The 57,671-nt window shown below is 34.5% G+C and carries 54 protein-coding genes and 2 riboswitches; of the genes, 11 read left to right on the forward strand and 43 right to left on the reverse strand.

Going from position 1 to position 57,671, the window contains the following annotated elements; translation table 11 throughout:
• Positions 1-136 precede the first annotated feature (136 nt).
• The 20 genes from sufB to JOC75_RS18875 all read right to left on the reverse strand — a co-directional run bounded on the left by sufB (position 137) and on the right by JOC75_RS18875 (position 20,219).
• On the reverse strand, positions 137-1,534 hold the full coding sequence (gene sufB / locus JOC75_RS18780) for a Fe-S cluster assembly protein SufB (protein ID WP_204955530.1): 1,398 nt from the start codon (positions 1,532-1,534) through the stop codon (positions 137-139).
• 40 nt (positions 1,535-1,574) lie between these two features.
• A complete protein-coding gene (gene sufU, locus JOC75_RS18785) occupies positions 1,575-2,012 on the reverse strand; it encodes a Fe-S cluster assembly sulfur transfer protein SufU (RefSeq protein ID WP_204955531.1) in 438 nt (145 codons plus the stop codon).
• Complete coding sequence (locus JOC75_RS18790; protein WP_204955532.1) at positions 2,005-3,222, reverse strand: cysteine desulfurase; 1,218 nt, start codon at positions 3,220-3,222, stop codon at positions 2,005-2,007. The genes sufU and JOC75_RS18790 overlap by 8 nt, the downstream gene beginning before the upstream one ends.
• On the reverse strand, positions 3,222-4,523 hold the full coding sequence (gene sufD, locus JOC75_RS18795) for a Fe-S cluster assembly protein SufD (RefSeq protein WP_204955533.1): 1,302 nt from the start codon (positions 4,521-4,523) through the stop codon (positions 3,222-3,224). Before sufD ends, JOC75_RS18790 begins: the two co-directional genes overlap by 1 nt.
• A 21-nt stretch (positions 4,524-4,544) precedes the next feature.
• Positions 4,545-5,330, reverse strand: coding sequence for a Fe-S cluster assembly ATPase SufC (gene sufC / locus JOC75_RS18800; protein ID WP_204955534.1), 786 nt, complete (start codon positions 5,328-5,330; stop codon positions 4,545-4,547).
• 580 nt (positions 5,331-5,910) lie between these two features.
• On the reverse strand, positions 5,911-6,051 hold the full coding sequence (locus JOC75_RS18805) for a YuzK family famiily protein (protein ID WP_204955731.1): 141 nt from the start codon (positions 6,049-6,051) through the stop codon (positions 5,911-5,913).
• Positions 6,052-6,333: 282 nt separating this feature from the next.
• On the reverse strand, positions 6,334-6,702 hold the full coding sequence (locus JOC75_RS18810; protein WP_146948439.1) for a carboxymuconolactone decarboxylase family protein: 369 nt from the start codon (positions 6,700-6,702) through the stop codon (positions 6,334-6,336).
• A gap of 140 nt (positions 6,703-6,842) precedes the next feature.
• Complete coding sequence (locus JOC75_RS18815) at positions 6,843-7,685, reverse strand: MetQ/NlpA family ABC transporter substrate-binding protein (RefSeq protein WP_204955535.1); 843 nt, start codon at positions 7,683-7,685, stop codon at positions 6,843-6,845.
• 12 nt (positions 7,686-7,697) lie between these two features.
• A complete protein-coding gene (locus tag JOC75_RS18820) occupies positions 7,698-8,366 on the reverse strand; it encodes a methionine ABC transporter permease (protein ID WP_204955536.1) in 669 nt (222 codons plus the stop codon).
• Complete coding sequence (locus JOC75_RS18825; RefSeq protein WP_204955537.1) at positions 8,359-9,384, reverse strand: methionine ABC transporter ATP-binding protein; 1,026 nt, start codon at positions 9,382-9,384, stop codon at positions 8,359-8,361. The genes JOC75_RS18820 and JOC75_RS18825 overlap by 8 nt, the downstream gene beginning before the upstream one ends.
• Positions 9,385-9,469: 85 nt before the next feature.
• Positions 9,470-9,576: riboswitch (SAM riboswitch) on the reverse strand.
• A 418-nt stretch (positions 9,577-9,994) separates the two neighbouring features.
• Complete coding sequence (locus JOC75_RS18830; protein ID WP_204955538.1) at positions 9,995-11,308, reverse strand: O-acetylhomoserine aminocarboxypropyltransferase/cysteine synthase family protein; 1,314 nt, start codon at positions 11,306-11,308, stop codon at positions 9,995-9,997.
• Positions 11,309-11,627: 319 nt separating this feature from the next.
• Positions 11,628-11,948, reverse strand: coding sequence for a hypothetical protein (locus JOC75_RS18835; RefSeq protein ID WP_204955539.1), 321 nt, complete (start codon positions 11,946-11,948; stop codon positions 11,628-11,630).
• 120 nt (positions 11,949-12,068) lie between these two features.
• Positions 12,069-12,371, reverse strand: coding sequence for a thioredoxin family protein (locus JOC75_RS18840; RefSeq protein WP_204955540.1), 303 nt, complete (start codon positions 12,369-12,371; stop codon positions 12,069-12,071).
• Between the two features lie 23 nt (positions 12,372-12,394).
• The gene (locus tag JOC75_RS18845) at positions 12,395-12,742 is read right to left on the reverse strand and encodes a toprim domain-containing protein (RefSeq protein ID WP_146948001.1); all 348 of its coding nucleotides are present in this window, start codon (positions 12,740-12,742) and stop codon (positions 12,395-12,397) included.
• A gap of 331 nt (positions 12,743-13,073) precedes the next feature.
• Positions 13,074-13,310, reverse strand: a complete 237-nt coding sequence (locus JOC75_RS18850; protein WP_204955541.1) for a YusG family protein — start codon at positions 13,308-13,310, stop codon at positions 13,074-13,076.
• Positions 13,311-13,369: 59 nt separating this feature from the next.
• On the reverse strand, positions 13,370-13,753 hold the full coding sequence (gene gcvH, locus JOC75_RS18855) for a glycine cleavage system protein GcvH (protein ID WP_204955542.1): 384 nt from the start codon (positions 13,751-13,753) through the stop codon (positions 13,370-13,372).
• Positions 13,754-13,886: 133 nt separating this feature from the next.
• Positions 13,887-14,246 (reverse strand): arsenate reductase family protein, encoded by a 360-nt coding sequence (locus JOC75_RS18860; RefSeq protein WP_204955543.1) that lies wholly within the window; start codon positions 14,244-14,246, stop codon positions 13,887-13,889.
• A 253-nt stretch (positions 14,247-14,499) separates the two neighbouring features.
• Complete coding sequence (locus JOC75_RS18865) at positions 14,500-16,284, reverse strand: acyl-CoA dehydrogenase family protein (RefSeq protein ID WP_204955544.1); 1,785 nt, start codon at positions 16,282-16,284, stop codon at positions 14,500-14,502.
• A 251-nt stretch (positions 16,285-16,535) separates the two neighbouring features.
• Positions 16,536-17,711, reverse strand: coding sequence for an acetyl-CoA C-acetyltransferase (locus JOC75_RS18870; protein WP_204955545.1), 1,176 nt, complete (start codon positions 17,709-17,711; stop codon positions 16,536-16,538).
• Positions 17,712-17,834: 123 nt separating this feature from the next.
• Positions 17,835-20,219: a 3-hydroxyacyl-CoA dehydrogenase/enoyl-CoA hydratase family protein gene (locus JOC75_RS18875; protein WP_204955546.1), complete on the reverse strand. Its 2,385-nt coding sequence runs from the start codon at positions 20,217-20,219 to the stop codon at positions 17,835-17,837.
• A gap of 188 nt (positions 20,220-20,407) precedes the next feature.
• Between JOC75_RS18875 and JOC75_RS18880 the strand changes: the two genes are divergently transcribed.
• A complete protein-coding gene (locus JOC75_RS18880) occupies positions 20,408-20,563 on the forward strand; it encodes a YuzL family protein (protein ID WP_146947987.1) in 156 nt (51 codons plus the stop codon).
• A 423-nt stretch (positions 20,564-20,986) separates the two neighbouring features.
• On the opposite strand, the gene JOC75_RS18885 is transcribed toward JOC75_RS18880, so the two are convergent.
• Positions 20,987-21,904 (reverse strand): proline dehydrogenase family protein, encoded by a 918-nt coding sequence (locus JOC75_RS18885; RefSeq protein WP_204955547.1) that lies wholly within the window; start codon positions 21,902-21,904, stop codon positions 20,987-20,989.
• Positions 21,905-22,217: 313 nt separating this feature from the next.
• On the opposite strand from JOC75_RS18885, the gene JOC75_RS18890 reads away from it, so the two are divergent.
• Complete coding sequence (locus JOC75_RS18890; protein ID WP_204955548.1) at positions 22,218-22,499, forward strand: hypothetical protein; 282 nt, start codon at positions 22,218-22,220, stop codon at positions 22,497-22,499.
• Between the two features lie 13 nt (positions 22,500-22,512).
• Complete coding sequence (locus JOC75_RS18895) at positions 22,513-22,860, forward strand: spore coat protein (protein WP_204955549.1); 348 nt, start codon at positions 22,513-22,515, stop codon at positions 22,858-22,860.
• Positions 22,861-22,927: 67 nt separating this feature from the next.
• On the opposite strand, the gene JOC75_RS18900 is transcribed toward JOC75_RS18895, so the two are convergent.
• Genes JOC75_RS18900 through JOC75_RS18920 form a run of 5 tightly spaced genes read right to left on the reverse strand, consistent with a single transcriptional unit; the run spans position 22,928 to position 26,857 of the window.
• Positions 22,928-23,182 (reverse strand): YusU family protein, encoded by a 255-nt coding sequence (locus JOC75_RS18900; RefSeq protein WP_204955550.1) that lies wholly within the window; start codon positions 23,180-23,182, stop codon positions 22,928-22,930.
• A gap of 15 nt (positions 23,183-23,197) precedes the next feature.
• Complete coding sequence (locus JOC75_RS18905) at positions 23,198-23,956, reverse strand: IucA/IucC family C-terminal-domain containing protein (RefSeq protein WP_204955551.1); 759 nt, start codon at positions 23,954-23,956, stop codon at positions 23,198-23,200.
• Positions 23,949-24,764: an ATP-binding cassette domain-containing protein gene (locus JOC75_RS18910; protein ID WP_204955552.1), complete on the reverse strand. Its 816-nt coding sequence runs from the start codon at positions 24,762-24,764 to the stop codon at positions 23,949-23,951. Before JOC75_RS18910 ends, JOC75_RS18905 begins: the two co-directional genes overlap by 8 nt.
• Positions 24,765-24,797: 33 nt before the next feature.
• Positions 24,798-25,856 (reverse strand): FecCD family ABC transporter permease, encoded by a 1,059-nt coding sequence (locus JOC75_RS18915; protein WP_204955553.1) that lies wholly within the window; start codon positions 25,854-25,856, stop codon positions 24,798-24,800.
• Positions 25,856-26,857 carry a FecCD family ABC transporter permease gene (locus tag JOC75_RS18920; RefSeq protein WP_204955554.1) on the reverse strand — a complete coding sequence of 334 codons (1,002 nt, stop codon included), beginning with the start codon at positions 26,855-26,857 and terminating at the stop codon, positions 25,856-25,858. The genes JOC75_RS18915 and JOC75_RS18920 overlap by 1 nt, the downstream gene beginning before the upstream one ends.
• Before the next feature lie 169 nt (positions 26,858-27,026).
• Between JOC75_RS18920 and JOC75_RS18925 the strand changes: the two genes are divergently transcribed.
• Both JOC75_RS18925 and JOC75_RS18930 read left to right on the forward strand, forming a co-directional pair.
• A complete protein-coding gene (locus JOC75_RS18925; protein WP_204955723.1) occupies positions 27,027-28,022 on the forward strand; it encodes an ABC transporter substrate-binding protein in 996 nt (331 codons plus the stop codon).
• A gap of 178 nt (positions 28,023-28,200) precedes the next feature.
• Positions 28,201-28,926 (forward strand): ZIP family metal transporter, encoded by a 726-nt coding sequence (locus JOC75_RS18930; RefSeq protein WP_204955555.1) that lies wholly within the window; start codon positions 28,201-28,203, stop codon positions 28,924-28,926.
• 254 nt (positions 28,927-29,180) lie between these two features.
• Here the strand turns inward: JOC75_RS18930 and JOC75_RS18935 are convergent, their stop codons facing one another.
• The 6 genes from JOC75_RS18935 to JOC75_RS18960 form a co-directional block, all read right to left on the reverse strand.
• Positions 29,181-30,506, reverse strand: a complete 1,326-nt coding sequence (locus JOC75_RS18935; protein ID WP_204955556.1) for a TrkH family potassium uptake protein — start codon at positions 30,504-30,506, stop codon at positions 29,181-29,183.
• 3 nt (positions 30,507-30,509) lie between these two features.
• Positions 30,510-31,166 (reverse strand): potassium channel family protein, encoded by a 657-nt coding sequence (locus tag JOC75_RS18940; RefSeq protein WP_146947966.1) that lies wholly within the window; start codon positions 31,164-31,166, stop codon positions 30,510-30,512.
• 114 nt (positions 31,167-31,280) lie between these two features.
• Positions 31,281-31,433, reverse strand: a riboswitch (cyclic di-AMP (ydaO/yuaA leader).
• Positions 31,434-31,947: 514 nt separating this feature from the next.
• Positions 31,948-33,180, reverse strand: coding sequence for a dicarboxylate/amino acid:cation symporter (locus JOC75_RS18945; protein ID WP_204955557.1), 1,233 nt, complete (start codon positions 33,178-33,180; stop codon positions 31,948-31,950).
• A gap of 194 nt (positions 33,181-33,374) precedes the next feature.
• Positions 33,375-35,171, reverse strand: a complete 1,797-nt coding sequence (locus JOC75_RS18950) for a M3 family oligoendopeptidase (RefSeq protein ID WP_204955558.1) — start codon at positions 35,169-35,171, stop codon at positions 33,375-33,377.
• A gap of 281 nt (positions 35,172-35,452) precedes the next feature.
• The gene (gene tatA / locus JOC75_RS18955) at positions 35,453-35,623 is read right to left on the reverse strand and encodes a twin-arginine translocase TatA/TatE family subunit (protein ID WP_204955559.1); all 171 of its coding nucleotides are present in this window, start codon (positions 35,621-35,623) and stop codon (positions 35,453-35,455) included.
• A 91-nt stretch (positions 35,624-35,714) separates the two neighbouring features.
• Positions 35,715-36,902 (reverse strand): D-alanyl-D-alanine carboxypeptidase family protein, encoded by a 1,188-nt coding sequence (locus tag JOC75_RS18960; protein ID WP_239589580.1) that lies wholly within the window; start codon positions 36,900-36,902, stop codon positions 35,715-35,717.
• 267 nt (positions 36,903-37,169) lie between these two features.
• Between JOC75_RS18960 and JOC75_RS18965 the strand changes: the two genes are divergently transcribed.
• Positions 37,170-37,511, forward strand: coding sequence for a DMT family transporter (locus JOC75_RS18965; RefSeq protein ID WP_204955560.1), 342 nt, complete (start codon positions 37,170-37,172; stop codon positions 37,509-37,511).
• Between the two features lies 1 nt (position 37,512).
• Entirely contained in the window at positions 37,513-37,830 is a 318-nt protein-coding gene (locus JOC75_RS18970) for a DMT family transporter (protein WP_204955561.1), read from the forward strand.
• 247 nt (positions 37,831-38,077) lie between these two features.
• Here the strand turns inward: JOC75_RS18970 and JOC75_RS18975 are convergent, their stop codons facing one another.
• Positions 38,078-38,875, reverse strand: coding sequence for a DUF2935 domain-containing protein (locus tag JOC75_RS18975; RefSeq protein ID WP_204955562.1), 798 nt, complete (start codon positions 38,873-38,875; stop codon positions 38,078-38,080).
• 144 nt (positions 38,876-39,019) lie between these two features.
• Between JOC75_RS18975 and JOC75_RS18980 the strand changes: the two genes are divergently transcribed.
• The gene (locus JOC75_RS18980; protein ID WP_146947950.1) at positions 39,020-39,844 is read left to right on the forward strand and encodes a manganese catalase; all 825 of its coding nucleotides are present in this window, start codon (positions 39,020-39,022) and stop codon (positions 39,842-39,844) included.
• A gap of 47 nt (positions 39,845-39,891) precedes the next feature.
• Here JOC75_RS18980 and JOC75_RS18985 read toward each other — a convergent pair whose 3' ends face one another.
• The 4 genes from JOC75_RS18985 to JOC75_RS19000 all read right to left on the reverse strand — a co-directional run bounded on the left by JOC75_RS18985 (position 39,892) and on the right by JOC75_RS19000 (position 43,663).
• On the reverse strand, positions 39,892-40,332 hold the full coding sequence (locus JOC75_RS18985; protein WP_204955563.1) for a GNAT family N-acetyltransferase: 441 nt from the start codon (positions 40,330-40,332) through the stop codon (positions 39,892-39,894).
• A 17-nt stretch (positions 40,333-40,349) separates the two neighbouring features.
• Positions 40,350-41,813, reverse strand: a complete 1,464-nt coding sequence (locus tag JOC75_RS18990; RefSeq protein ID WP_204955564.1) for a PAS domain-containing sensor histidine kinase — start codon at positions 41,811-41,813, stop codon at positions 40,350-40,352.
• Between the two features lie 295 nt (positions 41,814-42,108).
• Positions 42,109-42,264, reverse strand: coding sequence for a hypothetical protein (locus tag JOC75_RS18995; protein WP_204955732.1), 156 nt, complete (start codon positions 42,262-42,264; stop codon positions 42,109-42,111).
• A gap of 160 nt (positions 42,265-42,424) precedes the next feature.
• A complete protein-coding gene (locus JOC75_RS19000) occupies positions 42,425-43,663 on the reverse strand; it encodes a S1C family serine protease (protein WP_204955565.1) in 1,239 nt (412 codons plus the stop codon).
• A gap of 275 nt (positions 43,664-43,938) precedes the next feature.
• Between JOC75_RS19000 and JOC75_RS19005 the strand changes: the two genes are divergently transcribed.
• The gene (locus tag JOC75_RS19005; protein WP_204955725.1) at positions 43,939-44,607 is read left to right on the forward strand and encodes a response regulator transcription factor; all 669 of its coding nucleotides are present in this window, start codon (positions 43,939-43,941) and stop codon (positions 44,605-44,607) included.
• Positions 44,604-45,953, forward strand: a complete 1,350-nt coding sequence (locus JOC75_RS19010) for a HAMP domain-containing sensor histidine kinase (RefSeq protein WP_204955566.1) — start codon at positions 44,604-44,606, stop codon at positions 45,951-45,953. Before JOC75_RS19005 ends, JOC75_RS19010 begins: the two co-directional genes overlap by 4 nt.
• Positions 45,954-46,284: 331 nt before the next feature.
• Here the strand turns inward: JOC75_RS19010 and fumC are convergent, their stop codons facing one another.
• The 5 genes from fumC to JOC75_RS19035 form a co-directional block, all read right to left on the reverse strand.
• On the reverse strand, positions 46,285-47,673 hold the full coding sequence (gene fumC, locus JOC75_RS19015) for a class II fumarate hydratase (RefSeq protein WP_204955567.1): 1,389 nt from the start codon (positions 47,671-47,673) through the stop codon (positions 46,285-46,287).
• A gap of 556 nt (positions 47,674-48,229) precedes the next feature.
• Positions 48,230-50,638, reverse strand: coding sequence for an EAL domain-containing protein (locus JOC75_RS19020; RefSeq protein ID WP_204955568.1), 2,409 nt, complete (start codon positions 50,636-50,638; stop codon positions 48,230-48,232).
• Positions 50,639-50,783: 145 nt separating this feature from the next.
• A complete protein-coding gene (locus JOC75_RS19025; protein ID WP_204955569.1) occupies positions 50,784-52,112 on the reverse strand; it encodes an FAD-dependent oxidoreductase in 1,329 nt (442 codons plus the stop codon).
• A gap of 359 nt (positions 52,113-52,471) precedes the next feature.
• Entirely contained in the window at positions 52,472-54,376 is a 1,905-nt protein-coding gene (locus tag JOC75_RS19030; protein ID WP_204955570.1) for an endonuclease MutS2, read from the reverse strand.
• A 456-nt stretch (positions 54,377-54,832) separates the two neighbouring features.
• A complete protein-coding gene (locus JOC75_RS19035; RefSeq protein ID WP_204955571.1) occupies positions 54,833-55,615 on the reverse strand; it encodes a GNAT family N-acetyltransferase in 783 nt (260 codons plus the stop codon).
• 143 nt (positions 55,616-55,758) lie between these two features.
• Between JOC75_RS19035 and JOC75_RS19040 the strand changes: the two genes are divergently transcribed.
• A complete protein-coding gene (locus JOC75_RS19040; RefSeq protein WP_204955572.1) occupies positions 55,759-57,054 on the forward strand; it encodes an MFS transporter in 1,296 nt (431 codons plus the stop codon).
• Positions 57,055-57,133: 79 nt separating this feature from the next.
• Here JOC75_RS19040 and JOC75_RS19045 read toward each other — a convergent pair whose 3' ends face one another.
• Positions 57,134-57,472 (reverse strand): zinc ribbon domain-containing protein YjdM, encoded by a 339-nt coding sequence (locus JOC75_RS19045; RefSeq protein ID WP_204955573.1) that lies wholly within the window; start codon positions 57,470-57,472, stop codon positions 57,134-57,136.
• Between the last annotated feature and the right edge of the window lie 199 nt (positions 57,473-57,671).

Genomic DNA, 57,671 nt, shown 5'->3' on the forward strand with positions numbered 1-57,671 from the left:
CATCAAAAATCACCTCAGAATTATTATTACTATTATTTTATATGAAAAAAGACTGTAAACAAACTAGATTTTCGCTAGTTTGTCTACAGTCTGAAGGGACTGACATTTTTGTCAGTCCCTTTTCATTATATTAATATTATCCGATTGAACCTTCCATTTCGAACTTGATTAGACGGTTCATCTCAACTGCATATTCCATTGGAAGTTCTTTTGTAAATGGCTCGATGAAGCCCATTACGATCATTTCAGTTGCTTCTTCCTCTGAAATACCACGGCTCATTAGATAGAATAATTGTTCTTCTGATACTTTAGAAACCTTAGCTTCATGCTCAAGAGAGATATTATCGTTCATGATTTCATTATATGGAATTGTGTCTGATGTAGACTGGTTATCCATAATAAGTGTATCACATTCGATATTTGATCTTGCTCCATCTGCTTTACGACCAAAGTGTACAATTCCTCTATATGTTACTTTACCACCTTGTTTAGAGATAGATTTAGAAACAATAGTAGAAGACGTATTTGGTGCTAAGTGAATCATTTTTGCACCTGCATCCTGATGCTGACCTTTACCTGCAATTGCAATAGATAAAGTCATACCACGTGCACCTTCTCCTTTAAGGATAACCGCAGGGTATTTCATTGTCAGTTTAGATCCGATGTTTCCATCAATCCATTCCATTGTAGCATTTGCTTCACAAACAGCACGCTTTGTAACTAAGTTAAACACGTTGTTTGCCCAGTTTTGAATTGTTGTATAACGGCAATAACCGCCATCCTTAACAATGATTTCAACAACTGCACTGTGTAAAGAGTTTGTTGTATAAACTGGTGCTGTACATCCTTCAACATAATGAACATGTGCGCCTTCATCAACAATAATAAGTGTACGCTCAAACTGACCCATATTTTCAGAGTTAATACGGAAATAAGCTTGTAATGGCGTATCAACTTTAATACCTTTAGGTACATAGATGAATGAACCACCAGACCATACAGCTGAATTCAATGCAGAAAATTTATTATCAGTAGGTGGAATGATTTTTCCAAAGTGCTCACGGAAAATATCTTCATCTTCTTTTAACGCTGTATCTGTATCTTTGAAAACTATACCAAGATCTGTAAGATCTTGTTTCATGTTGTGATAAACAACTTCTGATTCGTATTGAGCTGATACACCGGCCAAGTATTTTTGTTCTGCTTCTGGAATACCAAGTTTATCAAATGTATTTTTGATTTCCTCTGGTACTTCATCCCATGAACGTTCAGACTTTTCTGACGGCTTTACATAATACGTAATTTCATCAAAATTAAGTTCTGCCATATCACCGCCCCATTGAGGCATTGGCATGTTATAGAAATGCTCTAGAGATTTCAAACGAAAATCTAGCATCCATTGTGGTTCATCTTTCATGCGAGAAATTTCCTCAACGATTTCTTTCGTTAATCCTCGCGCTGAACGGAAGATGGAAACATCTTTGTCAGCAAACCCATATTTATAATCGCCGATTTCAGGTGCTTTTTTTGCCATCTACATTCACTCCTATTCATTTAGATTTAAGGATTTCTCCTTATTCGTTACTATTATTAACGCCCTTTTCCATAGCCTTCCAAGCTAATGTGGCACATTTAATTCGAGCTGGAAATTTTGCAACACCCTGCAGTGCTTCAATATCTCCTAAATCTATATCCTCATCATACTCTTTCCCAAGCATCATATTAGAGAAAATTTCAGAAAGCTTTAATGCTTTTTCAAGTGATTTCCCCTTAATAGCTTGAGTCATCATTGACGCAGATGACATTGATATCGAGCAGCCTTCTCCTTCAAACTTCGCATCCTTTACAACATCATCTTCAATATCTAGTGTAAGGCGAATGCGATCACCACAGGTAGGGTTATTCATATCAATTGTTAAACTATCATCAAGAATACCTTTATTTCTAGGATTCTTATAATGATCCATAATGACTTGACGGTACAGTGTGTCAAGATTAACATGATTAGACATTACTGAAGTACTCCTTTGTTTTAATGATACCAGCAACTAGTTTATCAATTTCTTCTTCTGTATTATACAGATAAAAACTAGCTCTAGCTGTAGCAGAAACTTTTAGCCACTTCATTAAAGGCTGTGCACAATGATGACCTGCACGAACAGCAATCCCTTCAGCATCTAAAACCGTTGCAACATCATGTGGGTGTACATCCTCAATATTGAAGGTTACTAATCCTGCACGATGCTTAGGTCCATAAATTGTTAAACCTTCTACTTGACTCATTTTATCCATAGCATATTGTGCAAGCTTATGCTCATGAGCTTCAATGTTCTCTAAACCAACTTGCTCTAGAAAATCTATTGCGGCACCAAGTCCGATAGCACCAGCAATAATTGGTGTTCCAGCTTCAAACTTCCATGGAAGCTCTTTCCATGTTGATTCTTGTAAGCCTACAAAATCGATCATTTCTCCACCAAATTCTACTGGCTCCATTTTCTCAAGAAGCTGCTTTTTACCGTATAAAGCACCAATCCCTGTAGGACCACCCATTTTATGGCCTGAAAATGCGAAGAAGTCACAATCTAAATCTTGAACATCAATCTTCATATGTGGAGTACTTTGTGCTCCATCAACAGCCATAATCGCTCCGTGCTTGTGGGCAATTTCAGCAATTTCTTTGATTGGGTTGATTGTACCAAGAACATTTGAAACCTGCATAACAGACACAATTTTCGTTTTTGATGTGACTGTTTCTTCAACATCCTTTAAATCAATTGTTCCGTCTTCTTGTAGAGGGATATATTTCAAAGTAGCTCCCGTTAGTTTCGCTACTTGTTGCCAAGGAATAACATTTGCATGATGCTCCATATAAGTGATCACAATTTCATCACCTTTTTTCACATTCGCTAAGCCATAACTTTGGGCAACTATATTTAATGCAGTTGTCGCACCACGAGTAAAGATAATTTCTTGAGTAGACTTTGCCCCAATAAATTTTCTTACCTTTTCACGCGCGCCTTCATAACCATCAGTAGCTCTTGTACCTAATGTATGCACTCCTCTGTGAACATTAGAATTATATTCACGATAATAAGTAGATAATGCATCAATTACAGCTAGTGGCTTTTGAGAGGTAGCAGCGCTATCTAGGTAGACTAAGTCTCGACCGTTCACCTGTTGATCAAGGATAGGAAAGTGTTTTCGAATATCAACGATATCCATTATTGAACTTTCCTTTCAATAACCTCAACTAGTTGCTTTTTCACACCTTCAATTGGAAGCACTTTTACAACAGGTGCCAAGAAACCATGAATAACAAGGCGCTCTGCTTCTACTTTTGTAATTCCACGACTCATCAAGTAATAAAGCTGTAATGGATCAACACGACCAACAGATGCAGCATGTCCTGCTGTTACGTCATCTTCGTCAATTAAAAGGATTGGATTTGCGTCACCACGAGCTTTTTCACTTAACATTAAAACGCGTGATTCTTGAACTGCATTGGATTTAGAAGCACCATGCTCAATTTTCCCAATACCGTTAAAGATAGATGAAGCACTATCCTTCATAACACCATGCTTTAAAATATAGCCTTCAGAGTTTTTACCAAAATGAACAACCTTAGTTGTGAAATTTTGTTTTTGCTCTCCACGACCAACAACAACAGATTTAGTATCACCGTAAGAGCCATCGCCCATAAGATTCGTCACATTTTCAGAAATCGTGTCGCCATCATTCATTAAGCCAAGTGCCCATTCAATTCTAGCATCACGTCCTGCTACACCGCGACGGTTAACATAAGTTGTAATTCCTTTATCTAATGTATCAACAGCACCATATGTTACACGAGCATTTGTATTTGCAAATACTTCAGTGATAATATTGAATACTCCTTCAACATCCGTAACAGTAGAAATATAGTTTTCTACATATGTTAATGAACTATTATCATCAGCTACAACGATTACGTGATTGAATAATGTCGTATTTGGATTATCATGAACAAAAATGGTTTGAATAGGTTCAGAAACCTCAACATTTTTTGGAACATATACGAATACTCCACCATTTAACAGTGCTGCATGTAAAGCTGTTAAACGATGTTCATCAACCTTTACACCATCTGTCATAAAGTATTTTTTTACTAAATCCGAATGCTCACTTGCCGCAGTATGAATATCAGTAAAAATAACACCCTTATCCTTTAGTTCACTTGAAAGTGATGTATATGCAGGTGTGTTATTTACTTGTACATATAAATTATTATTTGTTGACTCAACATCTACTAAAGCTTTTACATCATCATGTAATTCATCTAAGGAATTTAATTTATCACTTTTAACCACATGCTCGTTAAATTGAGTAAAATTCCATTTATCAATTTTCGTTTTATCCGGTCTTGGCATTGGAAGATCCTCAACTTTAACAAGAGCTTGTAAGCGAAGATCTGTAAGCCAATCCGGTTCTCCAAGCTGCTTAGAATAGCTTGAAACATAATCCTGATTGAAAGTTTTCGTTTCCATACGTCTTACCTCCCCTTACGCTTAAGCTTCTTGCCCAACAGTTTCGTCATCAATACCTAGTTCTTGTTTAATCCAATCATAACCTTCTGCTTCAAGTCTTTGTGCTAATTCAGGACCGCCCGATTTCACAACACGACCTTGCATCATAACGTGTACTTTATCAGGTGTAATATAGTTTAATAAACGCTGATAGTGAGTGATCATTAAACATCCAAATTCATCGTTTCTCATTTTATTAATACCTTTTGCAACTACTTTTAACGCATCAATATCAAGACCTGAATCAATTTCATCTAAGATCGCAATTTTTGGTTCAATCATCATTAACTGAAGAATTTCATTGCGTTTTTTCTCTCCACCTGAGAATCCTTCATTTAAATAACGCTGTGCCATGTCCGGATCCATTTCAAGCTCTTCCATGTTTGCATCCATTTTACGAATAAATTTCATTAATGAAATCTCTTCGCCTTCCTCACGACGAGCATTAATAGAAGAACGTAAGAAATCAGCATTTGTTACACCACTAATCTCACTTGGGTATTGCATAGCTAAGAAAAGACCTGCGCGTCCACGCTCGTCTACTTCCATTTCAAGAACATCTTCACCATCAAGTGTGATACTACCTTTTGTTACTTCATACTTCGGGTGTCCCATTATTGCAGATGATAATGTTGATTTACCTGTTCCGTTTGGTCCCATAATTGCATGGAACTCTCCGCCGTTTATTTCAAGATTTACACCTTTTAAAATTTCTTTGCCATCAATTTCAACGTGTAAATCCTTAATGATTAATGTAGAACCTGCCATGACTATACCTCCATAATATATAAAGTTTACTAATTCTCATTTTATTCTCATTCTAATATTATAACAAATGAAAAGTGAACACAACCTTTTGAGATCATGTCGATTAATGTCTACTAATAAACACATCTTAAAAAGACCCTGAAACTTCAAGCATATCTAAGTTTGACACTTGTTTTATGTTATGCTCTTTTCATAAATAATGTTTCTATCATATGTATATAGAGAAATTAGCTTTTTCTACTATATAACATAATGCTAAACGATTCTACTTTCTCAGCCTAGTTTATTTTTTGCTTTTAATAGAAAATCATGCTACTTAATTATTTAGAAAGAATTTACAAATTCCCATTTTATCTAAAGGCAGTTTTCGCAAACTTTGTTGCTTATAAATTACCCGAAGAAATCAGCATTGTATTAAGTCTAGTGGCATCTTACCATCACAAAATAGTAGCCTTTATGCGAAAATATACTGTTTTTACTGCATATTAGGGTTACATAGCAACAATCTTTAGAAAAGAGACTATCTAAAAGAAAAAACCAGCCATATCATTGACTGGTTTTTTGCGAATATATACGGTATTTATCTATGCATTTTTCTCTCAATATCTGCATGAATTAATTGACTCTTACGATATTCTTCTTCTCGACTTTTCTCAATTTCCATTCTTTTATCATGCTTCATTGCATATTCAGCATAACCTACACCATGGCTTTGATGCATTGCCTTTTCCATTTCTGTTGTGTAGTTAAGATCTAGAATTTCTTGATTCGATTGAATAATGAACCAATCCTTTCAGCTTATTATTTATTATGGTAATAAGCTTATCAAGAATATTCAAACTACTCAAAGCTCGTAAGATTATGTGACAAACGATAAAGAGTTATATTCGTGCAATATCCGGGCTCAAATAAGAGATATGCAAAATTCCTCGAATTTCCTCATGTATTCTTCTAGTTATCATTTTTTTAAGCTATTTTACAAATTTATTCTCGTGAAACAGTACTACTGTTTTAATTGATTTAGCTCTACAATACATTCTTGTACAAGAGTTACAGCCTGACTCATAGCTGCTCCACCACCAAACGCTGCAGTAACACCAATTGTTTCCAAGATTTCCTCTTCGTTAGCTCCATTGTCTAAGCAGCCTTTTGTATGATAAATCATACAATATTCGTCTTGAGCATTTATCGCAATACCTAGAGCAATCAAATGCTTTTCCTTTTTAGAAAGAGTTCCTTCCATAAAACAAGCTTCAGTAAAAGCATTATAATGGCTCGCAATTTCAGGCATTTTTTGAGTAAATAAACCTAATCCACTTTTATATTCGTGTAAAGCAGCTTCTGTTGAATTTCTTGGTTCAAAATGTTCCATATTATCAAGCAGCTCCTCTTCATAATTTTCATCAGTTTTTAGTATGCATATTTCATCTGATAGTATACGAAGGTCCTAATTTATTGCATAAAAAAATGAAGGTGTAAAATGCACCTTCATTTCAGTATTATATATATCGTTTATTCATTTACAGGTAAAACTGATCCTGGATATTTAGTGTTAATAAAATCTTTGATTTCTTCTGATTTTAAAACTTCAACTAAAGTTTTAATTTCTTCTTTATCTTCGTCACCTTTTTTAACAACAACAATATTAGCGTAAGGATTATTTTCGCCTACTTCTAATGCAATTGCATCTTCTGCAGGATTTAAACCAGCTGCTAAAGCATAGTTACCATTGATAATAACAGCATCACCTTCGTTGTTTTCATACGCACTTGCTAACATTTCAGGTGCAACGCTGTCTTCGATCACTACATTCTTCTTATTTTCTACAATATCATCTTGTGTAGCATTGATTTTTTCAACACTTTCATCTAACTTGATTAACCCTTTTTCTTCTAGAAGAGCTAACACACGACCCATTTCAGCAACGTTGTTACTTATAATAATTTTTGCACCTTCTGGTAGCTCTTCAATAGATTTATAATCATTTGAATATACACCGAATGGCTCTATATGAATAGCACCTACATTTTGTAGATCAAAATCGTTTTCTTTGTTCGCATTATCTAAATAAGGTACATGTTGGAAATAATTCGCATCAAGATCACCTGCTGCTAATGCAGGATTTATTAATGGATAATCAGAAAATTCTTCTATATCAAGTTCAATTCCTTTTTCAGCTAATAACGGTTTTGCTTCTTCTAAGATTTCTGCATGAGGAACAGTTGTCGCCCCAATTTTTATTGTTTTTGCTTGGTCATTACCTTCACTAGCCTCATTTACTTCATTTTCTCCACCACAAGCAGCTAAAACAACAGCTAAGCTTGCTAATACTATTGATAAAATTAATTTTTTCATCAAATTTTCCTCCTAACGTTTGTCTATCATTTTTACTATAATATCTCCAATAAATTGGATGATAAAAACTATGATTAAAATAAAGATCGTTGCAATAATTGTGACTTCAAAATTATTACGCTGGAAACCTTCACGATAAGCAAGATCTCCTAAGCCACCTGCACCTACTACACCAGCCATAGCTGTATAACCAACTAAAGCAATCGCAGTTACAGTTATACCTGAAACGATTGCAGGCATTGACTCTGGCAAGAGGACCTTCCACATAATTGTAGAGGTTTTAGCACCCATTGATTTTGCAGCCTCAATAACACCTTTATCAACTTCTCGTAAAGCAAGTTCTACCATTCTAGCATAGAAAGGTGCAGCACCAATAATCAAAGCTGGAAGTGCAGCATCAGCACCTAATATAGTACCCATCACAAGTTTAGTAAATGGTAAAAGCAGAATAACTAAAATAATGAACGGAATCGAACGAAAAATATTTACTATACCGGAAAGCACTGTGTTTAGTACACGGTTATCCCATATATTTCCCTTAGCTGTTAAAAATAATAAAAGACCTAAAATAATACCAAGTATAAATGTAATAGCTACTGAAATACCTGTCATATAAACTGTTTCGTAAGTAGCTTCCCAAACCTTTTCCCATTTAACATTAGAGAGAGCTGTATCAAGCATTCACCAGCACCTCCACTTCTACTTCATGTTCTTTAATGAATGTAACTGCTCGTTCAACCTCATTTGTCTCACCATCTACATGCAAAAACAAAGTACCATATGAGCCATTTTGCGTTTGTGAGATTTTCCCTTGAAGAATATTTACTTCAATATCAAAGGCTCTAATGATGTTTGTTATTAAAGGCAGTTCAGTTCCTTTACCTACAAATGTAAGCTGGAGAACTTTTCCTGAGTCGTAATTTTCTAGCAAATGACTTATTGCATCTTTCGTTTCATCTGGTTCAGATATCTGTTTTACAAACCTTTTTGTAATGCTTTCTTTAGGATGTTTAAATACATCAAGTACATTACCTTGTTCAACAACCTCACCATTTTCCATTACTGCGACACGATGGCAGATTTTACGGATAACATGCATTTCATGTGTGATCAGCACAATCGTTAAACCTAGGCGTTCATTAATATCTACAAGCAAATCTAAAATCGAATCAGTTGTTTCTGGATCAAGTGCTGAAGTAGCTTCATCACATAACAAAACTTTAGGATTATTTGCTAATGCCCTAGCAATTCCAACACGTTGTTTTTGTCCACCACTTAGTTGAGCAGGATAGGCATCTTCTCTTCCTTGTAAACCTACTAATTTAATTAATTCATCAACTCGTTTTTTTCGCGCATTACTTTTCACTCCAGCAATTTCTAACGGAAACGCAATATTTTCTCTAACCGTTCGAGACCACAATAAATTGAAATGTTGAAAAATCATACTAATCTCTTGGCGGGCTTTTCTTAATTTCACACCACTTATTGCATTAATTTGGCTTCCGGCTACATGAACTTCTCCACTAGTTGGTTTTTCTAAACCGTTTAATAGTCGAATTAATGAACTTTTTCCGGCACCACTATAGCCAATTATTCCGAAAATTTCACCTTTAGTTATCTCTAAGTTAACGTTATTAACTGCTGTTACATGACCTGTTTTTGTTTCGTAGGTTTTATTTAAAGATTTTAATGAAATCATAATGTCACCTTCTTTCTTATTTCTCGCTTTAGGAAATTAAAAAACCTTTCTGCTCATGAGCAGAAAGGCATAATAAAAGACCTTTCTCTCATCTTACAAAGCAATAGCTTTGTGTGAATTGGCACCATTTCAACAATTGTTGATGGTTGCCGGGTTTCATAGGGCACTTCCCTCCACCTCTCTTGATAAGAGACAAACATATATAATTAAGTTTCAAATAGTTTTATCGACTCATTTGTAAATACGAGTGTGATTGTATCACGTGATTTTTAGTACTGTCAATTAATATTAATCACATTTAAAAAAGATTGATTATTCAAATTAATCACTATATTGAGATAGTTACAAGTTAGATCCTATAAAAATAAAACTTACTAAGATTATTGAAGAAGTCATACAAAAAGACGAATAAATCTAAAATCAGTTAAGCTTTTAAAGAAACTAGTTCGTTCCTTTGCGCTACAGACACTCGTGTTCCACAAGTTCTTAAAAATAGTATGGATATTCAAAAATCTATTGAAGACGATATATAAAAACCCGAACTATTAGGCGAATGATAATTAAAATATCACCTAATAATTCGGGTTTTTCATTACTTAATTACTTATGCTTATGAATGTACTTGCTCAAGACCCTTAACACCTGTTGCTTTATATATTGCTTGATCGAGATCTTCAATTAAATCTTGAATATGTTCAATACCAACTGATAATCGAATTAAGTCTTCTGTAACACCTGATTTTATTAGGTCCTCTTTATTTAATTGCTGATGTGTTGTACTAGCAGGGTGAATGATTAAGCTTTTTGCATCTCCCACATTAGCAACATGTGACCATAATTCAATATTGTTTATTACATTTGCACCGGATTCTCTTCCACCTTTAATACCGAATACGATAACTGACCCTGCACCGTTAGGAAGATATTTTGCAGATAGCTCCTTAGCTGGATGATTTTCACTTTCAGGATATAGCACCCATTCTACAGCTGGATGCTTCTCTAAATATTCAACCATATTTCTAGCATTAGAAACATGTTCTTTCATACGTACATGAAGGGTTTCCAAACCTAGAGTAAATTGAAAGGAATTGTATGGACTTATAGCAGGTCCTAAGTCTCTTAACAATTGAACTCTTGCTTTAACAATATATGCTTGTTCCCCTAAGGCATCTGCGTAAACTAAATCATGATAACTAGGATCAGGTGTTGTAAACCCAGGAAATTTTGGACTATTCCAATCAAATTTCCCTCCATCTACAATAATACCTCCAAGTGTTGTTCCATTACCTAATAACCATTTTGTAGCAGAATGCACAACAATATCGGCACCATGCTCAATTGGTCTGCATAAGTAAGGAGTTGCAAATGTATTATCAACGATTAATGGGATTCCAGCTTCATGGGCAATTGCAGCAACTGCCTCAATATCTAATACATCTAAACTAGGATTGCCGATTGTTTCAGCAAAAATAGCCTTGGTATTCGGCGTTATAGCAACACGAAAATTTTCCGGATTTTTCGGATCAACAAATGTTGTGTTGATCCCATATTTAGGTAATGTATTTGCAAAAAGATTATATGTACCACCGTATAATGTGGAAGCAGAAACAATCTCGTCGCCTGCTCCAGCGATATTTAATATCGAAAGTGTAATCGCTGCCATTCCACTCGCAACAGCTAAGCTCCCAACACCACCCTCTAGTTGTGCAATTCTTTCCTCAAAAACAGTTGATGTTGGATTATGAATTCTTGTATATATGTAACCAGGCTCTTTGAGTCCAAATAGGTTTGCTGCATGCTCAGTATTATCAAATAAATAAGCATTCGATTGATAAATAGGCACAGATCTTGCACCTGTCATAGAATCTTTCTTTAACCCACCATGAATTGTTACAGTTTCAGGACGATATTGCTTTTCTGACATATGAATTCCTCCCATATTAATAAAGATAAAAATATGTCTGCTATGCTGTCAGGTTTGCTTATGTAAGATTCTGTCTATTCAGACAACTATAATATTAAACGATTTCATAGACCATGTCCAAGTTAATTTGGCTTTTCAATATTATTTGTAGCCAGCCAATCGTTAAAAATGAATTGAGACCTAATGTTAAACCTATTTGTTTCATATGACAGTATTAGAGATTGTTTTCTATTTGAAGTCATTGAAGGGGAATAAAGTGACAGACACTTGACAACAAAGGGTGAAGTAGGAAGAAAGCAAGTGTCTGGGAGAAAAAAAGTTAACTTAGCTTTAACATAGCATCTACCTTTAAAAAGTTTCTGTAGGAACCTTTTATTTGTATTTCTCCAAATGAACTCATTTGCTTTAAACTATATTTATTCATTAATACATCATCCACATATGTGTCAGATCCTTCTATGTAAAAATCAATATTATCTGGATTACTTTTTAATAAATTTGCTCCATTACTTGTGAACTCAATATAATAGCATGTACTACTTTGGGTAGATTTTAATTCTATTATTAATGATTGTTTTAATAAGGTAGATAACACATATTTTTTACTGTTTATTTTTTCGATGAACGTATAGATAGACAAAAAGATTCCCCCAATATAAATAAAGCTATATAATAACTTCATTTAATATCGAGGAAATCCTTTATAAATAAGTCGACAGTTTCTGCCCTACTTTGAATATTTCCCAAGAAATATGTCAGATTAACTCTGATATTGCTTTAATAAATCATGTAGATATCCTACGGATTGAAAAGCATATACCCTTTCCTTAAGAATACCGTCTTTATAAACAAGTAAGCACGGAACACTTTCAATTCCCATTTCTTTCGCTTCATTAGGAAAATAATTAAGGTTTACTGCGAAAATGTCAGATTGTACAAGTTCATTTACAACCGTTAACATTTTTCGTGCAATTTGACAGGTCCCACACATAGGTGTGTACAAATATAAAATCATGATTCCATTTTCACTTATAGTTAGCTGTTTTTCATTCCATTCAATCATTGCAGTTAAGATTATTCACCTTTCTAAAGGAATTTCGCATCAACATCAATATTTGCACTTAATAGAACCGATGCAACATGATGGTCTGGAGCTGTAGCAACTTCTCTATAAGTTCTATCTATATAGATGTGTGATGCCTCTGGAAATTCTCTTTTAAATTGCTTTCGCAGCCGATCCCCCGCATCATCTGAATCGACTAAAATATAAACATCCTTTAATAACAATTCATCAATTAATTCATCCATTTTTGATAAACTGATTGTGCCATTTGTACAAATTATTTCAATGGATTCATTAAGTACATTTAACACTTTCTTCTTATCTGATTTTCCTTCAACAATCAACACTTTTTCAACCTCAACTAACGACATGTGCATCACCTGTTTTAGTAGTAAAGAATCTTTCTATACTCTATTCGATTTGTCGAGGTTGTTTCCCTTTATTTTAATGTTTTTATAAGACTTTTCCTAAAAAATTGTTGCTATTTATTCAATACATTAAAATTCCAATTCAAGTTGAGCAACAAATTAAGAAAATCGCCCTTAAAAAGAAGGCTCAGTTATCCGTTAACAAAGCCAAAATTAAAATATTAAGAAAAACGACCACAATTATTATTTAATTTAAAGATATAACGCCTTATATCACTTAATAATAAACATGCATTTGGTTGTAAAAAGAGCAGTGGAAAAAGATTCCACTGCTTTAGCACCAGCCGTTTTCATAATCGCAATCAACATACTTTTGATCTTGCCCTGTAAGGACGTCTGCGATTTGATAAAAACGGCTGTTATCGAATAGATAACCTTGTTTTAAGTCATAGTCATTCTCAGCTATCATCTGACCAATTTTCTCTTTTTCGAGATAAAGATTTAATTGTCCATCACCAAATTTACCTACAACTCTGTCAGTAATATCTAAGTGTTTCTTTTCTATAGACAATATGAACAGCCTCCTTTATCTACTAGTAGGGTGCCCAAACTTCAATATAAAATGCTACATTAGTCTTCTTTTGTCATTTCTGCATATTGTTCAGCAGTCATTAAATTTTCTACATCAGCTGCATTCGAAGGTTCAATAACAACCATCCATGCTTTTTCATAAGGAGATTCATTAACAAATTCTGGACTATCATCAAGATCTTCATTGATCTCTACAACTTTCCCACTAATTGGTGCATAAAGCTCTGAAACCGTTTTAACGGATTCTACACTTCCGAATGGCTCGTCCGCTTTAATTTCATCCCCAACCTCTGGTAATTCAACAAAAACGATATCACCTAATTCAGATTGTGCAAAATCTGTAATACCAATACGCACCTTTTCTCCTTCTACTTTTACCCATTCATGTTCTTCTGAATAACGAAGTTCTTTTGGTGTGTTCATACTATTACCTCCTAGTTAGAAAAGATTTTCCAATTATTTAATCATCAAAATGTATAAAGACTAGTATCAACCGATCTTTTTGAGATAATCAATACTGTTGTACCAGTTTATAACAAAATGTGCAAGAACTTCTTTATTTTGTCCAAGTACCCTCAAATTGATCTTCTTTAAACCCTACTGTTACACGATCTTGTCCGACAGTAATTGGTCGTTTAATAAGCATGCCATCCGAAGATAATAGCTCGAGCATCTCATCTTCAGTCATAGTTGCCAGTTTATCTTTTAAACCAAGCTGACGGTATTTTTGACCACTTGTGTTAAAGAATTTTTTGATTTCTAATCCACTTTTTCTGTAAATAGAATTTAGCTCTTCCTTAGAAGGTGGATTTTCAACAATATGTATTTCATTTACTTCAATATTTTGATCTTCTAGCCACTTTTTTGCTTTACGACATGACCCACATTTTGGGTACCAATAAAAATCTAATGACATCCCCATTTCACCACCTATTCAATAAATGACTTTTCAATTAATCTTATCATAATCACATATAGAATCCTAATTAGAAATGTACTTATTTGTTGGCTTTGTTTAACTTTGTTGTTGATTTGCGTTACAGGCTTTCTCTTTCCGCGATCTTGATCATAATCAAGTAATTAGGAATTAGCGTTGAACTTTACCTAGTTAACTTAAAATTACATAGTAAAGAAGGGACTGAAATACATCAGCCCCTTTCTTGGAAATCTTATGCTAAATATGCATTTTTATCGATAATTGCTGCAGCAATTTCTCTCTTCTTGCCAATCACATTAATTGGTGTATGTCTTGTAAATTTACGCAGAGCTGATATCATCATGCGTAAAGAATCTCCTGATTCAATTGCAATTAATGATTCTTTTGCATGAGCCTCAATTTCATTGAATGCTTCTTGACAATATACTTGAGTATACAATAATTTTTGTTTGTTTTTCTCTTCACCTGATTTGGCAATTGCTTTTTCTGTACGAAGGATTGCAGATTCCATCGCATATACATTGCTGACAATATCAGCTATATTCACTAAGACCTCTTGCTCTTTTTGTAGTTCTTTACCATATTTTTGTGCAGCAAGACCAGCTATTAATACACCAATTTTCTTTGCATTTTTAAGAAGATATTTTTCTTGTTCTAAAGTACCATCGCCAACTTCTTCTGGCATAAGCATCATTAATTCCTCTTGTAGGCTTTGAGCCTTTTGGAATAATGGCAGTTCACCCTTCATTGCTTTTCGTAAATATGTTCCTGGTACTAACAGACGATTAATTTCATTTGTTCCTTCAAATATACGATTAATACGTGAATCACGGTAAACACGCTCTACTTCATATTCAGCCATAAAACCGTAGCCTCCATGAATTTGCACACCTTCATCCACAACATAATCTAATGTTTCAGAGCCGAATACTTTATTTAACGAACATTCAATTGCATACTCAGCTATTGAGTTTGCAACTTCTTTTCCATCCTTAATTTCTTCATCTGATAAGCGACTCATTCGATCTTCAAAAAGACCAACCGTACGATACACTGAGCTTTCCATCGCATATGTTTTTGCTGCCATATTCGCTAGTTTCTCTTGGATTAAAGAGAAGCTAGAGATTGGAGTTTTGAACTGCTGACGTTGATTCGCATATTGTACTGACACATCAATAATTCGCTTAGAGCCACCAATTGTTCCGACTGCTAATTTATAGCGTCCTATATTTAAAATATTAAATGCAATCACATGCCCTTTACCAAGTTCACCTAATAAATTTTCTTTTGGTACTAACGCATCTTCTAAAATAAGTGTTCTAGTAGAAGATCCTTTAATACCCATTTTCTTTTCTTCAGGTCCTGTTGATACACCAGGGTATTCTTTTTCAACGATAAATGCAGAGAAGTGCTCTCCATCAACCTTTGCATATACAACAAAAACATCAGCAAAACCAGAGTTTGTAATCCACTGCTTTTCGCCATTTAATACATAATGTGTACCCTCTGCATTTAATTTTGCAGTCGCTCTAGCACCAAGGGCATCTGAACCAGAATTTGGCTCAGTTAAAGCATATGCTGCTAGCTGTTCACCGGACGCTAAACCAGGTAGGTATTTATGTTTTTGCTCTTCATTACCAAATAATACGATTGGCAATGATCCAATTCCAACATGTGCTCCAAATGATAGAGAAAAACTCCCTCCACGTGAGATTTTTTCTGTAATTAATGCTGAGCTAATTTTATCAAGACCAAATCCGCCATATTCCTCAGGAACATCTGCTCCTAATAAACCTAACTCTCCTGCTTGCTTTAAAAGTTTAACAGATTTATCAAACTGGTGATTTTCGATATCCTCAAGATGTGGTAGGACTTCATTTACAACAAAATCCTCTGTTGTTTTTGCAATCATTTTATGTTCATCAGTGAAATCCTCAGGTGTGAAAATTCGATCATAAGAAATATCTTCTATTAAAAAGCTACCACCTTTAATAACTGAATCAGTTGTTTTTGACATGATAATTCCCCCATTTTTGTTAATATTTTTCCGTTATAATTCTAACTTCATTAACTTGGTTGTTGATTTCCGTTCCAGGCATTCGCTTTCCGCGGGCGGTCAGGTAGCCTCCTCGGAGCAAGCTCCTGCGGGGTCTCCCTTAGACGCGCTGCTCCCGCAGGAGTCTCATGCCTTCCACTACAATCAACAAATTGGTAAAAATTAATATTGAGCATTAACAAAGCCTAAACTTCCCCTCAATTAAGCTACAATTATAGTAATTCAAATACACCAGCAGCACCCATTCCGCCACCAATACACATTGTAACAACCCCAAATTGTTCATTACGACGCTTCATTTCATGAATAAGTGACAGAGTTAATTTTGCACCAGAACAGCCTAGTGGATGACCAAGCGCAATAGCTCCACCGTTCACATTTACTTTGTCTTCATCTAGTCCAAGCTCACGAATGACTTGAATAGATTGTGATGCAAATGCTTCATTAAGTTCAAATAAACCGATATCTGATAACTCTAGTCCTGCATATTTTAATGCTAACGGAACAGCTGCAACAGGTCCTATCCCCATTATTTCAGGTGGTACACCAGCAACTGCAAATGAACGGAATTTCACCATTGGTTTATAACCCAGTGATTGAGCTTTTTCTCGGTCCATAAGCATAACAGCAGCTGCTCCATCACTTGTTTGAGAGGAATTCCCTGCAGTTACCGAACCTTTAACTGAAAAAGCTGGCTTTAATTTCGCAAGAATCTCTGCTGTTGTATTTGCTCGAACTCCTTCATCTTGACTAAATTGAATCATTTTTTCTTGAAGCTTATGATCAGCACCTACAGTTCGCAGTGGTACATCAACAGAAACAATTTCTTCACTAAACTTTCCTTCTTGAATAGCATTAGCGGCCCGCTGGTGACTTCTTACTGCAAAGGCATCTTGATCTTCACGAGAAATTCCGTACTTTCGTGCAACCTCTTCAGCTGTATGTCCCATACCCATATAGTATTCTGGCGCTTCTTCTGCTAATTTAGCATTCGGTCTGACAACATGCCCCATCATTGGGACAAGGCTCATTGATTCTGCTCCACCAGCTATTGCGGTATCCGTGTTACCTAGCATGATTTTTTCTGCTCCATAAGCAATACTTTGTAAACCCGAAGAGCAGTAACGGTTAATTGTAATAGCTGGAATTGTATGTGGAAGTCCTGCTAATGCACCGATATTTCTAGCCATATTAAGACCCTGTTCAGCTTCAGGCATTGCACACCCGATAATTAGATCATCAATATTCCCCTCATAATTTCCTGCTCTCTTTAACGTTTCTTTTACTACTAATGCACCGAGATCATCAGGACGAACATTTGCTAATGTACCTTTTTTAGCTCTACCTACAGGTGTTCTAGCACCTGTTACAATGACTGCTTCACGCATTCACCAAACCTCCCCTTCAATTCACTGTTATCTTAAAAGATCCTATTGCTCTAGTTTTAGGTAGTGTAGCTGTTTAACTGCACTACCCATAGTACTTGCTAGCTTCATTACTTTTTTAGATGATTAATTTCTTAACGGCTTTCCTTTAACAAGCATGTGTTGCATACGTTGTTGTGATTTAGCTTCTGCAACAAGACTCAAGAATGCCTGTTTTTCCAAGTCTAACAAGTATTGTTCATCAACCTCTGTTCCAAATGGGACTTTTCCACCTGCTATAACAAAGGCTAGCTTTTTAGCAATCTTTAAATCATGCTCTGAAATATAGCCCGATAAATGCATTGATTGTGCACCAAGCAATAATGTTGCATAACCTGTTTCACCAACTACTGGTACCTTTTTTCTCACCGGTGGCTGGTATCCGTTGTCGTATAGCGATATTACACGTTGCTTTGCGTCAAATAATAAGTGATCACCGTTCACACTAATATGGTCATTATTATTTAAAAATTGACTTTTTCTAGCTTCAGCAGCTGAAGTTGACACCTTAGCCATAGCAATTGTCTCAAACACTTTATTTGCAACAGCTTGAAGATCAAAATCTGAACCTTTTGGCATATTATTAAGCTGTTTAATATAAAGCTCTTTATTGCCTCCACCACCAGGAATTAGACCTACGCCAACTTCTACTAAGCCCATATATGTTTCACTAGATGCTTGTATACTGCTCGCTGGCAAGCAAATTTCAGCTCCTCCACCTAAAGTCATACCAAATGGTGCGGCAACAACTGGTTTTTCACTATATTTAATTTTCATCATCGCTTGCTGGAAATGACGAACAACCATATCAATTTCGAAAATATTATCATCTTGGGCTTCCATTAAAATCATGCCAAGATTAGCTCCTACACAGAAGTTTTTACCTTGATTTCCGATCACAAGTCCTTTATAGCTTTTCTCAACCTCATCAATAGCGAAATTAATCATTTGGATGATATCTAACCCAATTGCATTACTTTGGGAATGAAATTCTAATAAAGCTACACCATCACCTAAGTCAATGAAACTTGCACCACTATTTTTCTTAATTACTCCATTAATTTCTTTATATGTTTTAAGATTGATTATCTTTGGATTTTGTATAACTTGTCGATACTCACCATTGTTATAGAAAAACAACACACCATTTTCTTTACGATAAAATGTTTCATTGCCTTTTGAGAGCATTTCTTTAACCCATGCAGGTACTTCAATTCCACTTTGCTCTATTACATCAACTGATTTTGCAACGCCTATTGCATCCCATAATTCAAAGGGTCCTATTTCCCAGCCGAAGCCCCACTTCATTGCTTGATCGATCGCTACTATATCATCAGCTATCTCGCCGAGTAATTCTGCAGAATAAACAAGTGTTGGAATTGTAATTCCTCTTAACAAATCCCCTGCACGATCATCTGAATATATAAGCGCTTTCAATTTGTTTTGTAATCCTTTTGCTTGTTTCGCCATTTCAATCGAGGCTGATTTAAGCTTTTTCTTTTCTTCATATTCAAATGTTTCTGGATTTAGTTCAAGAATTGTTTTACCTTCTTTTTTATAAAAACCTTGACCACTTTTACTGCCTATCCAACCATTATCAAGCATTTTTTTCAGTAATGCTGGAATTTCAAATACATCTTTCTCTTTCCCATCAACTTGGTCATATACATTTTTAGCAACATGTGCAAAGGTATCTAACCCAACAACATCAAGAGTTCTAAATGTTGCACTTTTAGGTCTGCCAATTAGAGGACCTGTTAGAGAATCAACTTCACCAACGCTATATCCACCTTTAAGCATTTCTTGAACAGTAACTAATAACCCATACGTTCCAATTCGATTAGCGATAAAGTTTGGTGTGTCCTTCGCCTCAACAACACCTTTACCAAGTACATCTTCACCATATTTTTTCATAAAAGCTAAAACTTCTGCATCTGTATCCTTCGTAGGAATAACTTCTAGTAGCTTTAAGTATCTTGGTGGATTAAAGAAATGTGTTCCGAGAAAATGCTTTCTAAAGTCTTCTGATCTACCTTCAGCCATTGCTTCAACTGAAATTCCTGATGTATTTGAGCTTATAATACTTCCTAATTTTCTATGTTTATCGACCTCAGTAAACACTTTTTGTTTAATTTCCAGGTTCTCTACAACAACCTCTATAACCCAATCGACTTCAGAGAGTCGATGCATATCGTCTTCAAAATTCCCTACTTCAATACGCTCTAAATGACTTTTATCTGTTAATGGAGCAGGCTTCTGCTTTAATAATTTTTGAGCAGAAACAGCTGCAATTCTATTTCTTACAGCTTTATCTTCAAGTGTTAGTCCTTTTTTCACTTCGTCTTCATTCAATTCACGTGGCACAATATCTAAAAGTAATACAGGAATACCGATGTTTGCTAAATGTGCTGCAATTCCAGAGCCCATCACCCCAGAACCTAGTACAGCAGCTCTCTTAATCCGCTGGATCATACTTCTTCCCCCTTAATTTGAATGAATACTCATTCATTTTTCTCCCAAAAAAAATGAACACTTGCGAATGAGTTCCTCTATTACTAATATAAGATATTTTGAAGATTTTCTCAATAGCTTTATTATATTTTTTACTAAATAATAAGATTCACCTTTGGAAAAGCTATATTTCTAGGAGGTGATTTGTAATGGCACGTTTAAAAAAATCCCCATCAAAAGCTGGTGTAAGTGCGGCAAGTGTTAAAGGAAATGCTGGTCCAACTGTTGAAAAAGCTGGTGGTGGCAAACGCACTAGTCAAAATCAACAATATAAGCAGCATAATATGGGTAATGACAATTTATAAATTATTGATAACATGAAATTTTAAAGAGACTGGACATAAGTATTTAAGCTAATGATAAACCCGAAATATTAGGAGATATGTCAATTAATTATTCGCCTAATATTTCGGGTTTTAATTTCTTACTTCGATAGATTTTTTGATTTTGCATACTATTTTTAAGAACTAGTGGAATGGAGTGGAAGACATTTGACTCCTGCGGGTGCAGAGGAAAGGCTGAGACCCCACAGGCGCTTGCGCCGAGGAGGCTTAGCTTCCTCCCCGGCGAATCTTATGTCTGCAGCGCAATGGAACGCACTTGTTTCTTTCAACTTAACTGAATTTAGATTTATTCGTCTTTTTATATGTCATCTTTAATTATGTCCCAGCCTCGTTTTAGATAAAATATTATCTCCATGCAAAAATCAATTTGATTCAGTTTTCCAGCTACTTCCGGAAAATCCCCTTTACAACAAATGCTACATTAGCTGGTCTTTCTGCCATTCTTCTCATAAAATAACCATACCAATCATCACCATAAGGTACATATACTCGAACCTGGTAGCCTTCTTTTACAAGCTCAAGCTGCTTTTCAGATCTAATTCCATAAAGCATTTGAAATTCATATTGATACTTAGGGATATTATATTCTTTAACCAAGCTTTTCGTATAGTCGATAATCTCATCATCATGTGTTGCAACAGCAGTAAAATTTCCATTTAATAAATGCATCTTTATGATATGTTTAAAATTTTCATCAACAGCTGCCTTTTCTGGAAATGCCACTTTGGCTGATTCTTTATAAGCACCCTTTACAAGTCTTAAATTTGCTTTATATTCATTTAACTCATCCATATCATAAACTGTTCGATATAAGTAAGCTTGAACAACAGTGCCAATATTGTCATATTCTTTTTTTAGCTGCTTAAAAATAGAAAGAGTTTTTTCACATCTAGAATGATCTTCCATATCTATTGTGACAAAAATATTATACTTTTGTGCTTCTTTTAGAATTCTTCTCATATTCTCAATAACAATATCTTCAGAAATATCTAAACCCATGGATGTTAGCTTTATCGAGATCTGTGAATGTAAATTTTCTTTTCCTATTGCTTCAATTGTTTTAATACAATGATCTGCCATCTTCTCTGCTTCGTGTTTATCATCAATAAATTCACCTAAATGATCGAGTGTGACGACAAGACCTTGTTTGTTTAATTCTTTTATTACTTTTGTTGCCCGCCCTATCGTATCTCCTGCAACAAATCTTGCAGCTCCAAACTGAAATCCATATTTTTTTGCTAATTTTGTTAATGTTTTATTTCTGGATAAAAACATAAAAGAGTTTCGTAGTAATTTTCCCATATGAAAAACCCTCCCAAACCGTTTTTATTCCTATGGCTAATTTAGATATGGAGGGAATGAAGGTTACTAATAATTACTGGTAGATTTCCTTAGTAGAATATAAAGTATTATCCTTACCCTCTCATTTCGACAAAAAGTAACCGCCTTCATTGTTTCTTTCTTCTTTATTACATCTTTATTCTTCATATGATTACTATATGTTGCTAAGCCTCAGTCGGTTAAGAACAATTTTCGCATAAAGCAGGTTTCAAAGTGGAACGATAAACTGAACTGGATTCTGATAACTCAGATACCAAAATAAGGAGGACACTATATGCAACAACAAAATATGCAACAGCAATCAATGATGCAACAACCACCAAATGTGATTACATCAAAGGATCAGCTTTATTTAACAGACATGTTATCATGGAATCTTTTGGCGATGAAAAAGGCACATTTTTTTGCTGGACAAGTTCAAAATCAAGAGTTAAAAAATCAACTCGAACAAGTAGGACAAATGCATCACAATCATTATCAAAAAATTTTAGCTCACCTTCAAACACAACAACAACAACAACAACAGCCATCATCAGTAGGATCTCAACTTCAATAGGAGTGTGACGAATATGAATAACGATCAAAACCAACAAAAAATCAGCAATGCAGAAACTCAAGTTCAGCAGGGACCAATAATGAATGATCGAGATTTTGTGAACGATCTTTTATCAACTGAAAAATATATGACAGCTTCTTATTCAACTGCGTTAAATGAGGCGAGTCATCAGGCTCTTTATCAGGATATTTTAACGATCTTTAACGAAACACAGCAAAGCCAAAGGGATTTATACAACTTAATGTTTAAAAACGGTTGGTATTCTCTTGAAGCAGCAGATAATCAAAAGCTTCAACAAGCATATCAGAAGCACTCTAATGAGATTCAACAACAATCTCCTTACGGAAATATGCAACAATAAAGATTTAATAAGTGGAGCAATTTTTATGCAAAAATAAAAGAGTAAAGCTCAGATCTATTTATGAGCTTTACTCTTTATTCTTGGCTTCACGATGCTCTTGATTTAAGTGCTTTATTTCATTTATTATATCTTTCAAATTATCTTTTGCATCTGGATATGTAGCATTCCAGTGCTTTGCTAATGGTGGCATAGATTTAGATATATGTGTGTAAAGTGCCCACATTTTCACCTTTTCCTGTAATTCATCTGTTGCTTCTCCTAAAAGAAGCTCTGTATATTTCTCAAGCAGACCTTCAAACTGTTGTATTAATTTAGTATCCAATTTCCCTGTACCTCCCTAGTTATTTGCTGGTTGCTTACATTCAATAGGACATGTTTTACACCGATCACTGTTCTTTGAAGTTAAGTAAAATAAACAACAAGTGGAGCGCTTTCGAATATCATCCTTTTTGGGGTGATAAAATTTTGATAATGGATTTGTATCTTTACAGCCAAACAATTCGGCTGGTGCATTTTCTACGACAAATTGAAAATCCTCTTTTATTCTATCTAATTTTTCATCTTCATATTTGCCTTCTTCTATTATCGATTCATACATCCAAAATATATAAATAGCTGTATTTTCCCATAAAATATTTTTAGTGATTTTTGCTTCCTTAGAAATAGCAGAAACTATTTTTGCTATATTGTATGTAAAAAGTGATTCAATCACACCTGTTCTCCATTCATTTCTGCTTTTTCCTGGAGAGGTTACTTCCAAGTTATCAAAATAAAAGCTTGGAAGCCATATTGGATCTTTTTCATCTGTCTGTAACGATAGATTTGCTAGTGAACTATTTATGCCTTTATTGTATACACTCATTGTATATAGTACGAGAGCTGCTAAAAAGGCATATCTTTTCATAATCATCGAGCCAATTACTTTATGATTCGATGTGTTTAACTTTAATTGAATTTCACTGCTTGCTAAAAGCTTCTGGACATGATCAGGCTTTAATAATGCTTGCCCTGTTATACTAGATTGTGGTGTAGCTTTCTCACAGCTTAATCGATATTTTTTTAACATTTCCATCTCATCAGTTGTTAACCTAGCCATGTGTTACTGCCTCTTTTACAATACATCTGCCACGTCCATGTGGTATACAAAGTGGTGTCCCAAAAAGTGGATCAACAGTTATCTCACAGCTCATTTGAAACACATGTTGAACTAAACTACAACTAATAACTTCTTCAGGTCTGCCTTGTGCAAATATTTTTTGGTCTTTTAACGCAATCAAGTTATGTGCATACCGACAAGCAAGATTTAGATCGTGCAAAACCATGACAATTGTTCGATTTTCCCGTTCATTTAAATCAAAAAGTAAATCTAAAATTTCAATTTGATGTGTCATATCTAAAAAAGTTGTTGGTTCATCTAGTAAAATGATATCTGTTTCTTGCGCTAAAGTCATCGCAATCCAAGCTCGTTGTCTTTGTCCACCTGAAAGTGAATCAACAGGACGCTCAGCTAAATCTACCATACTAGTGGCCTCTAATGCATGTTGTACAGCTTCTTCATCTTCTTTAGACCATTGTTTAAGCCAATTTTGATAAGGATATCTTCCTTGCTTCACAAGCTGAAGAACAGTTAACCCCTCAGGTGCAACTGGACCTTGTGGTAAAATGGCAAGCTGCTTGGCAACTTCCTTTGTAGGTAGCTTTGCGATCGATTGACCTTCTAATAAAATATGGCCAACCTTTGGCTTTAGTAGTCTTGCTAATGAACGTAATAATGTAGATTTTCCACAGCCATTACTTCCAATGAAAACAGTAATTTCTCCTTTAGGAATTTTCACATCTAATTCATTAATAATAATCGTTTCTCCATAAGAAAGAGTGAGCGCATTTGTTTCAATCGCTTCCACTATGAATCGCTCCTTTGTTAATTTAGCTTTATCTTAAGAGTTCCTTGTTTTATATAGAAGATAAATAAAATATGGTGCACCTATCGCAGCAGTAAAAACACCTGCTGGTACTTCTAAAGGAGAAAACAAAGTTCTTCCTAGCAAATCTGCAAACATAACTAATATTGCTCCTATTAATGCAGATATTGGTAACAATGCCCCAAACGAAGAACCTACTAATCTTCTTCCTATATGTGGTGCCATCAAGCCTACAAATCCAATTACACCAGCAAATGCAACAGCACTACCTGTTAAAGCTGTACTTAATAGTAATAGTAGCAATCGATTTTTTTGTACGGCACTTCCAACTCCTGTTGCAAGTTCATCTCCAAGCTCTTGAATATTAACATTTCGAACAGAAATTATACTAATACTAAACAAGATCACGACAACAGGAAGTAAAATACGAACTTGTTCCCATGTTGCACCATACACTGTACCTGTTATCCAAACATTCGCCTGTGCTGCTTGATAAATTGGTCCTTTTACCATAAATAAGGTTGTTAATGATTGTGTAAGCATTGCTAATCCGATACCAATTAAAACTAGTCGTATCGATGAGGAACCATTATTTTTCCATGAAAGAAAATAAACAAGTAACCCTATAATGGTCGCTCCTACAAATGCAGCAACAGGCATCCACTTTATGCTTATGATTAATGAATTATTTTTATCGCTAAATAGCATAAGAAACAAAACAACTGCAACAGATGCTCCCCCAGTTATACCAATAATATCAGGTGAAGCTAAAGGATTTCGAATCAATCCCTGTAAAATGGCTCCTGCCACTGCAATGCTAACTCCTACTAATAATGCAATAATGATTCTTGGTAGACGGAAGGAGAAAATAAATAGGTTATCCATGTCAGTTCCATAACCAAGGAATGTTTTAAATACATTCAATGGACTTATCATTACTTCCCCAATTCCTGTACTAATTAGAAAGATCACCGCAACGATTGATAATAAAATCATTGATATGAAAAATGCCTTTTTATCAATCAGAAAGGAAAGCTTGTCTTTACCTATTCTTAACGTATAATATTTTTTCATTAGTTACCAAACCCCCTTCTAGCAATGTAAACAAAAAAGGGAGTTCCTATGATAGCAGTCATAACCCCAACTGGTACCTCTTCAGGCATAACAACCAATCTTGCTAAAATATCGGCAAACACAAGAAGTGAGCCTCCTAAAACAATGCAGTAAGGCAGAATCCACCGATAATCATTTCCTACTAAAAACCTGGAGAAGTGCGGAATCACAATACCAATAAAGGCGATCGGACCAGCCACAGCAACTGCTCCCCCACCTAATATAATCACGATTAAAGCACCTGTTATTTTTAATAAGCCAGTACGCTGCCCTAATCCTTTGGCAACATCTTCACCCATCGTCAGGACATTTATCTTCTGAGCAAAAATAAGACTAATCAATAAAGCTGGTAAGATATAAGGTAATACGGTATAAAGACTTTCCATTTTCCTGCCTTGAATAGATCCTGCTAACCAAAATAATACTTGATCTAATGCCGCCTCATTCACAACTAGTAAACCCTGTGTTAAAGATGAGAATAAAGCCGCCATCGCAGCTCCTGCTAATGTTAGCTTCATTGGAGTTAAACCTTCTCTTCCTAAAGAACCAACAAAATAGACTAAAAAGGCTGTAAAAGCTGCACCTGCAAAAGCGAGCCATGTATATGTTTGATATGAATTTACATAAAAAACAGATACAGCAACAACCACGAAAAATCCTGCACCTGCATTTATCCCAAATATACTTGGTGATGCGAGTGGATTTTTTGTTAAAGCTTGCATAATTGCCCCTGCAATAGCCAAACTTGCTCCTACTACTGCAGCAATCAATGCTCGTGGTAACCTTACATTATAAACAATGATATGCTCATTCGATCCATTAAAATTAGTAAACGCTTTAACAACCGTGACTATGTTTGTTTCAGCATAACCATAAATAAGACTTGCGCACATTAATAATAAAAGTAGTATGATTCCTAAAATCAGACCGAACATTTTTCGAAAAGTTGTATTAAATAACATATTGCTTCTCCTCATATATCTGCATCAACTTATTTCTTCGTTCATTCTATCAAATTATCATGAAATTGAAAATCGTTTTCAATTAAATATTGACAACAAGTTTGATAACGATTATCATTTAGCTTAGAAATGAAAACGTTTATCACACTATCTTGGGGGTAAGAACATGATGACTACAAATAAAAAGTCATGGTTAACATTATTTTTAATGAGTATTACAATGCTAGTACTTGCAGCTTGTGGAAGCAACACTAAAGAAAGTACAAAAGATGCAACAGATGGTACAAATGAAGCTCCAGCTGAAGCATACACAATTGAGCATGCAATGGGTTCAACAGAAATTAAAGGAACTCCTGAAAAAGTGGTTATTTTAACAAACGAAGGAACAGAAGCACTATTATCAATGGGAGTAACTCCTGTTGGTGCTGTTCAATCTTGGTCTGGAGATCCTTGGTATGAGCATATTACAGAAGATATGAAGGATGTTCAAGTTGTTGGAACAGAAAGCGATGTAAATATCGAGGCCATTGCTAAGCTACAACCAGATCTTATTATTGGTAACAAGCTACGACAAGAAAAAGTATATGAGCAGCTAAGTAAAATTGCACCAACTGTTTTTTCTGAAACGTTAAAAGGTGAATGGCAAGAAAACTATAAAATATATGCAGAAGCATTAAACCGTAAAGACGAAGGTAATAAAGTTATTGATGATTTTGAGAAACGTATTACTGAAATAAAAGAAGCAGCTGGTGATAAAGTAAATCAAGATGTACAGGTTGTGCGTTTTATGGCTGGTACAACTAGAATCTATTATAAAGATTCCTTCTCAGGTGTCATTCTTGAAAAATTAGGCTTTAGCCGTCCAAGCTCGTTAGAGGAGTTATTCTCTGATGATCCAGAAAATTTATTTGCTCGAGAAGTTGGAAAAGAGGTTATCCCTCAAATGGATGGAGATCTTTTGTTCTACTTCACATATACAACTCCTGAAGATCAAGAAGCAACTAAAACTGAAGAAGAATGGACAAAAGATCCTCTTTGGCAAAATCTTGAGGTTGTAAAAGCAGGAAAAGCTTATAAAGTAGATGATTCTATTTGGAACACCGCTGGCGGAGTTATCGCAGCTAATCTTCTTTTAGATGATATTGAGACAAAGCTATCTGAATAATTAATGGAAAACTCGGCTTCTTGCCGGGTTTTTTTCTTTGCTTAAGTTTTTTCTTTTTCATTAAGGGAAAAATAAGTAACGACTCAAATGAATTGCATTTTTTGCAAATTTAAGCCTGTGCTTAGTGAACAAAAAGCTAACACTAACTTATATAAAATTGTTTAGGAGTTGAGTTTTTTTGATACAAGCAGCACTATGGGGAGCTTTTGCTGGTTCATCTATCTTAATAGGAGCTCTTCTTGGATTGTATACAACTTTACCTAAAAAGGTTACTGGACTTATTATGTCTTTTGGTACAGGTGTGTTGCTTGGAGCAGCTTCTTTTGAATTATTAACAGAGGCCGTTGATCAAGGTGGCCTCACCGCTACATCAATTGGTTTTTTATCAGGTGCATTACTATTCACGATATCTGAGGTATTCATTTCATATAAAGGTGGTAAAAATCGAAAAAGATCTAAAAAAAGTAATGAAAGTTCGTCAGGTCTCTCCATTTTTATTGGTACGATCATTGATGCAATTCCGGAATCCATCATCATTGGTGTTAGCTTACTTAACAAAGGATCTGTTAGTTATTTAATGGTGGTCGCCGTATTTATTAGTAACTTTCCTGAAGGTCTATCAAGTACGGTGGGATTAAAAAAAGATGGATATAGCAAAAGAACAATCTTAATCATGTGGATAATTGTTGTTTTACTCGCTTCTGTAAGTTCATTATTAGGATTTACTTTCTTACAAAATACTTCTGTTGCAATTATCTCCTTTATTTCAGCATTTGCTGCCGGAGGAATCATTTCAATGGTTGCATCCACAATGATGCCTGAAGCGTTTGAAGAAGGTGGAGCCATTGTTGGTTTTATTGCATCTCTTGGATTGTTAAGTTCTTTATTTTTAGCTCATTTGTAAAAATGACCATTCAATTCGATCTAAAAAGGCTCTTTTCGCAAATTTTGTTGCTTATAAATACCGGAAGAAATCAGCATTGTATTAAGTATAGTGGCACCTTTTTTTCATAAAATAGTAGCGTTTATGCGAAAATACACTGTTTATACTGCAAATTTTGGTTACATAGCAACAATCTTTTTAGAAAAGAGCCTCTATAAAAGCCGGCTACAAGTTATTCACCTGTTTAGCCGGCCTATATGAAAGCTTTTCCTAACTTAACCAGTTAAAATATCCTCCTGTGGATATCGAATTTTTTCTTTAGATGGTTTAGCTAAAGAAAACATTAATGTTAAAGGACCTAATTTGCCTACAAACATAATAAAAATTAATAATTGTTTTCCTATAGTTGTTAAATCACCTGTTATACCGGTTGAAAGTCCAACAGTACCAAATGCAGATACAACTTCAAACATAATATCAAGAAATGACGCTTGTTTTTCCGTCACATTTAGTAAAAGAATGGAGATAATCACAAACACAACACTAATCATTGAGATGGCTAGTGCTTTGACAATTGTTGTGTAATGAATGGTTCGACGAGATACCACAACCTCGCTCTTTCCTTTTAAAAAGGTTATTGTGGCCAAACCAATAACTATCGCAGTTGTCAGTTTAATACCGCCACCTGTTGATCCACTACCAGCTCCTATAAACATTAATATTACGATAAAAAAGATGCTTGTTTCATCTAAGCTACCTATATCAATCGTATTAAAGCCAGCAGTTCTTGGTGAGACTGCTTGAAAATAAGAAGCCCAAAGCTTGTCACCAAGAGGTAAACTTCCTAATGTATTCGGGTTACTATATTCAACAACAAAGATAAAGAACATAGCTACCACGTTAATGACCAAGGTTCCAACTAGCATCAACTTTGTATGCAAAGATAACCTACGAAAGCTTCTTTTATGCCATATATCAACAAGGACAGTAAACCCAATTCCACCAATAATAAATAATGAAGACATCACAATATTGATTAGCGGATCTCCTACATAACGAATCAAATTATCTGGCCAAAGGGCAATTCCGGCATTATTGAAAGCTGAGATTGCATGAAAAAAGCTGTAGAATAAGCCTTGAGACCATCCAAATTCAGGGACCCATCGTATAGCTAAAAAGATCATTGCTAACGTTTCGATCGTTATTGAAAATATAAATAAGTACTTTACAAGCTTGATTATTCCACCTAAAGAGGTTTGATTTAAGGCATGTTGAATTAAAATTCGTTCTTTCAGTCCAATTTTCTTTCCTAAAACAAGGAAAATTAATACGGCAAATGACATAATTCCTAAGCCACCGACTTGAATTAAAATAGCAATAATGAGTTGTCCATAAACAGTAAATGTTGTTCCAGGATCAACTGTTGCTAAGCCAGTAACTGTCATTGCAGAGGTTGCAATAAATAAAGCATCAACCCATTTGATTGGTACAGTTGTCGCAAAAGGTAATTTTAGTAAACCTGTACCTATTGTTATAGAAACAACGAACACTAAAACAAGCAGCTGAGATGGAGTTAGATTAATAAATCTTTTAGATTTCATATCCTACATTCCATTTTCTTCAAACCGTATAATATCTTTGTTTTTCCCAATAATTAATAAAACATCACCGATGCTGATTTTTTCATCAGCACCTGGAGAAACACTTATTTCTTCACCACGCTGTATTCCAACAATATTACAGCCATATCGTGATCTAATATCTAAATCAAATAATGATTTATTGTTTAATTTCTTCGTTGCAACAACCTCTACCATGCTATATTCCTTCGAGAGTTCAATATAATCGATCATCTTCTCAGATATGATGTGATGAGCAATTCTTTTTGCCATATCCCGTTCCGGATGTATTACTCGATTAACCCCAATCTTCTCCAGAACTTTTTGGTGATAATCATTTTGTGCTTTTGCCCAAACTTGTGGTACACCTAGTTCTATTAGTAATAAAGAAGTTAAGATACTAGCTTCAATATTATCACCAAAAGAGACGAATGCATGATCAACATTTCTGACTCCTAGCTGTTTTAATATTGTCTCATCAAGAGCATTAGCTTTTACAGCATGTGTAGCATATGCCGCAAATTGCTGGATTTTCTCCTCACTCACATCAATAGCTAGCACTTCTATCCCCAACTCATAAAACTCTTTTACTAAACTTCCACCAAAACGGCCTAAGCCAAATACAGCAAATTGCTTTTTCACGCTATTTTCCTTCTTTCCATTCATAAACTGAACGTTTTCGTAGTAATATCAACTTTTTGATAACAAAAAAAGACACAGAGGTCCAATGTACTCCTGTGACTAATTTGATCACAAGTTCATTCCCTCTAACGCTTACGAAGTTAGCTGTCGGATTTGGGCCATTGAGAGTAGCCCTACAAACATATCGTTTGATTCACCCCAAGAATCATATTATGAATTCAAAGTGGTTCCTCCGCTCCTATTAATAGGATTAAGCGATTTTGAACAATCTATTCTTTTTGGTAGCTCTTTTTCAAGACAATTTACCGAAATTATATGTAGCTTTTTATACTTAAAGAGCAATAATGATTATGAATGTATCTTACTCCTCTACTATTTATGTAGTAAAGGAGTAAATTCCCTTTAAAAACACTAAATATGTCCAAATAGATTCATTTATACGCTTACATTTATCATTTACTCAACCAATCTGTATATTTCTCAACTAATATACGCATTAATCAAACGTTTGTTTAAATATATTTAAGCACTAGGGTGGCAGCTTGGTTGCTTTATCTTCAATTTTGAGGATTTATCGGCGATTTTTCAGATTTATCAGCGATTCTAGAAATTTATCAGCGATTATTCTGATTTATCGGCTATTATCGGAATTTATCAGCGATTAGACATAAATCATCAAAATCCGACACATACACCCACCACACACCTGTCTTCAAAAAACTACTATTTGAACAAACAAAAAAATGTTAGCCCATTCAAAACAGGCTAACATTTTCATCACTTATGATCTAGACTCAGCTACATCACTATGTTTCTTTTCAGTTTCAGACACAATCAGTGCACAAGCCGCGTCACCAGTGATGTTTACTGCAGTACGTGCCATGTCTAGTAAACGATCAATTCCTATAATTAAGCCGATTCCTGCTACTGGTAAACCTACCGAGCTTAATACCATTGCGAGTAGAATTAACCCTACACCAGGAACACCAGCTGTTCCGATACTTGCTAACACAGCTGTTAATACAACTGTTACAAGCTCCATCGTTGTTAGAGCTTCACCATATACTTGAGCAATAAACACAGTTGCAACACCTTGCATAATCGCTGTTCCATCCATATTAATTGTTGCGCCAAGGGGTTGAACAAAGCTACTAATTGGCTCTGGAACTTTTAATTCCTTTTGTGCTGTTTCCATTGAAATTGGTAATGTTGCATTACTACTTGATGTACTAAAGGCAACAGTCATTGCTGGTGAAAACTTTTTGAAGAATGTTAACGGATTATATTTTGCAAGGAAATAGACAGCCGATCCGTAGGTTACAATAGCATGAATAACCAAGGCTAAAATAACAACAAACATATATAAACCCATTGCTTTAATTGCTGAATAGCCTTGACTTCCAACAGCTGTTGCGATTAAACCAAACGTACCATATGGCGCAAATTTCATAACTAAATTAACTAAATACATCATTAAGTTATTTCCTTGCTCAACAAACGTTCGTAATGTGCTCGCTTTTTCACCTAGCATCGTAATACCAATACCAATGAAAATTGAAAAGGCAATAATCTGCAGCATATTTCCCTCTACAAATGCTCCAATAGGATTAGATGGGATGATATTGAGTAAAGTCTCAACTGTAGATGGAGCTTCTTTTGCTTCAAATTCAACACCTTCTGTATTAAAGCTTCCTATATTGCCTGGTTGAATAATACTAGCTAGAGATAGTCCAATAATAATAGCAATTGCAGTTGTGATGAGGAAGAAAGAAATAGTTTTTAGACCCATTCTTCCAAGCTTTTTAGGATCTCCTAAGCCAGCTACACCAAGTGTAATAGAGAAGAAAACAATTGGCACAACAAGCATTTTAATTAAATTTAAAAAGATTTGTCCTAGTGGGGTAAATAAAAATGTATTTATTGTTGCAAACAAATCAGGTGATACTAAATTTAGAATTAAGCCAACAATTGCACCTAAAATTAACCCAATTATAATCTTTGTTGCTAACTTCAAGTTAACCACCTCTTCTTATTTAATTTTCTATTCTTTTCCTTTTTTTATTCATTTAGAAACCTTTTTTTTCATAAAGACTTTCGTAAACTTTGTTGTTTTAACTTATGAAGAAAACGCTGTGTCATAGAATAGTACTCTTTATATGATAAAAACATTGTTTCTAACAGGGAATTTAGAGTAAGCAATAAGAAATATTAACAATTCGTAAGACTAATAAACTCTTCTACATCACTTGTTGCCATCTTCACAGCTTTTTCCCAGAAGTCTTTCTTCGTTAAATCCACAGATAAGTGCTTCATAGCTAGGTCTTCAACAGACATTGAGCCTGTATCCTTTAAAAGTGCAATGTATTTCTCTTCGAAATCTTGGCCCTCTTCAAGAGCATTTGCATATATTCCTAGTGAAAATAGATAGCCAAAAGTATAAGGGAAGTTATAAAAAGGTACATCTGTTATAAAGAAATGAAGCTTTGACGCCCAAAACAGAGGATGATATTCTTCTAGTGAATCTGAGTATCCCTCTTTTTGTGCATTAAGCATGAGTTCTGATAACCGATCACTTGACACATACCCCTGTTTTCTTTCTTCATAAAAAGCTGTTTCAAATAAAAAGCGTGAATGAATATTCATGAGCATGGCCACACTTCGTTGCAGCTTATCATCAAGTAAAGCTAGTCTTTCTTCTTTATTAGTTGTGTGCTTTAATGCAGCATCTGCTACAATCATTTCCGCAAAAGTTGATGCTGTTTCAGCAACATTCATCGCGTAATCACTATTTAAAGGATGAACATCCTCCATTGCATAAGAATGGAAAGCATGACCCAATTCATGTGCAAGCGTTGAAATATTTGATGGAGTTCCAGAATAGGTCATAAAAATTCTAGATTCATTCGTATCAGGTAACCCTGTACAAAAACCGCCTGGTGCCTTATTAGGACGGTCTTCTGCTTCAATCCAATTCTTCTCAAAAGCTTTCTTTGTAAAATTAGTTAATAACGGACCAAAATTACTGAATTGCTTTATTATAAATTCTGCACCTTCTTGATAAGATAGAACAGAATTCGCTTCGGCTATTGGTGCCTCTAAATCATACCAGCCTAGTTTTTCTACTTCTAATACCTTAGCCTTTTGATTCATATAATCAATAAGTGGCTGTTTATTTTCTGAGATAACCTGCCACATCATATCAAGCGTTTCCATTTTCATTCTATTTATAGCTAGTGGTTCTTTAAGTGGATTTTCCCAGCCTCTTTCTTTATAAACAGATAATCGAAAGCCTGAGAGTCTGTTCAAAGCTTCAGCAAATAATTCCTTTTGATTTCCCCATCCAGCTTCCCATTTTCCAAGTAATTCTTTTCGCACTTTGCGGTTTGAATCAGAGAACTTATTGTATGCTTGACCTACAGATAAGCTTTTCTCGACTCCATTTTCGGTAAAAGGAATTTGCACCTTTGAAACAAGGAGATCATATAGCTGTTCCCAACCAATGTAACCATCGACAGATAATTGCTGAATTAACTGTTCTTTTTCAACAGATAATTTATCCTTAGACTGATTTCTCATTTCATTTAGTATGTATGTAAGATCTGTGAGTTCAGGTTGCTTTAATACTTGCTTCCACGTACCTTCTTCGATATCACCTAGTAACTGATCTACTTTTAAAATAGCTTTTGAAAAATCTGTATTAAGATCTGTGACTTTGGCTCTTAATATGTTCGCTTCTGTATCAGCTGTATTTTGTGCTTGTAAACATCCTACAAAGGAATTTGCTTGTTCTAGTTTAACGATACTGTTAGACATGCTATCAAGAATATCTTCAAGTATTGAAACATCTTCACATGTAAATGTGTTAGGCCATTTTAAGGTAGCTTGGTTTAATTGATTGATACTCACTGAAATATCTTTAAGATAAATAAGAAATTCCTCAGATTGACTTCCACCTTTAAAAAGTGTTTCTAAGTCCCATTTGCTACTGAAAGTTGGCAAATTCATATTTTTTCCTCCCAAACATTTTTTGGATTTACGCTGCTAAGCTTTGTTGTTCACTTTCCAAATTATTAATGAACTCTATCAACCAACTTAGGTATGAGTCCGTAAAACAAAAATACCGCTTATTCTCTCCAAAGAGCGGAAAAGAACGCTTTAAATTACTTTAAATTAACAATTACTTCTATTTTGTTTGTCTGTTTTGGTGTGAAACATTTTTTCGCCTTCAACTTTTGTCCATAAAAAAAGAGACATTGGCACTTTGCCTGCCTCAATATAGGTTACTTTTATTTCTTCGTTGATGAAGAATCTTCGTCTTCCATAAGACCCTTTGTAGCGTTTTTAAATTCTCTTAATGTATTACCTGCTGCTTTCCCTAATGCAGGTAATTTACTTGGTCCAAATAGTAATAAAGCAACAAATAAAATCAATAGTACTTCACTAAATCCTAGATTCATGATAAACACTTCTTTCTAATAGAATGATAGAAGCTTAGATGATAATTATATCGCAAACATTTATTAATTGCAAAAGTTGGAAAATCTACTTTCACACTCTTCTTACTTGAAAATAAAAGAAAATAGAGATAATAGAAGCGATTACTAACGAAAAAGGTACAATATATGTTAAATGATTTTTGCCAACACTCGTATTTTCTTCATTTATTTCTGGTGATGAAACAACCTCACTTTTCATTTGCTTATCTTCTTCTTCGCTTTTTACCTTGTCTAGCTTAAAGGATTGAATGATTTGATTTTCTTGCCCCTTTACAACAAGTTCTCCTGTTGAGAGAATATCCTTTGTTACTGTTTCATCTATTTTTTTCACATAACTCAGCTTCTCTGTCGTTATAAAAACTGTTTGATCACTAGAGGTGAATTTCTCATTGCTTTGTATGGTATCAGTTTCAAAATGATTGAATCCATAATCAAATAATGCAGCCGCATCATTATATGCTAGATTACTAGTTTTTGCATTTAATGTAACAGCTATCAAACTTAATTCCCCTCTACTCGCAGTTGTGACAAGTGTAAAACCTGATTCATCAACAAAGCCGTTTTTACCACCTGTTATTCCCTCATATGATTGATCACGCACCATAATATGATGATTAATAATCGTTGTGTTCCAGCCTTCTCCAGACCATTTTAATTCAATTGTGTTAAAGATTTCTCTAAACGTTTCATTCTGCATAGCGTACGCTGTAATTTTAGCCATATCCTCAGCAGTTGTTACATGCTCTGGATCGAATAACCCATGTGGATTCATAAAATGTGTATGTTCAACACCAACCTCTGTTGCTAAATACTCATTAAATTCCTCCACAAAGCTAGATACAGATCCACTCATATGCTCAGCTATCGCAACACCTGCATCATTTCCTGAATTAAGTAAAAGCCCTTGAATTAGCTTATTCAAAGAAACTTTTTCACCAACTTCTAAATACACACGTGTTCCATCTGCATTTCTAGCATTTTCACTAACTGTAACAATATCATCTAAATTTCCTTTTTCGATTGCATAGATAGCGGTGGCAATTTTCGTTATACTAGCAGGCGGGAGCTTTTCTTTGCTGTTTTTCTCATATAGTATTTGCCCTGTTTCAGCATCTAGCAAAATGGCAGAATGGCTTTCAACCATATCCTCTATATTCTCTTTATTAGCTTGACTACTAAATGGAAATAAACCTAATACTAAGATAGCACTAAATACACATATAAATACCTTTTTCATCATTGTATTACTCCTCAAAAATGGTTCTTTTTCACTCATCTTGATTAGCATATCAAGGCTATGATATAAAAAGCAATACTATGTTCTAACACAATAGGTTTAAGTATCTAAATTTTAGACAAAATTCCTTTTACTTGGTGGTTCAAGCGAAGATCAATTATACTTGTTATCGATTAATCTCAATTAAGAAGATCAGTTAATGATATGTACCTTATAAGAAATAAAAATTAGAAACATCTATGAAAAACGCGAAAGAGGTGAACACACACTATGAATAAAAATTGGTTGATCATATACATTGCTGCATTTTTTGAAGTGTGTTGGGTATCAGGGCTAAAATACTCTACCACTTTAACTGCATGGGGCGGTACAGTTTTAGCGATCATGATAAGCTTTTACCTTTTAATAAAAGCAACAAGTCAATTACCAATAACAACAGCATATGCCGTATTTACTGGCTTAGGTGCAGCAGGTACCGTGATTTCAGAAATTCTATTTTTTGGAACGGAATTAAATTGGTTAAAAATAGGTTTATGTGCGATTCTCATTACTGGAGTAGTCGGATTGAAGCTTGTTACAACTGATGGTCAAACAAAGAGAGAAGGTGTTTAGCATGGATTGGCTTTTCCTCATAATAGCCGGATGCTGTGAAATATTTGGTGTAGCAGCAATATCAAGGTTTAACAAAAGCAAATCATTACGAAATAGCTTTATGATACTTATTGGGTTTATACTTAGTTTTTCATTCCTCTCACTTGCAATGCAAACCATCTCTATGGGAACTGCTTATGCTGTTTGGACAGGAATTGGTACAGTAGGTAGTGCCATAATCGGTATCTTATTTTTAGGAGAATCTACTGAATGGAAACGGTTATTATTTATATCAATGATTATTTGCTCAACAATTGGTCTTAAATTCATTCCATATTAAAATACATTATAAGATGCTTTCTATTAATCAGTTATGCTAAAAAAACAAGTTCGTTCCATTGCACTGCAGACACTCCACTCACCGAAGAGAAAGCTGAGCCTGCTTAGGTCTCAGCCTTCCCTCTATTCCCGTAGAGTGTCTTCCGCTCAATTCCACTATTTCTAAAAATTAGTAGCAAAAAACTTATTGAAATTACACCTAATAATTCAAGTTTATCAATTGCTCAAATACTTATGTCCCAGCCTCGTTATAATGAAAGCCTCGGCTTTGTCGGATCACACGAAGGTAATTCTGTGTTAGCAGCTTCAGCAACCTTCATTAAATAATAGCACTCTTCTCTCATCATATGATCTGCCATTAACGCAGAAAACGTGCTCAAATTCTTGTTCGTAAGCTCCATCTCTTCGATCTCAGCTAAAAAGCCTCTAAACAATTCAATCTCAAGTTCAACATCATTATTCATTTTCGTAAGTGCTGGGAATGAATCTACATTTGCTCGTAAGTATCCTGATAGTTCAACAGCCTTCAAATAAAATTCCTCAAAGTCCTTCGTGAACACATCACTTTTTTGTTTAAGCTGCTTTTCTGCACGATCAAGTGTATCCGATATGGCTCCTGCGTGACCAGCAGCATCTAACAGCCATAATAGATGATGATGTAGCTCATGGAAAATTGGTGGTTTTTCTTGTCTTTTTAAATAACTCAGTACTAATAAGTATTCCTCAAGCTCATTTACCATATGATTTAAGAATGATGGTGAGAGATGAATCGTGATTTTACCTATCAAATGCCTTTCGATTAAAGATAACTTAAACTGACGGAATTCCTTTGTGTACTCTTCTGCTTCCAATGTTAAAGCTAATAAGTCATCTAGTCCTCTGGACTTTTTCAATAATGTATCAAATACTTGTTTATACTTCATCGCTTGTTCTATTGCTTCTTTTTCTTTAACTGCTAATGAATCTAATATAAAACGAGCATGATCTCCAAGAATTTGTAGCCAAAATTGATGTTCAAATGCGGCTGCTTCTTCATATGTTTTCATCTTTACCCTCCCGAACTTTATTCTCTAAACAATATGCAGTCATGAGTTGTCCTAGTAAACTTCTACAAATTTTGTCATAACAATTAGTTTAGTGAAATATACATATCGTGTTCGAAAATAAAAAATTATGAGGAGGGTTTCTTCATGTTTTTTCACATCAAGGAACTTCAATACAACGCGAAACCCGATCGTCCAGATCCCGTATATGCAAAAAAGCTTCAGGAAATTTTAGGCGGACAATTTGGCGAAATCTCAGTTGCCATGCAATACTTATTTCAAGGTTGGGCTACAAGATGTCCTGGTAAATACAAAGATATGATTTTAGATATTGGTACAGAAGAGCTTGCACATATTGAAATGCTAGCAACAATGATTGGGAGATTATTAGATAATGCACCTTTAAAGGAACAAGAAGAAGCAGCAAAGAATCCTGTTATTGAAGCTATTCTTGGCGGAATGAATCCTCAGCATGCAATAGTTTCTGGACTTGGTGCACTACCTGTTAACAGTGTAGGTGTTCCATGGATGGGTAATTATATTATTGCCAGTGGGAACTTATTAGCAGATTTCCGCGCGAACTTAAATGCTGAATCACAAGGCCGCTTACAAGCTGTTCGATTATATGAAGCAACAGACGATCGTGGTGTTAAAGATATGCTTTCATTCTTAATTGCTAGAGATCGCATGCATCAAAATCAATGGTTGGCAGCAATTGCCGAATTAGAGGCTAAGGAAGGTAAAACAGTTCCAAGCACATTCCCAATGAATTTAGAGGCACAGCAATTTTCATATAAATTTATGAATTTATCAAGAGGAGAAGAAAGTGCTCAAGGAAGATGGGCGAGTGGCCCTAGTATGGATGGCAAAGGTGTATTTGAATATGTACAATATCCGCAGCCACATGCACCAAAACCAGTACCACGTCCTGCACCACCACAGTACCATGATACTCCACCCTCTGATTGTTAAAAAATACCCAGATCTCATTTTGAAAAAGAGATCTGGGTATTTTTAAATTACTTTTCTAAATCTCTCTCCCAATACATCATTTGCTCATCTTCATCTGTTTGATTCATTATGACCTTTTTTAATACCTTGATTGACGCTTCATTATCCTTTAAGCACTCCGCTTTTACCTTCTTAACTAGCCCAGTTTGAAATGCCCAATTGATTAGAGCATCGACTGCTTCTGTTGCGTATCCTTGATTTTGGGCTTCTTTACGTATTCCATAGCCTACTTCTACAACACCATGATGTGGCTTGCCTTTAAAGCCAATATCTCCTATAAACCTATCCTCTGGTTGTAAATAAACCAGCCAAACACCCCAACCTTCTATTGATGGATCAATGGAAACAGTCTGTAGATAATGTGAAATATGTTCACCTGTTATTTCATCGTTTCTTACTAGTTCTTCACTACAAGGAATTAATTTTAATCGTTTTGTTAGCATTTCCATAAGTAAACCTCTTTCTATCAGGAAACTCCTATTGCCTTTGAGATTGGCAGAATGACTGTAATGGTTGTACCTGCAGAAGAGCTATCAACCTTCACCTCGCCCTTATGGTGTTTAATAATCTCATTGCTGACCATAAGTCCTAATCCCGTTCCATTTTCTTTTGTTGTAAAAAAAGGCGTGCCGATTTTATCTCTTATTTCTTTTGGTATTCCTGGTCCCTCATCTTTAACTTGTACAATAATATAATTCTTTTCCTCTTTAGCCGTTATGGTAATAGTGCCTCCGTCTTTCATTGCTTCAATGGCATTTTTAATATAATTAATAAAAACTTGTTTGAGTTTATTTTCATCACAAAAAACATGTGCTTGTTTACCGTTAAATTGTGTTTCAATACTAATATTATGTAAAATGGCTTGTGATTTCGTTAATGCAACGATATGCTGCAATATCTGAATGATTTCTTCATGTTGATAATTAGCTAATTGAGGTTTAGCAAGTGCCAGTAGCTCACTCAAAATTAACTCAATTCGATTAATTTCTGCTGTAATCACTGGAAAGAATTCTTTTCTATAATCATTTCCTCCCTCCATTAATTGCAAAAATCCTTTGATGGCTGTAATCGGATTTCGAATTTCGTGTGCTATTCCTGCTGCTAATTGTCCAGCAACAGATAATTTCTCTGAATTAATCATCAATTCATGATTCAATTTCTTTTCTGTTATATCTCTTAAAATAAAGTAAATCGCTTTCGCACCTCTAAAAATAGTAGGAATGATCTTCATTTCAACATCAATTTTTGACCCATCAAACTGAATTAATGTTTCTTCGTACAGTGATGAAGGCATTCCCTTTTCTGCATTCCCAATAAATTCCACCATGATTTTCTCTTTGCTATTAGGGAAAAGCTCATATATATTTTTACCAATGACGTTTTCCTTACTTACTGCTCCAAGTAACAAGCTAGCTTCTTTGTTCGCATAAACTAGTTCATCGTCCTGTGTAATGATAATACCATCTGGCGAATGCTCTACAAGGCTTCGATGCAATCTTTCACTTTCCTCAAGAAACATTTTTTGTTGATTAAATTGTGTAATATCTTTTGCAATACCATAAACACCAATTATCTCGTTATCTACTATAATCGGAGAATTTGTAATTTCTAAATCAAGATCATGATGATTTTTTGTTTTTATTGTACATTCGTATTTCTGAAAATCTCCTTGTTTAATCCTGTTAAATAGGGAAGTGATGTTTTCTTTATTATCGCAAATAAGATCTTCATATGTGATTTGATACAGCTCTTCTTTTGTATGTTCAGTTAGCTCTTCACAAACCTTGTTTACCTTAACAAATCTTCCTTCTAAATTTAATGCAAAATACCCTTCAGGATGTTCCTCAAATAATGGTTGATTGAAGAATTCACTTTGATCAAGAAAAGCTTCAAGTTTTTCTTTCTGTATACTTTTCGTTCTGGCGTTCATGATGTTCCCCTTCCATGGATTGATCATTCATCACATAGATATTTATCTCTTTATCTTAAGTTAATAAACCAATCTTGTAAATTTACATTTACTTATTAGTATGGTTATTTCCGTAAAAATAGGCGCTAACTATTTAATAATGATGCTAAATTCTGAGTTTTATTTTCAAAAGCTAGTTAATAAGCTGAGTTATTAAAGTAATAGATAAGTAAAATCATGTTATCCCTACTCGCAACATCATATAAAAAAGGCTTGAAAGCTCAAATAAGCCTTCAAACCTTTTTTCACTTAAAAATTATGATGGATCTACCTCATCATACGACAATGTCACAACTTTTGTTGAGTCATCATTTTCAATTTCTTCATCTGTTGCTTTTTGGTTTAATTCAAAATCATCATCCATACCAGGTGCAACTTTATCCTCTGGAACTTGGTCATTTTGCTTTTTCAATGGTATCACTCCTTATCGTGTTAATATTTCCCTTGTATTTTCGAAACTATACAGTAAAGATAGAAAAAGCCGTCATATGAAATCACACCTTTTAAAAAAGATATAATACTTCAATAAGACGACTTTGAATATCTATATAAAGAATAACGAGTTTCTACCTTTAAGCATTTGTAGCATCACGATTTGAAAGCATGATTTTAACAGTCATTTTCTCTCCTGCTCTGTATAACGTAACATCTACTTTTTCACCAATTTCTGTTTCAGTATAGAGAATTCTTCTTAAATCATTACCACTTGTAATATCTTGTCCTGCCATAGACACAATCACATCTTGTTGTTGAAGCCCTGCTTCTGCCGCAGGTGAACCTGGTGAAACATTACCAACAACAACTCCATCCTTCACATCATTTGGCAGCTTCATATTTTCTTGTAAATAAGCAGCAGGTATTTCACTCATTTCCACAAGGCCTACTCCAATAAATGGCCTTTGGACTTTACCGCTGCTCATTAGTTCTTCAGCGATCGGTAGAACTTCGTTACTCGGAATTGCAAAGCCTAGTCCTTCTATGCCATTTTGACTTATTTTTAAACTATTAATTCCAATAACCTGACCATCCATATTAATTAGTGGACCACCACTATTACCAGGATTAATTGCAGCATCAGTTTGTAAAACATTTAGTGCCCAATCTCCCTCTGATGTTGTCACATCAATAGTTCGATCAATTCCACTAATAATTCCTTGTGTGACTGTTCGTGAAAACTCCTCACCTAATGGATTACCAATCGCAATAACATCTTCTCCAGTTCTTAGTGCCTCAGAGTCTCCAAGCTCTGCAACAGTTGTCACATGCTTACCATCAATTTTCAATACTGCGATATCCGTCAATGCATCAGTTCCGACTAGTTGAGCTGAAACCTTTTCACCATCATATAACGTCACTTCAATTGATGAAGCTCCTTCTATTACATGATTGTTTGTTAACACATAACCTACATCACCTTCTTTTTTGAAGATAAAGCCTGAACCTGTACCACTTTCTACACTTGGACCTTGTTCATTACCGAAAATATTATTACCTTCCTGCATCTGTGTAATCCCAACAATTGCTGGTCCAAGATTATCAACAATATCAGCTATTGAGCCTGAATTAGTGGATAATTCCTCAGTTGTAACTGGTGATGTAGTATTTGTATTTTTCTCTTGAAGAGAAGATTCGACAACAGATTTACTGTTGGCTGATATAGCTTGTTCCTCATTTTGATCATTGTATGTTGTAACACCCAATACTAGTGCTCCACCTACTACTCCACTTAATAGTGTTGTAAAAAATGGTTTTATACTTTTGCGTGATTTTGTTTTTTCTCTTGTAAGATCTGTTTCGTCATAATAACCCATTATCTATTCCTCCATTATTTGTTTTGATCTATAAAATACCTTTTAAGCTCCTTGCGAACTTACAAATCCACCAATAACGATTAAAATTAGTAATAAAGATAAACCAGTAAATATAACAGCTCTCATATAATGATTCTCCTTTTTAAATCCTCTTTTTGCTTAAGCTAAGAATACAAAAAGAGTTTGGGAGAATGATGAAAGAATTATGGGAAATTGTGAAAAAAACACACGATTAAATAGTACAATGTATAATAGCTTTGAGAGGAAGTGAAATGATGAGTTATACCGTGTATTTAGTCGAAGATGAGACAAACTTAAACGAGCTTCTTACGATGTACTTAAAAAACGAAGGCTGGTCAGTTTCCTCCTTTTTAACAGGTGAAGAAGCACGAAAGCTGATCAGTCAGCCGCCACATTTATGGATTTTAGATATTATGTTACCTGACATAGATGGATATCAATTAATAAGAGAAATTAAAGCAGTAACTCCTGAGATTCCAGTGATTTTCATTTCAGCAAGAGATGCTGATATTGATCGGGTGCTGGGTTTGGAGCTTGGAAGTGATGATTATATTTCAAAGCCTTTTTTACCAAGAGAGCTTGTGATTAGAGTACAGAAATTACTTTCAAGAACGTATTCAGAAAAAGAGAAACACTCACTTACAAGTTTGCCTCCCTATCAAATTGATGAACAAGTTAGACTTGTTTATTTAAATGACAAAGAACTTACACTAACATCCAAGGAGTTTGATTTACTTCAGCTTTTTCTACACAATCAAGGTCAAGCATTTTCTCGCGAACAAATTTTAACGAGTTTGTGGGGAGATGATTATTTTGGCACAGATCGTGTTGTTGATGATCTTGTTAGACGCTTGAGAAAAAAGATGCCTGACTTAAAGGTGGAAACGATTTATGGATTTGGATATAGGATGTTAAAGGGATGAAAAACAAACCATTAGCTTTTCAAATCTGGCTTGTATTTTCAGGTATTTTATTGGTTATTTCATTGTTATTAATCATTTTATTTCCAACAACCTTGCGTAGTTTTTTCACACAGGAAATCTATAAAACGATTGAAAATGAGCAGCTAGTATTAACAGAATACGGAAACCCTGGTAATACAGCAGCAGAGTTCACAGATAAAAAACAGAAGGATCGTTCTGTTGATCATCTTATTTTATCTATCCAAAGTCGCTATATTTTATATTCTGAAAAGCTGCCACTACCAATAGAATTTATCAAGCAAACTCAAGCAATAGCAGCTAATCAAACAGCTTCTGTAGAACGCTATGAAAAGAACTTAAATGATCAAACGCTTTTTTATGTTATTCGCAAAATTAGCGTCAATGGAGAACCAGGCTATTTACTCTCATATTCCTGGGATTCCTACCGCAATGATCTTGTTTTCACTTTATTTCGTCAGCTTATGATTATTATGCTGATTGTTTTCCTCTTAAGCTGGATTCCTTCCATTTGGCTTGCAAGATATTTAACAAAGCCATTGGTAAAGCTTGAAAAACATGTAACAAGCTTTTCTGACTTAAATTGGCATGAACCAGTTGAAGTAGATCGAAATGATGAAATAGGTAAACTCGGTCACTCGATTGAAAAAATGAGGCAGCATCTTGTCCGAAAAGACGAAACACAGCAAACACTTTTACAAAATATATCTCATGACTTAAAAACACCTGTGATGGTAATCAGAGGCTATGCAAAGTCAGTAAATGATGGGATCTTTCCTAAAGGTGATTTAACGAGTACAATGGATGTTATTGAAGAGGAATCAGAAAAACTTGAGAAAAAAATTAAAGATTTATTATATCTAACAAAGCTCGATTTTTTATCAACTCGTAAGCCTGTTAAAACAATATTTAACCTTGATCAACTTTTAAAAGATGAGGTTGAAAGAATAAAATGGGCAAAGCCTGATTTAAATTGGCAGTTATATTTACAAGAAACGACAACTTTAGGTGATCCTGATCAGTGGGAAAAGCTAATTGAAAATTTGTTAGAAAATTCATTACGTTATGCAGATACTACAATTAAACTATCACTTACAGATGTTGATGAAACAGTTATCTTTAAATTATGGAATGATGGACCAGAAATTGATCGCAATCTAATAGATCAGCTTTTTGAGCCCTTTCAAAAGGGTCATAAAGGAGAGTTTGGAATTGGCTTAAGTATTGTCAAACGAATCGCAGATTTACATGACGCAGAGGTATGGGCAGTAAACGAAGATGATGGTGCTGCTTTTTATATGAAAATTCCAAAAGTGGCAGGTACATAATTAAAGAAGTCATACAAAAAGGCGAATAAATCTAAACAATTAAGTTGAAAGAAACAAGTTCGTTCCATTGCGCTACAGACATTTGCTTTCCGCGGGGAGGAAGCTAAGCCTCCTCGGCGCAAGCGCCTGTGGGGTCTCAGCCTTTCCTCTGCACCCGCAGGAGTCAAATGTCTTGCGCTCCATTCCACTAGTTCTTAATAATATTATGAAAATCAAAAAATCTATTAAGGCAAATAAAAACCCGAAATATTAGGCGAATAATTAATTGAAATATCTCCTAATTTTTCGGGTTTATCATTAGCTTAAATACTTATGTTCCAGCCTCTTTTACTTACCCCTTCGGATATGTCATTTCCTCTGGGTTAACATATTCATCAAACTGATTCTCAGTTAAAAGATCTAATCGAACTGCCGCTTCTTTCAGTGTTAATCCTTCTTTATGTGCTAATTTTGCAATCTTTGCTGCATTTTCATAGCCTATATAAGGATTTAATGCTGTTACTAGCATTAAAGAATCGTTTAAATAACGTTCGATAACTGGTAGGTTCGCTTCAATTCCGATTACACAATGGTCATGAAAGGAAATCATCGCATCTGAAAGTAGCTGAACAGATTGCAAAAAGTTATAAATGATAACAGGCTTGAATACATTTAACTCAAAATTCCCCTGACTAGCTGCAAAACCAATTGCAGCATCATTTCCCATCACTTGAACAGCAACCATTGTAAGTGCTTCACTTTGGGTAGGGTTTACTTTACCAGGCATAATCGAGCTTCCTGGTTCATTTTCTGGTATTGTTATTTCACCGATACCACATCTTGGTCCACTCGCAAGCCATCGCACATCATTAGCAATCTTCATTAAATTGGCAGCCAATGCTTTTAACGCACCATGTGCATAAACTGTTTCATCATGACTTGTTAGAGAATGAAATTTATTAGATGAAGACACAAAGTTATGCTTTGTGTACTGACTAATTTCTTTTGCAACACGATCTCCAAACTCAGGATGTGCATTGATTCCTGTTCCTACAGCTGTGCCACCAATAGCTAGGTTTTCCATATATGCTTGGGACTGATTAATCATTTCTTTTGTTTGATGTAGCATATGAGCCCATCCACTAATTTCCTGCCCTAATGTAATAGGTGTTGCGTCCTGAAGATGTGTACGCCCAATCTTCACAATATCTGAAAATTGTTTTACTTTCTCATCCAAGGTTTCTGAAAGCTTATCAATAGCTGGCATTAATTTATGTTGAACAGCAATCACTGCAGCAATGTGCATGGCAGTTGGAAACGTATCATTTGAGCTTTGACTCATATTCACATCATCATTAGGATGAATATTCAGATCAATTTCTTTCTCACGCAGAATTTCATTTCCTCTTCTAGCAACAACTTCATTTACATTCATATTACTTTGAGTTCCACTTCCAGTTTGCCAAACAACAAGTGGAAAATGATCAAGAAGTTTTCCCTCTATTATTTCCTCACAAGCAGCTACAATCGCTTGTGCTTTATCTTTATGTAATTTTCCTAAGGATTCATTGACAATTGCAGCACTTCTCTTTAAAATTGCAAAGCCTGTAATAACTTCTGTTGGCATTTTCTCGTTACCGATTTCAAAATTCTGCTTACTTCGTTGTGTTTGTGCTCCCCAATACTTATCAGCTGGTACTTGAATTTCACCCATCGTATCTCTTTCTATACGAATATCCATACACACACCTCCAATAAATTGAACCCACATATCTATTGTATGGGTTTTTATGGATTTATTAAAGTAAGATTGCTTATTAGTGAGGCTCTTTTTGAAAACAGTGTTGCTAATTGACCGTATTATGTGGGGAAAGTATTGTTTGCATAGAATTTTCGGTGTTGGTATATAATTAAGAAGTCATACAATAAGATGGAAAAAACTAAATCTAGTTAAAGAAACAAGTTCGTTCCATTGCGCTGCAGACACTCGCTTTCCACGGGGAGGAAGCTGAGCCTCCTCAGCGCAAGCGCCTGCGGGGTCTCACCCTTTCCTCTATTCCCGTAGGAGTCGAGTGCCTTCCGCTCCATTCCACTAGTTCTTAAAAAAAGTTATCAAAATCAAAAAATAAAAACCAGAACTATTAGTCAAAAAATTAATTAACATATCACCTAATAATTCGGGTTTATTATTTGCTTAAATACTTATGTTCCAGCCTCTTAATCTTGATCTTCTTCATGTTTAGTTCTTTCATTAATGATTCTCTTTAATAACGTACTACATAATTCCTTAATTAAAATCACACTATAGATCTGCTACTTCCCTGTTGTAATAAAGTTCTCATTTCTTCAAGTGGAAGGGGACGGCTATATAGATAGCCTTGAATATCGTAGCAATGATGTTTAAATAAGAATTCTGCTTGCTCTATTGTTTCTACTCCTTCAGCAATAACATCGATTTCAAGAATTTTTGCCATTGAAATCAGGGTTACGACTAATGCATCACTTTGTTTGTCAACAGTCAAATCATTAACGAATGATTTATCAATTTTCAAGCAATCGATCGGCAATACTTTTAAATAGCTAATTGAGCTATAACCTGTTCCGAAATCATCTAAGCTTATTCTGATTCCATGGGACTTTAGTTCATTCAATATATTCAGTGTATAAGCAGTATTATACATGGCAATTGTTTCAGTAATTTCTATTTCTAGCTGCACCGGGCTAAGTCCTGCAGCTTTTAACGTTTCAAGAACAAAATCAACAATATGATCATGATAAAATAATAGCTGTGAAAAATTTACAGATAGCCCTTTGAGCTCATAGCCTTCTTCAATTAAACTCTTAAATTGCATACAAGCCTTTTTTAGTATATATTGATCAAGCTGAACAATTAAACCACTTTTTTCTGCTATTGGAATAAAGGTTGCTGGAGATATAACTCCCCTTTCTTCTAATGTCCACCTAGCTAATGATTCTACTCCCACAAAGCTTTCACTTTTTGCATTGTATTTTGGTTGAAAGAAAATTTGGATGGTTTCATTTTCTATAGCTTTTTTCAATTCTTGCTCTAAAAATGCAAATTCAATAAGCTCCTGATTGAGTTCTTCACTATAAAACTCATATCCATTTGTACCATTTGCTTTTGATCGATACAAAGCTATATCGGCACTTTTGAAAACAACATCTGTTTTGTCACCATCTTTAGGATAAGTAGCAATTCCGATACTTGTCGTTAAATTCCATTCAATATTTGAGACATGAATGGGTTTATCAAATAAAGATAAAATTTGCTTCGCCAAGCTCTCGACTTGCTCACAGTTTGTTACTTCTGGGAGTAATATCGCAAATTCATCTCCCCCCATTCTCGCTATTCTACAGTTTTTAGGTAGATTTGTGACAAATCGATTGGCAACTTCACAAATGATTAAATCACCAATATGATGACCATATATGTCGTTCACTATTTTAAATTGATCAAAATCCAGTGAATAAATCGTAAAGCATGTTTTAGCATCCACAATAGAACTTACCTCTTCGATTAAAAAGCGCCTATTAGGCAAATGAGTTAAATCATCATGATAAGCTAAAAAATGAACTAGTTCTTTATTTGTTTTTTCTAGAGTAATATCCTTAAACATCCCGTAAACACCAATAACATCACTTTTTACTATAATTGGGATAATTGTTAAATCTACAATGATTTCTTGCTTATTTCTCGTATATAGCGAGGTTTCTATTCGTTTAAATTGTTCACTATAAATCCCCTCTAAAACATTGTTATATAAAGTATGATGATTTCCACCTGTAATGATATCAAACTTCTGATCAATCAGCTCTGCAGACGAATATTCTAGTAGATTAATTGCTGTTTGATTGGCACTTTTGATGTATCCACTTTTATCAACTAATATAACTCCACTCGGATTTAATTTAAACAATGACTCATATTGTTGTGTACTAATTGATAGCTTTTCCTTTTCTTCACTAAGCTTCATTTCTCCAAATGTACTAGGAATAATGCCTAGTATAAACAAATAAAGTAACTCAAGTGCAAACGGAATAAGGATTGTCTCTCTTATTAATGATGGATTGCTAGAAAAAGTTTCAAAATTGACAAGTGAAATAAAAATCATATATGGGATTCCCGCAACACCTAGACCGGTAAAAATCCCCCCAATAATCGAAAGAAACATGGCACGAGTATGTAAAAGCTCTGCATTAATTTGATAAAACAGCCTTAATGCAGCTGAAACGATTCCTAAAGTTAAAAAGAAGGTAATAATAATTAAAGTAGGATGCAAAGCTATAAAATCTTTAAAAATGATAATATATAATACCCCTTCACCTAACAGCAGTAAAAAGGTAAATGCTAAGACGAGGAGAAAAAATCTCCTAATAGTAAGTGGCTCAAAGCCTCTTGCTTCCTTAAGAACAAAATAAATTGCAATGATTGAAATAAATAGTGAAATACTGAGACGAACAATTTCATCATAGATAGATATATTTAGCGACAAAAGCATACATAATAGTGCTGTCCATGCTAACAAGCCTATGAATACAGCATCCAAAAATCTAGCTTGTTTTTTACCAAATTTGATTTTCCTACATATGATAAAAATATAGATAATTGCTAGAATCATACCCATATTATTCAAAAAGTAATATTTACTATCTATCAAGCTTAATAATTCTGTTACCTGATTCATCGCAATCACCTAATTTCTTTATATATATTTCTACAATTTTATATATAATATAACATATTATGAGAGCGCTTACCTTATTATCCAAAACAAAAACCGCTTAAAATTAGCGGTTTTTGTTTTATAAATAGTAAAATAGTTATTTTATTTACATAACCTGTAAACCAGCTTGATTTAAGAAGTTCCACGGTTTGTTATAATGTGGTTGGAAAAAGAAATCAACAAAGCCTAATTCATCTGTTGTCATTTTATTTTGAATTACTACAGACAATGTATTTATAGATTGAGTTACATCCACCTTAGACATAACCTGTGCCCCTACAATACGCTTTGTTGTTTCTTCATATACAACCTTTAATCTTATATCCTCATATGATGGCATAAATTCAGGACGATCATGCTCTAAGATTGTGATACTTTTCACATTCATACCCATACGAAGTGCCATTGCTTCTGTCAAACCAGTTGTAGCGATATTTTGTTCATAAATCTTAATACCTGATGTTCCTTGAGTACCCATATAACGGATTGTCGGTTTTAGCAGGTTTTTCGCAACCAATGTTCCCATTCTTACTGCATTTGTTGCAAGTGGAATATATGCATGCTCACCTGTTGGGTTGTAATGAATAGCACAGCTATCTCCAGCTGCAAGTACATCTTTATGACTTGTTACCATATACTCATCAACTTTAATTGCACCATTTTCAAGCATATCAATCTGGCCTTTAAATAAACCAGTATTAGGTCTAAAACCGATACATAATATAACAAGATCAGCTTGATATGTTCCATTAGATGTTTCAACTGCTGTTACTTTATTTCCTTCTCCAACAAATTTTGTCACAGATTTTCCTAAAGCTAGTTGAACTCCACGATTTCGAAAATCCTCTTCTACTATATTTGTAAAATCCTCATCCAAATATTTGCTTAGAATTCTTTCTTCACCATCAATTAGCGTAACATTTTTGCCACTCATTTCAAATGCTTCTACTAATTCAATCCCTATATACCCTGCTCCTACGACAACAATATTTTGTGCAGTTTTTGCTTTTTCAATAATTGTGTTCGCGTGATGAAAGTTTTTACACAATAAAACATTTTCCATAGTAATGCCCTCTATATTTGGTATTACTGGCCAAGATCCTGTTGTAATAACTAGTTTATCAAATGTATCCTCTACTAGTTTTTCTGTTTCAAGGTTTTTAGCAGTAATTGTTTTTGCTTCTATATTTACATCAACTACTTCATGCTTCATAAACATATTCACACCTAAATTTGTTAATTCCTCAGGAGTACAATAAAATAAACCATTTGGATCTTTCACAACGCCACCTACATGTAATGCAATTCCACAAGATAAAAATGAAATATTATCATTTTTTTCATAAACATTTATATGTGCATCTGGGTATTGCTTCACCATATTAGAGATCGCAGCAGTCCCAGCATGTGTACATCCAATAACAGCAATTTTCATTATTTTTTCCTCCTAGAATTGTTTCGTGATTTTGTTTGTTTGTGAAATATTTCACATAAGTTTGTGAAGTTATTCACATTTACTTGATGTCTTTATTATATTCCACCTTTTATATAATTTCAATACTTATTTGTGAAGTTTTTCACAAATTGTGTTTTTGATAAGGTGTAATCCCTTTTTGATTGGGACTACACCTTACACATAGCATGCTTATTTGCTCTTTAGCGTGATTTATTTGCTCTTTTTCTGTTATATTTGCTTATTTTCTATATTTATTTGCTCTTTGGTCTATTTATTTGCTCAAAATCATTATATATTAGATTTTCGACAAAAAACGACACATCAATTACCACACCACACTATTCTTCCTCACCATATTCAATCGTTAGTCCATCAACATGCTTTTTGTTCATCATTTTCTTCTTCTTACGTACATCCTTTGCATCAAACACCTGATCTAAATCATATTCCTCAGGATATAGCTCTTCACGATCAATAAATGGTTTTACCCTTTTATGATTTAGCTTTATTTTCTCCCCTTTAACAATGAGCTGTAACTCTCCTATTGAATTCGCACCAGCTTCCACAATTCCTTTTGATCGTAGATGTGGTATCCATATCGCATCACCAACTTTGAATGAAGATACTGATGTAGATTCCTTCTGCTTTTCTTTTTTCTGTTGAGTCTTTTCTTTTACCATAATTTCAGGTGTAATATCAATACCTTGTTTAGATCGTGGATTACCATATGAAATTCTCTTCGCACGGCTTATAATTTGTTCTGGCATTCCTAACTTCTCAGCAATTGAGAAGGCTTGACTTTCTCCCCCTTTTCCAATAAGAAGCTTATAAAGTGGCTGTAATGTTTCAAGATCAAAATCCATTGAGCCATTTTGGAAACCAGGTGCCCTTTCTGCAAATTCTTTAATCTCACTATAATGAGTCGTGGCAATCATTAATGCTTCAGAATTATATAAAGCCTCTAAAATTGCAATTGCCAAACCCATCCCCTCATTAGGATCTGTTCCTGAGCCTATTTCATCAAGAATTACAAGTGTATTTCTCCGTGATTGCTTCAAAATCGAAACCACATTTTGAATATGTGAAGAAAATGTACTTAATGAATGCTCAATACTTTGGTGATCACCTATATCTACAAAAATATCATGTACGATAGTAAAAACACTGTCCTTACTTGCAGGAATGTGTAAGCCTGATTGAACCATCATCGCTAATAACCCTACCGTTTTGATTGTAACTGTTTTTCCACCTGTATTAGGACCTGTTATCACAAGCGCACGATAATCAATTCCTAACGTCATTGTTAATGGTACTGCACTGTGACCTAACAAAGGATGTTTAGCATTTTTGATATCAAAGCCTTCATTTTTGTTCACAATCACTTCATTTGCTTTCATGAATTTACTCAGCTTGGCTTTTGCAAAGATAAAATCATAGGAAACCATTCCTTCAACATTAATTTGTAGCTCTTTTGTATATGTTGCTGTTAAATCTGTTAAGTGACCGAGAATTCTTTGCATTTCAAGCTCTTCCTCAACCTTTAAATAAGCTAGTTCATCCTGAAGTTTATTAAGATCATTTGGCTCCATGTATACGGTTTGACCACTTGATGATGTATCAACAATTGTTCCTGGAAATTTTCGTTTAAATTCACTTTTTACCGAAACAGCGTATCTTCCATTTCTCACTGTAATCACTGCATCCTGTAAATAACTTGATGAAGATTTCATTATTTGTGTTAGCTTAGTTTTCACCTTCTCTTCAATTGTTCTTATCTTGTTTCTCGTTTTAGTTAAAAATCTGCTTGCATAATCATCTATTGAATTGTTTCGAATACAACGTGTAATTTCTTCTTTTAAATCTTCTAGCTCATATAAAGAATAAGCGTAAGAACTAATAGTTGGAGCATTGTATTCCTGCTTCAGCATAAATCGTTTTATTTTTTTTACACTATCTAAAAATGCACTTAAAAACTCAAATTGCTCTGGAGATGGGAGGTATCCTTTATCAACTAAAGTAATCATTTGCAAAACACCTTGTAAGGAATGAACAGGTATACTTGCGGACTTTTCAATAATTGCACATGCTTCTGTTGTTTCATTTAACTTCCTTTTTATTTTCATCTCATCTGTTAACGGTGTTACATTCAGTGCTCTTTGTTTACCTTCATCACTCATCGTATAATCACTAAGCTGCTTTAATACTTTATTGAACTCTACACTTTCAATTGCTTTATTATTCAATGTTTTAATCCTCCATTTTGAAAAAGCTTATTTTGTATAACACTAAAAAACAAATTTACTTCAACGCAAAAAGGTGATGAACATAGGCTGTTCATCACCTTTAAGATCTCTTATTTAGACATACTGCTCCAATTTCATAAATAGAAAAACGTACTTTTTGCATGTATGCGTTTTTGACATAAAAAAAACGCACTTAAACAAAGTACGGATTTTCATACGAGCACTATGTAAGAGATCACAATTGTGTTGTACATAACCGTTTTGTTCTCAACCTTCTACATAAGACAAACTCAAATAAACCTTTACTAACAAAAGATTTTTAAAGTTGAATGATGTAGTTGAAGTATTTACTTCGTTTAGTTAAGAACAGAAACCCTCACAAAACACATCTCCTAATATTTGTTACTTTTAAGATAACAGAAATTAATTTCAATTGTCAATATAGTTATAAAAAACTTATAGCCCATTTCTTATCTCTTCAACACTTTTTCCACCTAGGAACGCATGTCCTGTTTTGAAATTTAAGATCGTTTCAAAGCCAGATTTTTCATATACCTTTTCCACTCTTTCATTTATCGGTAAAACCCAAAATCGCTCGATCTGCTTTTGCTCAACTTCTTTTTGGATATAGTGGATAAGCTGTCCAACTAGTCCTTTACCACGATAGCTTTCGATTGTTGCAACACTTTCTAACCGAGCATCTTTGTCATGGTAAAAAACACATGCTGTTGAACATGCTACTCCATCATATCTTAATAAATAATGGGTATAAGATTTGTTGTTAAATTCTTCTTCAAAGGCTTTTTCTCTGATCGAACCACCAAATTCTTGGATTTGACACTCAATATGAATAGCCTCTCGCTTATTATCTAGTGTTACTTCTTCAATCGTGATATTACTGATCTTCTCAATATCTACTTTTCTATTCCAAAGCTGCACTGGGTTAGAAAACTCTTCAAAGCCAAAGCCTCTTTGTTTCAATAATGTAATGAAATCTTGATTATTTTCATATTGTGAAAGATAAAATCTTGGAATAATGTTTCTTGCTTGATAAAAGGAAACAACCTCATCAATTATTTCATTGTAACTTCCTGTATATGAAGAGATATGAGCATGATTGGCATCATAATAATCCGGTTGGTTTTCATTTAAAAACAAATACCCCCAGCTTGTTTTTATTTTTGTTGAAAATGATGAGATGTAAGCAATATCCAATGCTTCTATATAGTGTTCATTCATGTACGGATTGCCTCCTTTAAATTGCTTTTTCTCAATCATATCAGGTATTGAAGCATACTAGCTACTAAAATATATGAATCTCTTATTTTTCAAATCTGTAAAAATGGTATAATTTTAAACGTGCATCTAAGGGAGGAGAAATTATGTCTTATTTTCAACAAGTGATACAGCACAATATGGCTCCAATAAAAACAAAATTTTATTATGGTTGGATCATTGTTGCTTTATCAGCTATGGGGGTATTTTTTTCAGGACCTGGTCAAACCTATACGATATCACTGTTTATAGATGAATATATAAAAGAATTTGGCTGGAGCAGGTCAACTGTTTCGTCTATTTATTCAGCAGCAACATTACTAGCAGGTATCTTGTTATTTCTTGTTGGTCGATTAATTGATAAATATGGTCAACGAAAAATGGTTGTTATTATTGGAAGTATGCTTGCGCTTGCTTGTTTTTGGAATAGCTTTGTTTCAAATATGGTTATGTTGTTTATTGGATTTTTCCTTATTCGATTATTTGGGCAAGGCTCCATGACATTACTACCAAACACATTAGTTCCACAATGGTTTATAAAATATCGCGGTCGTGCCTTTAGCTTTATGGCTATAGGAGGATTTGTTAGCTCTGCAGCTTTCCCTATAATAAACGCATGGCTAATTACAACATATGATTGGCAAACAACTTGGACGGTATGGGGAATTTTACTTCTCGTTATTTTTGTTCCAGTTGCGTATGTATTTACACGGAATAAACCAGAAGATATCGGATTACTTCCAGATGATGCGACTGTTTTGAAAAGAACTGGTCAGGAAATTCAGGAAGATGAAACCATTTTAGAAGAAAACTGGACACTGAAAGAAGCGAGAAAAACAGTTGCATTTTGGCTACTTCTTTTTATCGTAGCTATTCCTGCTTTAGTTAACACAGGATTAACCTTTCATTTAGTATCTATTCTTGGTGAGGGTGGGATGAAGCCTGGTGTTGCAGCACTTATATTGAGTTTAATGGCAATCATCGGATTTCCAATCACCTTTATTTCAGGCTTTATTTTAGAACGAGTTAAAGTAAATATATTATTAGCTATTGTGTTTATTGGTGAGATTTTCATGATCATTATTATCTTTTTTACAGATAGCATCTTTATGGCGATTTTATTTGGAGTTGTTTGGGGAATTACAGGGGGACTAGAGCGCATAACACTAGCGATTGTTTGGCCTTCTTATTTTGGAAGAAAGCATATTGGTAGTATAAAGGGTGTTGCCATGACCATGATGGTTATTGGTTCTGCTTTTGGACCATTACCTTTCGGAGTAGCCTTTGACATGTTTAAAGGATATGAGGAAATTCTTTTAGCAACGTTAATTTTACCTGTTGCGGCTGCCATTGCGGCTATTTCAGCAAAACAGCCTGTGAAAAGTGAGACATTGAAAAGTTAAATCTAAGTAGCGCAATTTAAAAAGACGTTCATTAATGGGAAATGAACGTCTTTTTCTTATATCAGAAATTTCTTTGTTACTATGCTTTCTTAACAAATTCAGATTTGAGCTTCATCTCACCAAATCCATCAATTTTGCAGTCAATATCATGATCTCCATCTACTAAACGAATATTTTTTACCTTCGTCCCAATTTTCACAACCAATGAAGTCCCCTTCACTTTAAGATCTTTCACGACTGTTATAGAATCACCATCGATTAAAATATTTCCATTTGCATCTTTGATGATCTTGTCCTCATTTTGTTGGTTTTCTCCCTCTAACGTCCATTCGTGGCTACATTCGGGACAAATCAGAAGACTTCCATCTTCATATGTATATTGTGAATGACAATTTGGGCAATTCGGTAACTCTACCATATGTAGTTCCTCCAAGTTTTTTTCTCTCATTTATTATACATTAAGTGAAAAAACAGGAAGGATTCTTTAATTTATCATAAGAAACACCAGGTTATGAGCTAACTTTGCTCTTAATTCGGTTTGGTATGTACACATATTTGCGCACTTGATACATAACCTACTACATTTGATAAGCGTTAGAAAAATTTATCGGCGATTT

This window comes from Metabacillus crassostreae (genome assembly GCF_016908395.1).
Classification (GTDB): Bacteria; Bacillota; Bacilli; order Bacillales; family Bacillaceae; genus Metabacillus; species Metabacillus crassostreae.

Coding starts and splice junctions, on each gene's coding strand:
- sufB (WP_204955530.1), bottom strand. CDS start 1,534: ATGGCAAAAAAAGCACCTGAAATCGGCGATTATAAATATGGGTTTGCT.
- sufU (WP_204955531.1), bottom strand. CDS start 2,012: ATGTCTAATCATGTTAATCTTGACACACTGTACCGTCAAGTCATTATG.
- JOC75_RS18790 (WP_204955532.1), bottom strand. CDS start 3,222: ATGGATATCGTTGATATTCGAAAACACTTTCCTATCCTTGATCAACAG.
- sufD (WP_204955533.1), bottom strand. CDS start 4,523: ATGGAAACGAAAACTTTCAATCAGGATTATGTTTCAAGCTATTCTAAG.
- sufC (WP_204955534.1), bottom strand. CDS start 5,330: ATGGCAGGTTCTACATTAATCATTAAGGATTTACACGTTGAAATTGAT.
- JOC75_RS18805 (WP_204955731.1), bottom strand. CDS start 6,051: ATGCATCAAAGCCATGGTGTAGGTTATGCTGAATATGCAATGAAGCAT.
- JOC75_RS18810 (WP_146948439.1), bottom strand. CDS start 6,702: ATGGAACATTTTGAACCAAGAAATTCAACAGAAGCTGCTTTACACGAA.
- JOC75_RS18815 (WP_204955535.1), bottom strand. CDS start 7,685: ATGAAAAAATTAATTTTATCAATAGTATTAGCAAGCTTAGCTGTTGTT.
- JOC75_RS18820 (WP_204955536.1), bottom strand. CDS start 8,366: ATGCTTGATACAGCTCTCTCTAATGTTAAATGGGAAAAGGTTTGGGAA.
- JOC75_RS18825 (WP_204955537.1), bottom strand. CDS start 9,384: ATGATTTCATTAAAATCTTTAAATAAAACCTACGAAACAAAAACAGGT.
- JOC75_RS18830 (WP_204955538.1), bottom strand. CDS start 11,308: ATGTCAGAAAAGCAATATCGTCCTGAAACTGTAACAATTCATGGTGGG.
- JOC75_RS18840 (WP_204955540.1), bottom strand. CDS start 12,371: ATGATTGAATGGAATGAAAAACAGCTAACTATAAGTGAAAATGGAATC.
- JOC75_RS18845 (WP_146948001.1), bottom strand. CDS start 12,742: ATGTCGTTAGTTGAGGTTGAAAAAGTGTTGATTGTTGAAGGAAAATCA.
- gcvH (WP_204955542.1), bottom strand. CDS start 13,753: ATGAACACACCAAAAGAACTTCGTTATTCAGAAGAACATGAATGGGTA.
- JOC75_RS18860 (WP_204955543.1), bottom strand. CDS start 14,246: ATGTCATTAGATTTTTATTGGTACCCAAAATGTGGGTCATGTCGTAAA.
- JOC75_RS18865 (WP_204955544.1), bottom strand. CDS start 16,284: ATGTCAAAAACAACTGATTCAGTTATTAAAGGTGGTAGCTTTTTAATA.
- JOC75_RS18870 (WP_204955545.1), bottom strand. CDS start 17,711: ATGCGTGAAGCAGTCATTGTAACAGGTGCTAGAACACCTGTAGGTAGA.
- JOC75_RS18875 (WP_204955546.1), bottom strand. CDS start 20,219: ATGATCCAGCGGATTAAGAGAGCTGCTGTACTAGGTTCTGGGGTGATG.
- JOC75_RS18880 (WP_146947987.1), top strand. CDS start 20,408: ATGGCACGTTTAAAAAAATCCCCATCAAAAGCTGGTGTAAGTGCGGCA.
- JOC75_RS18885 (WP_204955547.1), bottom strand. CDS start 21,904: ATGGGAAAATTACTACGAAACTCTTTTATGTTTTTATCCAGAAATAAA.
- JOC75_RS18890 (WP_204955548.1), top strand. CDS start 22,218: ATGCAACAACAAAATATGCAACAGCAATCAATGATGCAACAACCACCA.
- JOC75_RS18895 (WP_204955549.1), top strand. CDS start 22,513: ATGAATAACGATCAAAACCAACAAAAAATCAGCAATGCAGAAACTCAA.
- JOC75_RS18905 (WP_204955551.1), bottom strand. CDS start 23,956: ATGGCTAGGTTAACAACTGATGAGATGGAAATGTTAAAAAAATATCGA.
- JOC75_RS18915 (WP_204955553.1), bottom strand. CDS start 25,856: ATGAAAAAATATTATACGTTAAGAATAGGTAAAGACAAGCTTTCCTTT.
- JOC75_RS18920 (WP_204955554.1), bottom strand. CDS start 26,857: ATGTTATTTAATACAACTTTTCGAAAAATGTTCGGTCTGATTTTAGGA.
- JOC75_RS18925 (WP_204955723.1), top strand. CDS start 27,027: ATGACTACAAATAAAAAGTCATGGTTAACATTATTTTTAATGAGTATT.
- JOC75_RS18935 (WP_204955556.1), bottom strand. CDS start 30,506: ATGAAATCTAAAAGATTTATTAATCTAACTCCATCTCAGCTGCTTGTT.
- JOC75_RS18950 (WP_204955558.1), bottom strand. CDS start 35,171: ATGAATTTGCCAACTTTCAGTAGCAAATGGGACTTAGAAACACTTTTT.
- tatA (WP_204955559.1), bottom strand. CDS start 35,623: ATGAATCTAGGATTTAGTGAAGTACTATTGATTTTATTTGTTGCTTTA.
- JOC75_RS18960 (WP_239589580.1), bottom strand. CDS start 36,902: ATGATGAAAAAGGTATTTATATGTGTATTTAGTGCTATCTTAGTATTA.
- JOC75_RS18965 (WP_204955560.1), top strand. CDS start 37,170: ATGAATAAAAATTGGTTGATCATATACATTGCTGCATTTTTTGAAGTG.
- JOC75_RS18970 (WP_204955561.1), top strand. CDS start 37,513: ATGGATTGGCTTTTCCTCATAATAGCCGGATGCTGTGAAATATTTGGT.
- JOC75_RS18975 (WP_204955562.1), bottom strand. CDS start 38,875: ATGAAAACATATGAAGAAGCAGCCGCATTTGAACATCAATTTTGGCTA.
- JOC75_RS18980 (WP_146947950.1), top strand. CDS start 39,020: ATGTTTTTTCACATCAAGGAACTTCAATACAACGCGAAACCCGATCGT.
- JOC75_RS18985 (WP_204955563.1), bottom strand. CDS start 40,332: ATGGAAATGCTAACAAAACGATTAAAATTAATTCCTTGTAGTGAAGAA.
- JOC75_RS18990 (WP_204955564.1), bottom strand. CDS start 41,813: ATGAACGCCAGAACGAAAAGTATACAGAAAGAAAAACTTGAAGCTTTT.
- JOC75_RS19000 (WP_204955565.1), bottom strand. CDS start 43,663: ATGGGTTATTATGACGAAACAGATCTTACAAGAGAAAAAACAAAATCA.
- JOC75_RS19005 (WP_204955725.1), top strand. CDS start 43,939: ATGAGTTATACCGTGTATTTAGTCGAAGATGAGACAAACTTAAACGAG.
- JOC75_RS19010 (WP_204955566.1), top strand. CDS start 44,604: ATGAAAAACAAACCATTAGCTTTTCAAATCTGGCTTGTATTTTCAGGT.
- fumC (WP_204955567.1), bottom strand. CDS start 47,673: ATGGATATTCGTATAGAAAGAGATACGATGGGTGAAATTCAAGTACCA.
- JOC75_RS19020 (WP_204955568.1), bottom strand. CDS start 50,638: ATGAATCAGGTAACAGAATTATTAAGCTTGATAGATAGTAAATATTAC.
- JOC75_RS19025 (WP_204955569.1), bottom strand. CDS start 52,112: ATGAAAATTGCTGTTATTGGATGTACACATGCTGGGACTGCTGCGATC.
- JOC75_RS19035 (WP_204955571.1), bottom strand. CDS start 55,615: ATGAATGAACACTATATAGAAGCATTGGATATTGCTTACATCTCATCA.
- JOC75_RS19040 (WP_204955572.1), top strand. CDS start 55,759: ATGTCTTATTTTCAACAAGTGATACAGCACAATATGGCTCCAATAAAA.
- JOC75_RS19045 (WP_204955573.1), bottom strand. CDS start 57,472: ATGGTAGAGTTACCGAATTGCCCAAATTGTCATTCACAATATACATAT.